This window comes from Sinorhizobium chiapasense, assembly GCF_045277575.1.
Lineage (GTDB): Bacteria > Pseudomonadota > Alphaproteobacteria > Rhizobiales > Rhizobiaceae > Ensifer > Ensifer chiapasense_A.
Map to the genome: position 1 here is coordinate 571440 of NZ_CP144206.1, position 57671 is coordinate 629110.

48 protein-coding genes (2 of these 48 cut by a window edge) are annotated in these 57671 nt (G+C 62.8%); 24 read left to right on the plus strand and 24 right to left on the minus strand.

From position 1 onward, the window contains the following. Positions 1–38, minus strand: partial view of an ABC transporter substrate-binding protein gene (locus tag QM996_RS21490; RefSeq protein ID WP_334198754.1) — the start only. It extends 1222 nt beyond the left edge of the window; the window shows 38 of its 1260 coding nt (coding positions 1–38); it begins with the start codon at positions 36–38; its stop codon lies off the left edge, out of view. A gap of 170 nt (positions 39–208) precedes the next feature. Here QM996_RS21490 and QM996_RS21495 point away from each other — a divergent pair, with 170 nt between their 5' ends. Then, the gene (locus tag QM996_RS21495; RefSeq protein WP_334198080.1) at positions 209–1237 is read left to right on the plus strand and encodes a LacI family DNA-binding transcriptional regulator; all 1029 of its coding nucleotides are present in this window, start codon (positions 209–211) and stop codon (positions 1235–1237) included. Positions 1238–1530: 293 nt separating this feature from the next. Here QM996_RS21495 and QM996_RS21500 read toward each other — a convergent pair whose 3' ends face one another. The 10 genes from QM996_RS21500 to QM996_RS21545 form a co-directional block, all read right to left on the minus strand. Then, positions 1531–1995 (minus strand): DUF411 domain-containing protein, encoded by a 465-nt coding sequence (locus QM996_RS21500; protein ID WP_334198081.1) that lies wholly within the window; start codon positions 1993–1995, stop codon positions 1531–1533. 186 nt (positions 1996–2181) lie between these two features. After that, positions 2182–2472 carry a copper-binding protein gene (locus tag QM996_RS21505; protein WP_334198082.1) on the minus strand — a complete coding sequence of 97 codons (291 nt, stop codon included), beginning with the start codon at positions 2470–2472 and terminating at the stop codon, positions 2182–2184. Positions 2473–2499: 27 nt separating this feature from the next. Beyond that, positions 2500–2985 carry a cupredoxin domain-containing protein gene (locus QM996_RS21510; RefSeq protein WP_334198083.1) on the minus strand — a complete coding sequence of 162 codons (486 nt, stop codon included), beginning with the start codon at positions 2983–2985 and terminating at the stop codon, positions 2500–2502. Between the two features lie 50 nt (positions 2986–3035). Further along, positions 3036–4373 (minus strand): multicopper oxidase family protein, encoded by a 1338-nt coding sequence (locus QM996_RS21515; RefSeq protein ID WP_334198084.1) that lies wholly within the window; start codon positions 4371–4373, stop codon positions 3036–3038. Between the two features lie 13 nt (positions 4374–4386). Further along, entirely contained in the window at positions 4387–5850 is a 1464-nt protein-coding gene (locus QM996_RS21520; protein WP_334198085.1) for a TolC family protein, read from the minus strand. Further along, positions 5847–6077, minus strand: a complete 231-nt coding sequence (locus tag QM996_RS21525) for a hypothetical protein (RefSeq protein WP_173518693.1) — start codon at positions 6075–6077, stop codon at positions 5847–5849. The genes QM996_RS21520 and QM996_RS21525 overlap by 4 nt, the downstream gene beginning before the upstream one ends. Before the next feature lie 202 nt (positions 6078–6279). Further along, complete coding sequence (locus tag QM996_RS21530; RefSeq protein ID WP_334198086.1) at positions 6280–6669, minus strand: hypothetical protein; 390 nt, start codon at positions 6667–6669, stop codon at positions 6280–6282. 92 nt (positions 6670–6761) lie between these two features. Further along, entirely contained in the window at positions 6762–7232 is a 471-nt protein-coding gene (gene cueR, locus QM996_RS21535) for a Cu(I)-responsive transcriptional regulator (protein ID WP_334198087.1), read from the minus strand. 101 nt (positions 7233–7333) lie between these two features. After that, positions 7334–9766, minus strand: a complete 2433-nt coding sequence (locus QM996_RS21540) for a heavy metal translocating P-type ATPase (protein ID WP_500270527.1) — start codon at positions 9764–9766, stop codon at positions 7334–7336. A 376-nt stretch (positions 9767–10142) separates the two neighbouring features. Next, positions 10143–10340, minus strand: coding sequence for a heavy-metal-associated domain-containing protein (locus QM996_RS21545; protein WP_334198089.1), 198 nt, complete (start codon positions 10338–10340; stop codon positions 10143–10145). 428 nt (positions 10341–10768) lie between these two features. Between QM996_RS21545 and QM996_RS21550 the strand changes: the two genes are divergently transcribed. After that, entirely contained in the window at positions 10769–12061 is a 1293-nt protein-coding gene (locus QM996_RS21550; RefSeq protein ID WP_334198090.1) for an NCS2 family permease, read from the plus strand. Positions 12062–12217: 156 nt separating this feature from the next. Here the strand turns inward: QM996_RS21550 and QM996_RS21555 are convergent, their stop codons facing one another. Together QM996_RS21555 and QM996_RS21560 are read right to left on the minus strand one after the other, a co-directional pair. Continuing rightward, positions 12218–12538, minus strand: coding sequence for a 2Fe-2S iron-sulfur cluster-binding protein (locus QM996_RS21555; protein ID WP_334198091.1), 321 nt, complete (start codon positions 12536–12538; stop codon positions 12218–12220). A gap of 41 nt (positions 12539–12579) precedes the next feature. Continuing rightward, positions 12580–13833 (minus strand): cytochrome P450, encoded by a 1254-nt coding sequence (locus QM996_RS21560; protein WP_334198092.1) that lies wholly within the window; start codon positions 13831–13833, stop codon positions 12580–12582. Positions 13834–13945: 112 nt separating this feature from the next. On the opposite strand from QM996_RS21560, the gene QM996_RS21565 reads away from it, so the two are divergent. Further along, positions 13946–14794 (plus strand): helix-turn-helix transcriptional regulator, encoded by an 849-nt coding sequence (locus tag QM996_RS21565; protein ID WP_334198093.1) that lies wholly within the window; start codon positions 13946–13948, stop codon positions 14792–14794. Positions 14795–14884: 90 nt separating this feature from the next. Here the strand turns inward: QM996_RS21565 and QM996_RS21570 are convergent, their stop codons facing one another. The 3 genes from QM996_RS21570 to puuE form a co-directional block, all read right to left on the minus strand. Continuing rightward, positions 14885–15370, minus strand: a complete 486-nt coding sequence (locus QM996_RS21570) for an ureidoglycolate lyase (RefSeq protein WP_334198094.1) — start codon at positions 15368–15370, stop codon at positions 14885–14887. 106 nt (positions 15371–15476) lie between these two features. Beyond that, the gene (alc, locus tag QM996_RS21575) at positions 15477–16499 is read right to left on the minus strand and encodes an allantoicase (RefSeq protein ID WP_334198095.1); all 1023 of its coding nucleotides are present in this window, start codon (positions 16497–16499) and stop codon (positions 15477–15479) included. A 10-nt stretch (positions 16500–16509) separates the two neighbouring features. Further along, a complete protein-coding gene (puuE, locus tag QM996_RS21580; protein ID WP_334198096.1) occupies positions 16510–17925 on the minus strand; it encodes an allantoinase PuuE in 1416 nt (471 codons plus the stop codon). 173 nt (positions 17926–18098) lie between these two features. Here puuE and uraH point away from each other — a divergent pair, with 173 nt between their 5' ends. Genes uraH through xdhC form a run of 4 tightly spaced genes read left to right on the plus strand, consistent with a single transcriptional unit; the run spans position 18099 to position 23190 of the window. Continuing rightward, on the plus strand, positions 18099–18470 hold the full coding sequence (gene uraH, locus QM996_RS21585) for a hydroxyisourate hydrolase (protein ID WP_173518682.1): 372 nt from the start codon (positions 18099–18101) through the stop codon (positions 18468–18470). Positions 18471–18473: 3 nt separating this feature from the next. Continuing rightward, positions 18474–19952, plus strand: a complete 1479-nt coding sequence (xdhA, locus tag QM996_RS21590) for a xanthine dehydrogenase small subunit (RefSeq protein WP_334198097.1) — start codon at positions 18474–18476, stop codon at positions 19950–19952. 11 nt (positions 19953–19963) lie between these two features. Then, complete coding sequence (gene xdhB, locus QM996_RS21595) at positions 19964–22303, plus strand: xanthine dehydrogenase molybdopterin binding subunit (protein ID WP_334198098.1); 2340 nt, start codon at positions 19964–19966, stop codon at positions 22301–22303. Positions 22304–22320: 17 nt separating this feature from the next. After that, positions 22321–23190, plus strand: a complete 870-nt coding sequence (xdhC, locus tag QM996_RS21600; RefSeq protein WP_334198099.1) for a xanthine dehydrogenase accessory protein XdhC — start codon at positions 22321–22323, stop codon at positions 23188–23190. A 33-nt stretch (positions 23191–23223) separates the two neighbouring features. Here the strand turns inward: xdhC and QM996_RS21605 are convergent, their stop codons facing one another. Then, positions 23224–24015, minus strand: a complete 792-nt coding sequence (locus QM996_RS21605; RefSeq protein ID WP_334198100.1) for an NAD(P)H-dependent oxidoreductase — start codon at positions 24013–24015, stop codon at positions 23224–23226. Between the two features lie 95 nt (positions 24016–24110). Here QM996_RS21605 and QM996_RS21610 point away from each other — a divergent pair, with 95 nt between their 5' ends. After that, the gene (locus QM996_RS21610) at positions 24111–25037 is read left to right on the plus strand and encodes a LysR family transcriptional regulator (protein ID WP_334198101.1); all 927 of its coding nucleotides are present in this window, start codon (positions 24111–24113) and stop codon (positions 25035–25037) included. A gap of 20 nt (positions 25038–25057) precedes the next feature. Here QM996_RS21610 and QM996_RS21615 read toward each other — a convergent pair whose 3' ends face one another. After that, a complete protein-coding gene (locus QM996_RS21615) occupies positions 25058–25972 on the minus strand; it encodes a LysR family transcriptional regulator (RefSeq protein ID WP_173518676.1) in 915 nt (304 codons plus the stop codon). Between the two features lie 147 nt (positions 25973–26119). Here QM996_RS21615 and QM996_RS21620 point away from each other — a divergent pair, with 147 nt between their 5' ends. Continuing rightward, positions 26120–27358, plus strand: coding sequence for a urate hydroxylase PuuD (locus QM996_RS21620; protein WP_334198102.1), 1239 nt, complete (start codon positions 26120–26122; stop codon positions 27356–27358). Continuing rightward, positions 27355–28707 carry a guanine deaminase gene (gene guaD, locus QM996_RS21625; RefSeq protein ID WP_334198103.1) on the plus strand — a complete coding sequence of 451 codons (1353 nt, stop codon included), beginning with the start codon at positions 27355–27357 and terminating at the stop codon, positions 28705–28707. Before QM996_RS21620 ends, guaD begins: the two co-directional genes overlap by 4 nt. A gap of 71 nt (positions 28708–28778) precedes the next feature. On the opposite strand, the gene QM996_RS21630 is transcribed toward guaD, so the two are convergent. Beyond that, positions 28779–29600: an IclR family transcriptional regulator gene (locus QM996_RS21630; protein WP_334198104.1), complete on the minus strand. Its 822-nt coding sequence runs from the start codon at positions 29598–29600 to the stop codon at positions 28779–28781. A 171-nt stretch (positions 29601–29771) separates the two neighbouring features. Here QM996_RS21630 and gcl point away from each other — a divergent pair, with 171 nt between their 5' ends. The 4 genes from gcl (at position 29772) to QM996_RS21650 (ending at position 34905) form a co-directional block, all read left to right on the plus strand. Next, positions 29772–31556, plus strand: a complete 1785-nt coding sequence (gene gcl / locus QM996_RS21635) for a glyoxylate carboligase (RefSeq protein WP_334198105.1) — start codon at positions 29772–29774, stop codon at positions 31554–31556. A gap of 65 nt (positions 31557–31621) precedes the next feature. After that, positions 31622–32437, plus strand: coding sequence for a hydroxypyruvate isomerase (gene hyi / locus QM996_RS21640; RefSeq protein ID WP_334198106.1), 816 nt, complete (start codon positions 31622–31624; stop codon positions 32435–32437). Positions 32438–32442: 5 nt separating this feature from the next. Next, the gene (locus QM996_RS21645) at positions 32443–33327 is read left to right on the plus strand and encodes a 2-hydroxy-3-oxopropionate reductase (RefSeq protein WP_334198107.1); all 885 of its coding nucleotides are present in this window, start codon (positions 32443–32445) and stop codon (positions 33325–33327) included. A 309-nt stretch (positions 33328–33636) separates the two neighbouring features. After that, the gene (locus tag QM996_RS21650) at positions 33637–34905 is read left to right on the plus strand and encodes a glycerate kinase type-2 family protein (RefSeq protein WP_334198108.1); all 1269 of its coding nucleotides are present in this window, start codon (positions 33637–33639) and stop codon (positions 34903–34905) included. Between the two features lie 41 nt (positions 34906–34946). On the opposite strand, the gene hpaH is transcribed toward QM996_RS21650, so the two are convergent. From hpaH to QM996_RS21670, 4 genes are all read right to left on the minus strand, one after another. Then, positions 34947–35750, minus strand: a complete 804-nt coding sequence (gene hpaH / locus QM996_RS21655) for a 2-oxo-hept-4-ene-1,7-dioate hydratase (RefSeq protein WP_334198109.1) — start codon at positions 35748–35750, stop codon at positions 34947–34949. Between the two features lie 424 nt (positions 35751–36174). Continuing rightward, entirely contained in the window at positions 36175–38256 is a 2082-nt protein-coding gene (gene pbpC, locus QM996_RS21660; protein WP_334198110.1) for a penicillin-binding protein 1C, read from the minus strand. Positions 38257–38264: 8 nt separating this feature from the next. After that, complete coding sequence (locus tag QM996_RS21665) at positions 38265–43721, minus strand: alpha-2-macroglobulin family protein (RefSeq protein ID WP_500270471.1); 5457 nt, start codon at positions 43719–43721, stop codon at positions 38265–38267. A gap of 202 nt (positions 43722–43923) precedes the next feature. Next, positions 43924–44589, minus strand: coding sequence for a GntR family transcriptional regulator (locus tag QM996_RS21670; protein ID WP_334198111.1), 666 nt, complete (start codon positions 44587–44589; stop codon positions 43924–43926). A gap of 303 nt (positions 44590–44892) precedes the next feature. Between QM996_RS21670 and QM996_RS21675 the strand changes: the two genes are divergently transcribed. After that, positions 44893–45924 carry a trans-3-hydroxy-L-proline dehydratase gene (locus tag QM996_RS21675; RefSeq protein ID WP_334198112.1) on the plus strand — a complete coding sequence of 344 codons (1032 nt, stop codon included), beginning with the start codon at positions 44893–44895 and terminating at the stop codon, positions 45922–45924. A gap of 56 nt (positions 45925–45980) precedes the next feature. On the opposite strand, the gene QM996_RS21680 is transcribed toward QM996_RS21675, so the two are convergent. Continuing rightward, positions 45981–46601, minus strand: a complete 621-nt coding sequence (locus QM996_RS21680; protein ID WP_334198113.1) for a helix-turn-helix domain-containing protein — start codon at positions 46599–46601, stop codon at positions 45981–45983. A gap of 227 nt (positions 46602–46828) precedes the next feature. On the opposite strand from QM996_RS21680, the gene QM996_RS21685 reads away from it, so the two are divergent. The 9 genes from QM996_RS21685 to QM996_RS21725 all read left to right on the plus strand — a co-directional run. Then, positions 46829–48406, plus strand: a complete 1578-nt coding sequence (locus QM996_RS21685; RefSeq protein WP_334198114.1) for an ABC transporter substrate-binding protein — start codon at positions 46829–46831, stop codon at positions 48404–48406. 61 nt (positions 48407–48467) lie between these two features. After that, on the plus strand, positions 48468–49409 hold the full coding sequence (locus QM996_RS21690; protein WP_334198115.1) for an ABC transporter permease: 942 nt from the start codon (positions 48468–48470) through the stop codon (positions 49407–49409). After that, positions 49406–50275 (plus strand): ABC transporter permease, encoded by an 870-nt coding sequence (locus QM996_RS21695; RefSeq protein WP_334198116.1) that lies wholly within the window; start codon positions 49406–49408, stop codon positions 50273–50275. The genes QM996_RS21690 and QM996_RS21695 overlap by 4 nt, the downstream gene beginning before the upstream one ends. Before the next feature lies 1 nt (position 50276). Further along, the gene (locus tag QM996_RS21700; RefSeq protein WP_334198117.1) at positions 50277–51290 is read left to right on the plus strand and encodes an ABC transporter ATP-binding protein; all 1014 of its coding nucleotides are present in this window, start codon (positions 50277–50279) and stop codon (positions 51288–51290) included. Then, positions 51287–52300: an ABC transporter ATP-binding protein gene (locus QM996_RS21705; protein ID WP_334198118.1), complete on the plus strand. Its 1014-nt coding sequence runs from the start codon at positions 51287–51289 to the stop codon at positions 52298–52300. Before QM996_RS21700 ends, QM996_RS21705 begins: the two co-directional genes overlap by 4 nt. 24 nt (positions 52301–52324) lie before the next feature. Next, positions 52325–54127 (plus strand): aminopeptidase P family protein, encoded by a 1803-nt coding sequence (locus QM996_RS21710; RefSeq protein WP_334198119.1) that lies wholly within the window; start codon positions 52325–52327, stop codon positions 54125–54127. A gap of 201 nt (positions 54128–54328) precedes the next feature. Beyond that, positions 54329–55060 (plus strand): DeoR family transcriptional regulator, encoded by a 732-nt coding sequence (locus QM996_RS21715; RefSeq protein WP_334198120.1) that lies wholly within the window; start codon positions 54329–54331, stop codon positions 55058–55060. A 169-nt stretch (positions 55061–55229) separates the two neighbouring features. Beyond that, positions 55230–56243 carry a deoxyribose-phosphate aldolase gene (gene deoC, locus QM996_RS21720; RefSeq protein WP_334198121.1) on the plus strand — a complete coding sequence of 338 codons (1014 nt, stop codon included), beginning with the start codon at positions 55230–55232 and terminating at the stop codon, positions 56241–56243. Positions 56244–56249: 6 nt separating this feature from the next. Then, positions 56250–57671, plus strand: the 5' portion of a protein-coding gene (locus QM996_RS21725; protein ID WP_334198122.1) for an aldehyde dehydrogenase family protein. 963 nt of this gene lie beyond the right edge of the window; 1422 of the gene's 2385 nt are visible here — the first part of the coding sequence; the start codon lies at positions 56250–56252; the stop codon falls past the right edge of the window.

A 57671-nucleotide genomic window follows, 5' to 3' on the forward strand; every position in this document is an offset into this window, starting at 1 on the left:
ACAAGCGCGAGCGCGCTAGCACCAACCAGTCTCTTCATCGATTCCTCCCGCGCTTGCCTGGGCGCTTGCGTTCGTGCCCTTGCTTTGCCGGAACATAGTCGCCTTATGACGACGTTGTCAACGCGCATTGTCGACGTTGTCAGAAAAATATGTCGACGTTGTCATATAACTGGTTTAAAACGGTGCCCAGCAAGGAGATTGGCGGGACATGGTCAGCATTATCAGCGTCGCGAAAGCGGCCGGGGTTTCCAACAAAACAGTTTCACGAGTTATTAACGGTGAGCCTTATGTGACTGAGGAAACCCGGGAGCGTGTGGAAAAGGCCATCCGGGACCTCGGCTATATTCCGAACATGGCGGCGCGCCTCATTCGTTCGAGCCGTTCCAACACCTTCGGCATCATCACAGACTATGTGTCTACCACACCCTATTCTGTCGACATTGTGCGAGGAATACAGGATTGGGCAAATGCCAACGGGAAGACCATCCTCATGGCAAATACAGGCGGCTCTATCGAGAGAGAGGCTGAAGTCTGGAAAATGTTTCAGTCCCATCGGATTGATGGGGTCCTTTATGTCACAATGTACCGTCGCACCGTGGATCCTGAGGCAGGCGATGTCCAGATTCCGACGGTGATGATCAACTGCAGGTCTCAGACGAACGAACTGTTACCGTCGATCGAGCCTGATGACTACCAGGGCGCACAAGATCTTACCCGCTATCTGCTTGACAAGGGTCATCGAAAGATCGGCTACATCCGGCTCAATCCAATTCTTCTGGGCGCGGAACTGCGCCTGGAAGCATTCCTCAAGACAACTAGGGAATTCGGTCTCACGGAGGGCGATCTCGCTATCAAACTTGGTATGGAAGGGCCCGTCGGGTCAGAAAACAACTACGTCTTTGCGGCTGCGACTGAAATGCTCATTCAGAAGGACCGTCCTACCGCGATCATGAGCGGTAATGACGAAATGGCGATCCAAATTTATATAGCAGCTTTGTCTCTAGGTCTGCGGATTCCAGAAGATATCAGCATTGTGGGCTTCGACGATTTCCGCACCGTTTCGATGGCCTTGAAACCTGAACTGACGACGGCGGCACTACCATACTATGACCTCGGGTTGACGGGTGCGGAACGCTTGAACACACTTTTGCAGGGTAACAAAAGTGACCGACCTCAATGGGTGTTGCCCTGCAAGCTCATAGAACGCGGATCTGTCAGCCCATCCGCGTGTTCTTGATAAATATCCTTTGTTGGTTTTCGCTGAGCTTCTCGATGTCGGCGGCCTATGTTCTTGCACGCCAAGTGCGCTCGCAACGGTCTTGCTCGCAATCCCGTCGGTGCAGCGAAGCCGCTCCGCCTCGCTCGAAATCCGTGGTCGGGCAGTCGCACTTGTCACTGCCCAATTTCCCATGGAGCGACCAAGCGTATAATGTAATGAAGTTCAGTTGAAGTAATGAGTTCAGTTTGAAGTCCAAGGCGCCTCCACCACCGCGGAAGCGCCTTCGAAGCTCGGGCGCCCGCCGCGAAGTCCTATTTCGCCGGTCTTACCTGATAGTAGACCGTCGACTGCGCGCCGGTCGCCTTGGCAATCGTATAGACGTCATAGGAGGCCTGCGGGTCGTTGCCCATGCCGAGCGAGCCTGAGGGCATGCCGGGGACGGCGAGCCCGGCGATATCGGGCCGCTCAGACAGGAGCTTGCGGACTGCTTCCAGCGGCACGTGCCCTTCGATGATATAGCCGTCGATGACGGCGGTGTGGCAGCCTTCCATGTCGGCCGGCACTGCGAAGCGCGTCTTGATGACCGACATATCGGCTTCGTCGTGGATGTCGACCTTGTAGCCGGCTGCCTCCATCGCTTCGGCCCATTGCTCGCAACAGCCGCATTGCGGATCCTTGTAGATGGCCATGGTGCCCGTTGCCGCCGCGGCGCCTGTCGCAAAGAGGGTGATGCCCGCAATCGTGCCGGCCACGAAATGCCTGCGTAACACGTTCATCGAACACTCCTTTCCGTTTCGGTCTGAGTTGGAGATTGTGGCGCCCGGGCCGTACAAAGTCGACCCGGGCCTACTGCATGTCTCCTCAAATCGATGTCGATTTGAGGACGAAGACATGCAGCAAATCAAAGTGCTACAGCGGTCTTTGCGCGTCTGATTAAGACGCGCGACGCTGTAGTGTCGCAGTTACTTGATTTCGGTCACGGTCAGCTTGCCGTTGACCCGGTCGGCGACGAATTCGATCGCTGCACCTTCCTTGAGCTTGGCGAGCAGGGTGTCGTCGCCGACGCGGAACACCATGGTCATGGCCGGCATGTCGAGGTTCTTCAGGTCCTCGTGGTCGATCGTCACCTTCTTGGCCTTGGTGTCGATTTTCTTGACGACGCCCTTGGTGAACTCCGCCGCCTGGATGGGGAGGGCAAACGTTGCGGTGACAGCGAGCGCGAGCGCCGCGAAGAGGGTACGTGCTGACTTCATGGTTTCATCCTTTCCTTTTGCTCTTGGTTACTTCTTCACGACGTCGAGCGGACCGTGCATGCCGGCGTCATAGTGGCCGGGCACCAGGCAGGCGAACTCGAAGGTGCCGTCATTGGTGAAGGTCCAGTAGATGTCGCCGGACTTGCCGGGCTCGAGGCGAATGGCATTCGGGTCGTCGTGCTCCATGTCGGGAAATTTCTCCATGGTGGCCTTGTGCTCCTGGATCGTCGCCTTGTCGTCGAGGACGAATTCGTGGGCGAGTTCGCCTGCGTTCTTGATCGCGAAGTGGACCGTCTGACCCTGTCGGACCTTGATGGTCGCCGGTGTGAAGATCATCTTGCCGTCGTCGGTTTCCTTCATGGCGATGCGGATCGTCTGGGTCGCCTTTTTCTTGTCGCCGGCTTCGCCAATGGACACCTTGCCGTGGCCACCGGCATGGCTGCCGCTGGCAAGTGCCTGGGAGGAAAGGGTGGACGCGGCAATGAGTGCCAGAGCGAAAGCTGTCTTCTTCATCGTATGTTTCCTGGTGGATTTGAGAGAGTTCATTGCGATCTGCCGTTCCGTCATGGTTTCGGCGTGATCACGGTCTTGGCATCCTTGGCCCGAGTTGCTTCCGGCAGTTCGCCGGTCCACTCCCAGGCTTGCGTTCCTGGCGGGTTTTCGTACCAGCCGGGGTCGCTGTAATCGCCGGCAGAGATGCCCTCGCGCACCTTCACCACCGAGAACATGCCGCCCATCTCCAGCGCGCCGTGCGGACCCCAGCCGGTCATCATCGGGATCGTGTTGTCGGGGAGCGGCATTTCCATTTCGCCCATATCGGCCATGCCGGCCGTACCCATGGGCATGTAGTCGTGCTTGACCTTGCGGATCTTGGCCGCGACCGATTTCTTGTCGGTGCCGATGAAGGTCGGGATGTCGTGTCCCATCGCATTCATCGTGTGGTGCGACTTGTGGCAGTGGATTGCCCAGTCGCCCTCGTATTTGGCGTCGAACTCGTAGGCGCGCATGGCGCCTACGGGAATGTCGATCGACACTTCCGGCCAGCGCGCCTCCGGCCGCACCCAGCCGCCGTCGGTGCAGGTCACCTCGAAATCGTAGCCGTGCATGTGGATCGGATGGTTGGTCATGGTGAGGTTTCCGACCCGCACGCGCACCCGGTCGTTCTTGGAAACGACCAGCGGATCGATGTCCGGGAAAATGCGGCTGTTCCAGCACCACATGTTGAAGTCGGTCATTTCCATGATGCGCGGAACATAGGTGCCGGGGTCAATGTCATAGGCGTTGAGCAGGAACACGAAGTCGCGGTCGACGCGCATGAAGTTCGGATCCTTCGGGTGCACCACGAAGAAGCCCATCATGCCCATGGCCATCTGCACCATCTCGTCGGCATGTGGGTGGTACATGAAGGTGCCGGACTTCACGAGGTCGAACTCGTAGACATAGGTCTTGCCGGCCGGAATATGCGGCTGCGACAGGCCGCCGACGCCATCCATGCCCGACGGCAGGATCATGCCGTGCCAATGGATGGTGGTGTGCTCCGGCAGCTTGTTGGTGACGAAGATCCTGACGCGGTCGCCTTCGACCGCTTCGATCGTCGGACCCGGTGACTGGCCGTTATAGCCCCAGAGATAGGCGGTCATGCCATCCGCCATTTCCCGTTCGACCGGCTCGGCGACGAGGTGGAACTCCTTGACGCCGTTGTTCAGCCGGTGGGGCAGCGTCCAGCCGTTGAGGGTGACGACGGGATTGTAGTCGGGTCCGCTCGTCGGAACGAGAGGCTTCTGGGTGGTGGCGTTGTCCATGCTTGCCGCTTCGGGCAGGCCGGAGTTGGAGGTCTGCGCCCAGGCGGCGGTCGAAACGAGGGCTGCGCCGGCGCCGAGGAAGTGCCTTCTGTTGAACATGATGCGATCCTTCTTAATGTCCTGCGCCGCCGGCTTCGGCCGCTGCCGGCGCCGTTTCTGCTCCAGCCGATCCACCCGATCCGCCGCCGTGGATGGCTGTCATCAGATCGGCATCGGCCAGCCAGAAATCGCGCTTTGCGTTGACGGCGAGCACCGTCGAATTGACTTTGGCCCTGACGTCGGCGAGCAGTTCGAAGGTGCTGGTGATCATGCCGTTGTAGCTGAGCGTCGCTTCCTCCTCGATCTTGGTTCGCAGCGGCACGACATTGTTGCGGTAGTGCCGGGCAATTTCGTAACGCGAGCGATAGGCCTCATAGGCCGAGCGTGCTTCCGAGCGGATGTTGACCGCCTTTTCCGCAAGCAGGTTCGCCGCCCGCATGTGGGCGAGTTCCGCCTTGCGCATGCGCGCGCTTCCGGTGTCGAAGATCGGGATGACGAATTCGAGCTCGAATTGCCCTGTTGTCTCGACCTTGGTGTCGTGATCCTCGCGCTCCCGCTCGGTTTCGGCGCCGGCGACCAATTCAAGGTCGGTCACGTAGCGGGTCGCTTCGGTCAACTGGTAGGACTTCGCCACGGCTTCGAGATCGAGCCGGGCGATTTGCAGGTCGACGCGGCGCTTCAGCGCTTCCGCCTCGATGCTGTCCTTGCGGGCAAGCGTCTTCGGCAGGTTCGGCAGGCGGTTCGGGACCTGGTAGTCAACGTCGGCGCCCCAGAGGCCCATCAGCCGTGTGAGGTTTTCCTTGGCAAGACGCGCCGCAAGCCGGGCTTCGGCCGCCTGGCCGGCGAGTTCCGCGTTGAAGACGTGCTCGCGCGCCTGACTACCCTTGCCCATGGCACCGGTCTCGCCGAGTTTCGCCGCCAGTTCGGAAGAGGCATCCGCCGCAGCCTGTGCTTGGCTGAGCTGCCCGACGGTTTCCCATGCGGCGACTGCTTCGATCCAGGCGCGGCGCGTTTCGGCGGCAAGCTGCAAGGTGCTGAGTGCCGCGTTGAGCTGTGCCTGGCGGAAGCGGGCATCGGCGACGGCGATGGTCTTGTCGCGGGTCAGGAGCGCCAGGATGTTGGTGGTAACGAGACCCTCGATAGCTTTGTAGGCTTGGAGTTCCGGTGTACCGATGCCGGTGGTGCCGATCGAGACGGTGGGGTTGAGGAAGAGCGTCGCCTGCCAGGCATCCGCCGAGGCATCGCCCAGATCGGCATAGGCTGCCTGCAGCCCCTTGTTGTTGAGAAGGGCGATCTGAACGGCGGTGTCGGCGTCGACCGTTTTGCGTTTCAGGAGCGCCTTGACCTCGGCATTGACCTTGTCGGCCTGCTCGCGATTCTGGATCCAGACGCTTTTCTTGGTCGCCGCCGTGGAGATCTTGGCATCCACGGTCGCAAAGCCGGCATCCTTCGTCGAATATTCGGCATTGGTGGCGCAGCCGGCAAGCACGAGCGGCAGTCCGATCGCTGCCACGAGATTGAAACGATGAAGCCTCATGACGCGTCTCCCTTGGCGGTCGACTGCGCGTCGTTGAGCGGACCCCAGGCCTTGGGGCCGGTCGGTTCGCGGTGGGTGTAGCCCGAAATGGGGCTACGATACTGCGTGCTTCGAATGCCGCTGGAGCTGTCAGCGGGATCGCCAAGGCTTGAAACCTCGGCAGGCAAAGTGGCAGCGCATCCGCCCAGGATGATGGGCAGGAGCGCCATGGAAAACAAACGTTTCATGGTCAAACCTGAAATGTGAAGGGCAGAGATCGGCGACGACCGGAAACAGACCGGGCGGGCCTCGTCGCGGACCGCGCTACAGCTCCCTGTGCATCACCAGGCACGCAAAGGTCGCTGTAACACTTTGAATTGCTGCAGGTTCAGGCCCTTGAATCGGCTATGATCAAGGGAAACATGCAGTCGCGGTCACGGATTCGCGAAGTCAGGTTCTTGGGGGACGATGAAGCTCGTCGAGCTCACCCGGAGTGAGCTGCGGGTGTGGCCCGAAATTGCGGACTGAGCGCGGGAAAGCAGGATGGCTCTCGTCAGCATCGCCAAGCACTGCCACGGCGGCGCAGAAGGTCTTGCAGCAATCCTTCTTGTCGATCTTGCCGTTTTCCTGGCTAGGCTTCACCTTGCCCTTGTCGAGGCTCGGGCAGTGCTCGGTTGCAACTTGCGTCGGATTGGCGGACGCCTCGATCTGCATCGAGCCATGCGTGGCCGCATGCATCATGCCGGAGGCAGTGGAAAAGGGCAGCAGGGCCAGCGACAAAGCGATCGCCAGCTTCAGCGCAATCCGCAAACGCAGATATATGATTCGCACCTTTTCCATGATCGATCCGTAGAAACGCAGTTGATTCCTGTCAATGCTGCTGGCGCTCAGCCGCGTCACGAATGCGTGAGACCCGGCCAAGCGCACCGGTGTCATCCGTGCCGCCGGTTGCGAACCGGATCGATGCCGGCCGTGCCGAAGCGTGCGGGCTCCGCCGCCTTGCCCGGCGTATTTCCGGCGTCGGCGAGATCATCTAGAATGGGACATTCCGGGCGCCCATCGCCGTTGCAATGGGCGGCGAGATATTTCAGCGTCCGGCTCATCGCCTTCAGTTCCTCGGCCTTGCGCTCCAGGATCTCCACATGTTCGAGCGCAATCTTCTTGACCTCGCCGCTGGCGCGCGAGCGGTCGCGCCAAAGCGCTAGAAGGTTGGCCATCTGCTCGACAGTGAAACCGAGATCCCTCGAGCGGCGGATGAAGCGCAGCGTGTGGATGTCGTTTTCACCATAGTTGCGGTAGCCAGCCTCGCTGCGGTCGGCCGGTGGAATGAGACCGATCGTCTCGTAATAGCGGATCATTTTCGTCGAAACGCCAGAGGCGCGTGAGGCTTCACCGATATTCATGACTTCATCCTTGCTACCGCCTTGCGGCCATTTCCTTCGAATATGGGGGCTCTCCCCGGCTGCCGCCACGCGGCGGCAGGAGACCGGGGGAGAATGCCTTTTTATGCTGCGCGTGCTGCGACCACCGGGCGAAATGCCCTGAGGCGCAAGGCGTTGCCGAGCACGAAGACGCTGGAGAGCGCCATGGCGCCGGCTGCGAAGATCGGCGACAGCAGGAGTTCATAGGCCGGATAGAGCGCCCCGGCGGCGACCGGGATCAGCACCGCATTGTAGGCGAAGGCCCAGAAGAGATTCTCCTTGATGTTGCGGATCGTCGCCTTGGACAGCGCGATGGCGTTCGGAACACCCAGGAGATCGCCGGACATCAGCACCACATCGGCGCTTTCGATGGCGACATCGGTGCCGGTGCCGATTGCAAGCCCAACATCGGCTTCGGCCAGCGCTGGCGCATCGTTGATGCCGTCGCCGACGAAGGCAACCGCGCGTCCGCCTTCCTTCAATTTCTTCAGAGCCGCGACCTTGCCGTCAGGCAGGACTTCGGCGATGACCTCGTCGATGCCGAGCTTGACGGCGATGGCTTCCGCCGTGCGACGGTTGTCGCCGGTGATCATCGCGACCTTCAGGCCGAGATCGTGCAGCATGCGGATCGCCTGCGGCGTTGTTTCCTTGATCGGGTCGGCAACGGCGATGATTGCCGCGAGCTTGCCGTCGATCGCCGCATAGAGCGGGCTCTTGCCTTCCGAGCCAAGACGGGCCGCCTGCTCGGCAAAGACAGAGACGTCGAGCTTCAGTCGCGCCATCAGCCGGTCTGCGCCCACATGGATGGTGCGGCCTGCCACCTCGGCGCTGGCGCCGAAGCCGGGAATGGCTTCGAACCTCGCGGGCTCAGCGATTGCCAGACCCTTTGCCCTGGCCGCCTCGACGATCGCCTCGGCAATCGGGTGCTCGGAGCGGGTCTCGACGGCGGTGACCAGTGCCAGCACGGCGTCACGTTCAAAACCCTCGGCAGTTTCGAGGTCGGTGAGTTCCGGCCGGCCCTTGGTCAAGGTGCCGGTCTTGTCGACGGCGATGACCGTGGCGTTGCGCAGCGTCTGCAGTGCCTCGCCCTTGCGGAAGAGAACGCCCATTTCGGCGGCGCGGCCGGTGCCGACCATGATCGACGTCGGAGTGGCAAGGCCCATGGCGCAGGGGCAGGCGATGATAAGCACCGCAACGCCGTTGACCAGCGCGAAGGTCAGGGCCGGATCGGGGCCGAAGACCAGCCAGATACAGAAGGTGACGAGCGCGACGGTGATGACCGCGGGCACGAACCAGGCGGTGACACGGTCGACCAGCGACTGGATCGGCAGCTTGGCACCCTGGGCCTGCTCGACCATCTTGATGATCTGCGACAGCACCGTATCGGCGCCGACCTTGGTCGCACGGAAGGTGAAGGAGCCGGTCTTGTTGATGGTGCCGCCGACGACTTCACTGCCCGCGATCTTTTCGACCGGAACTGGTTCGCCAGTGATCATCGATTCGTCGACATAGGAGTTGCCGTCGATGACGCTGCCATCCACCGGCACCCGGTCGCCGGGGCGCACGAGTACGGTGTCGCCGGTGTGGACATCGGAGAGCGGGACCTCGATCGTCTCGCCGTCGCGAACGACGCGGGCGGTCTTGGCCTGCAGGCCCATCAGATGCTTGATCGCCTCGGAGGTCCGGCCCTTGGCGCGCGCTTCGAGGAAACGGCCGAGCAGGATCAGCGTGACGATGACGGCCGCGGCCTCGTAATAGACGTTGGCGGTACCTTCAGGCAGGAGGTCCGGCGCAAAGGTTGCGACGACCGAGTAGATCCAGGCGGCGGACGTGCCGATCGCGACCAGCGAGTTCATGTCCGGAGCCAGGCGGAAGAGGGCAGGGACGCCCTTCTGATAGAAGCGCAAGCCCGGGCCGAAGAGCACCAGCGTCGTCAGTACGAACTGCAGGTACCAGCTTTCCTGCATGCCGATATTGGTCATAACGAAATCATGCACGGCCGGGATGAAGTGCGAGCCCATTTCAAGCACGAAGATAGGCAGCGTCAGGATGCCTGCCAGCATCAGCGAGCGGGCGAGCTTTCGGGTCTCCTGTTCGCGCTTTTCGCCTTCACGATCGACGCTTTCGTCGCCGGTGATGCGCTTGGCTGCGTAGCCGGCAACACGAACCGCCTCTTCGAGCGCCGCGGCCGTTGCTATCCCCTTCGTCACGCGGACCGAAGCGCGCTCGGTCGCCAGATTGACGTTGGCTTCGGTGACACCCGGCACCGTCTTCAGTGCCTTTTCGATGCGGGCGACACACGAGGCACAGGTCATGCCCTCGATGGTGAACTCGATCGTGTCTTCGGCCGCGCCGTAACCGGCATTTTCGATCGCCTTGACGATATCGGCCGATTTGGTGCCGGTCTCGAAGCGAACGTCAGCGCGCTCGGTCGCAAGGTTGACCGAGGCCGCAGTCACGCCCGGCACGGCGCGAATCGCCTTTTCGACGCGTGCAACGCAGGACGCGCAGGTCATGCCCTCGACGGGAATGCTGGCGCTGAAGGCAGCGGAAATCGCTTCGACGTCGTTATTTCTAATGGGGGTCACCGATCCCATGATCGAGCTCCTTTCACAGTCTTTTATCGCAATCTGGGGCTTCCAGCTATGGGAAGGTCAAGGGTGTCGCCGAACTTCCGTGCGACGAAATGAGAGATGAACTTCAGTGCGTTTGGTAGGTCTCAAAGCTTCCTATGACGGGAAGGTAGAGGTTCCCACCGTTGGAAGGTCAAGGGCAGGGCTTATAAATTTCTTCCGCTGGACCGAGAGCGCTTTTTGGCAAGCTACAAACCAAAAGAAAAACGCCCCGACATGGCCGGGACGTTTGGGCGGCAGTTATCCGCGCGGAGCATCGTCAGAGCGCGCGGCTCTCGTAGCCGGAAGCCTTCAGGGCGTCGCCGATTGCATCGGGGCCGGCAGCGGTGTCGACGCTGACCTCCCTGTTGCCGAGATCGACCTTGATCGTCGCCTGCGGGTCGACGCTCAGGATCGTCTTCTGGACGGCGCCGGCGCAGTGGCCGCAGGTCATGTTGTCGATCTTGTAGGTCTGCATGCTTGTCTCCATGGTTTCATTGTGAGAGAACATGGCGGTTCCCACCGTTGGAAGGTCAAGAGGGCCTCCCAACATATTTTTCAAGGGTCTATTGGCCCGTTCAGGTGGCTGTGGACACGCGAAAGGCGCCGTTTCGGCGCCGACAAATGCTCCGAAAAATTTGAAAGTCTTTCATAATCGATCCCGGGAATGGACGGCTAGCGATCCGGCTTTGGAAGACGCACAATCCCAAGGCTGTGCAAAAGGCATTCGCGTCGTCTGAAAGAGGGCGGACGATCGCCAGCCGGCACGAACCGAAAGTGGTTCGTGAAGCGATCGACCCGGAAACCGCCGGGCGTTTCGAAATGCACTGACCGGGAGCTGGAGGAGACGGTTTCCCGATCTCTGTCGTTCGGCTGCGTCGTGGTGACGCCGCCAAGGGAGGAAAGATGTTTGAACGACTATTCAAGCTGAAAGAGCATCAGACGACGGCGCGCACCGAGGTGATCGCCGGTATCACGACATTCCTGACGATGTCCTACATCATCTTCGTCAACCCCGACATCCTGTCGAGTACGGGCATGGATAGGGATGCCGTCTTCGTCGCAACCTGTATTGCTGCGGCCCTCGGCTCCGCGGTCATGGCGCTCGTCGCCAACTGGCCGATCGGCATGGCGCCCGGCATGGGCCTCAACGCCTTCTTCGCCTTCACCGTGGTCGCCGCCCTCGGCTTCACCTGGCAGCAGGCGCTGGGCGCGGTCTTCATCTCGGGCGTGATCTTCCTGATCCTGACCGTCACTGGCGTCAGAAGCTGGCTGATTGCCGGCATTCCGCATTCGCTCAGAAGTGCGATCGCCACCGGTATCGGCCTCTTCCTCGGCATCATCGCCTTGAAGAACGCCGGCATCGTCGTCGACAATCCGGCAACGCTCGTCGGCCTCGGCGATCTCAAGCAGACCGGACCGCTGCTCGCCATCCTCGGCTTCTTCGTCATCGCCGTGCTCGACGCACTGAAGGTTCGCGGGTCGATCCTGATCGGCATCCTGGTCGTCACGGTTTTGTCGATGATCCTCGGCGTGAGCGAGTTCAAGGGGGTCGTCTCGGTACCGCCGAGCATCGCGCCAACCTTCCTGCAGCTCGACATCATGGGCGCCCTGCATGGCGGCCTGCTGCACGTCATCCTCGTCTTCGTCCTCGTCGAAGTCTTCGACGCCACCGGCACGCTGATCGGTGTCGCCAAGCGCGCCAAGCTGGTCGAAGAAGGCAAGCCGAGCCGTCTCGGGCGCGCGCTTCTCGCCGACAGCACGGCGATCGTCGCCGGCTCGCTGATCGGTACCAGCAGCACCACCGCCTATGTCGAAAGCGCCTCGGGCGTTCAGGCCGGCGGCCGTACCGGCCTGACCGCGCTCACCGTCTGCGTGCTGTTCTTGGCAGCGCTGTTCTTCTCGCCGCTGGCAGCCGCCGTTCCGTCCTATGCGACGGCTCCGGCTCTGCTCTACGTCGCCGGCCTGATGATGCGCGAATTGACCGAAGTCGACTGGGACGACCTGACGGAAGCGGCACCGGCTGCGCTCACCGCGCTCGCCATGCCCTTCACCTACTCGATCGCCAATGGTCTTGCGTTCGGCTTCGTCAGCTACGTCGTGCTCAAGGTCTGCACCGGCAAATGGAGCGTCATCCATCCGGCCACCCAGATCGTTGCGGCGCTCTTCATCGTCCGCTTCGCGTTCTTTGCAGGATGAAGAAAATTGGCCGAGGCATGCTGCCTCGGCCAATCAGAACTTCCCCGTAAGTGCTTGCCGGAGCAACGAAATGTCGCTCCGGCCTTTTTGTGTCGAATTGGTTTTAAAATGCGCAAATCCGGACGGATAACCGCTTCACACTTTTCCTGGATTTGCTCAGTATTGCCCCGCCGGCAGGTGCACCACCAGGCCATCGAGCTCGGCCGAGACCGTGATCTGACAGCTCAGGCGGCTTCTCTCGTTCGGGTTGACGACGCACTCGATCATGTCCTGCTCCTGGAATTCGGGCACCGGCAATCGGTCGGCCCATTCTCCGTCGATGTAGCAGTGACAGGTGCCGCAGGCGCAGGAGCCGCCGCACTCGGCGGCGATGGCATCGATGCCGTTCTGCACGGCGGCGGACATCAGCGATTGACCGACCTCCGCCTGAACTTCCTTCGTCGTGCCGTCCGCGTCGATGAAGACGATCTTGGGCATGGGTATTCTCCGGTTCTTGAAAATGTTGGTGTCGGTTCGGGTCAGGCCGGCCGGATGGCGATCTTCAGCCGCTTGGGACCGCGGACCGAGAGCCCGCGCTTGTATTCCGGTTCCCGGTCGACGAGTTCGATGGTGGGGAAGCGGCGAAGCAGCGTGCTGAAGATGATATCCATGTCGAGACGCGCGAGATGGTTGCCGAGGCAGAAATGCACGCCGCCACCGAAGGCGAGGTGCCGGTTGGGCGTTCGGCCGATGTCGAAGGTATCGGCATTCTCGAACTGCTTGGGATCACGATTGGCGGCACCATAGAGCAGGCCGAACTTGGTGCCCCGCTCGAAGCGTCGGCCGCAGATCTCGACATCCTCGACGCAATGGCGATGGAAGAATGGAAGCGGCGACTCGTAGCGGAACATCTCCTGAACGCCGGTCTGGATCAGGCCGGGATCGTTGCGCAGCCGCGCCATCTGTTCGGGGAAACGCAGGAGCGCATGCATGCCGCTGCCGAGTACGTCGATCGTCGAGCCGTGGCCGGCCATCAGGATCAGCATGCAGGTCGAGATGAACTCGTCGAAATTCATTGCGCCGGAGCGTTCCGCTTCGATCAGCACCGAGATAAGGTCATCCTTCGGCGCCCGCTCGCGCTCGGCCTTCAGCGCCGTCAGATATTCGTAAAATTCGGTCGTGTTGTCTTCGGCGATCTTCTTGCGGGCGTCGGAGCGGTCGACGTCGAAGTACTGCACGATGTTCTCCGACCAGATGCGAAGCTGGGGACAGTCTTCGTCCGGAACGCCGAGTAGGCGGCCGATGATATGGCCGGGAACGTGGGCGGCGAGGTCTTCGACGAAATCGATCTCGCCGCGATCGGCAAGGCTGTCGATCAGGCGGTCGACATAGGCCTGGATCTGGTCGCGAAGCTTGGCGATCATGGCCGGCGTGAACAGCTTGAACACCTGCTTGCGCAGCCGGTCGTGCACCGCGCCGTCGCTATCGAGCAGGCTGAACTGTACGAAGCGCTCGTGGTGCGGCATGTCATGCCAATTGCCGGCACGCTGCAGTTTCGCCAGCTCTTCTGCCGTCGCTATGTCCTCCAGCGAGCGCACCATGCGCTTGTCCATGACGATTGCCGAGACATCCTCGAAGCGCGACGCCAGCCAAATGTCGAAGTCCGGGAAGTAATGCAACCCCTCCTTCTCGCGCAAGGCGCGGTAGGTCGGATAGGGATCGCGAGCAAAATCCGGGGACAGCGGTGCAAAGGTCAAATTCGCTACTTCGCCGTTCGACGCGGCTTCCGTCATGGGCAACACTCCGTACATAAAGCTGCATGATAGCGTCAACACCGTCTAGCTGGGAATGGCAGGCTGTCGCAGAATGATGGACAAAACACGCATCGCCTGACAGAAAGCACAGATGCTTTCTGAAAACGAAGAGATCCACTTCCATACGCCGGCGAAATTTGCCGATGCGTTCCCCTATCTGGCGCTCGTTGCCGGAAGCCGAACGGCCCGTCCGGAGGAGGCGCCGATCCGCAAGCGGTTCCACCAACATGTCTTCGTCTACACGACAGGCGGCTGCGGGCTGATTGAGGTGCGCGGACAACGCTTCCTCGCCGAAACGGGCAGCGTCGCCTGGCTCGATACCGCCCAGGCCTATGCGCATAGTTGCGCGCCCGACAGTGAAAGCTGGCCCTATCTCTGGATGGGGATCGACGGACACGGGCTTGATGCGCTTTATCAATTTCTCGGCGTGCAGCAGTCGCCGCTGTTCGTACCAAGGGATCTACAGACGGCACGCGCTGCCTTCGAGGCCGTGAGCGGATATCTTGCGCAACGTTCGCCGGCGACCGATGCCTTGGCGAGTGCGGCCATCTCCGGGCTGATTGCGGACATGATCGGGCCGCGTCTGACCGGTCGTGAGCCAGGCGAGGATGCTCCGGGCGAGGACCGTTTGCTGGCCGTTCTTTCGGCCTTGCGTGAGGATCTCGCCCGAGCCTGGACCATCGATGATCTCGCGGTCCTAGCGCGGCTCAGCCAGTCGCAGCTCTTTCGCCGCTTTCGCGACATGGTGGGGACCACGCCGATGGATTGGCTACGCCACGAGCGCATCAACCAGGCAAAACGACTGCTGGTCAGCCCCGACGCCAAGGTCGCGGCGGTGGCGGCCGTTTGCGGCTATCCTGATCCCTATCATTTCTCGCGCGATTTCCGGCGGTTGACGGGATACTCGCCGACGAAGTTTCGTCGGGATGGCGGTTATTGATGGGGCAATCGCATCATTCACACAGTTTCGGCCGCCAGCGAGGCCCTGGCGTACCGATGACCCGGCCGGCCGGCCGGGCCATTCGTTCGATCACACGATCAGGAACGGCTCCTTGAAGAAATGTTCCTCCAGGTTCACGCCTTCGCCGCCGCGGTCGACCACTGCGAAATCCGAGACGTCGTCAAGCGGCGTCAGGATGCCGTGCCAGACATTGCGGGCGATGTTAACGCCCTGGCCCGGCGTGGTCTTGAAGGCGATCGGTTCACTTGGGCCTTCGTCGGTTTCCCGAGAGACGACGACGAGGAACGGATTGTCGCTCAGGGGGATGAAGGCCTGGCTGCCGAGCGGATGGCGCTCGACCATGGTGAGTTTCAGTGGCAGCGGATAGGGCTCGCCACGCACCAGGCTGATCATCGGCCGGGCCTTCTCGCCCGTGGTCTCGATCTTGGCGAGGTCGTGATAGCGGGTGCATTTGCCGCCGTTGATGGGGAAGTTGTGGGCATTCTCCGTTTCGATTACGTCGCCGAAGGGCGCAAAGGCCTCCCGGGTCAGTGGCTGTATGACGATCTCCTTCATGCGACGCTCCTCCGTGCAATGTTGATCGATGGCAGCAATTCCAGGGGTCGGTTTTCCTGGGAGCTGCGCTTGAGGTCCGATCATTTCGTTTCCTCAGCGAAACGATCTAAGGTGTGCCGGCTTTCGCAATACGCCCGAAGACACGCAGCCGGCTGACGCCGCCGTCGGGGAAGATGTTGAAACGCACATGGGTCACCGGGCCAGAAGCGGCGAGTTCGTGGGCTTCATAGCTGTGGATGCTGTCGGCCGCGAGTTTCTGCGGCGGCAGGACCTCGCGCCAGAACATCGACGATGCCGTGACAGACCCGGCAACGTCGCAGGCGACCGCTTCAAGATCGGCCGCCTGCAGCGAGCACGCGTCGGGATAATTGCCCTTGAAATGGGCGGTATCGACCACGATCCGCTCGACTTCGCCGCGTGCGGCGAGTTTCACGACGATCCAGTCGTTTCCGGGCTCGCGTCGCCGGCGGGTTTCCCATCCGTCGCCCATATTGATGCCGCGGCCGGGCGCAAGCAGCCGCTGGTGGCCGTAGTGCCCATTGGAATAGGCGATGATGCGGCCGCCGAGCAGCGATGAGGCGAGGTCGACCACCGTGTCGCCGATCGCCGCCCGGTCGAGGGCTGGCGTGCCGTAGGCCTTCAGACGGGCAATGCCGCCGTCCGGATAGATGCGCAGGCGGACATGGCTCCAGACCGCCTCCGACTTCGCCTCGAAGTGATGCAGCGCGCTCGGGCCGAGCGGCCGTGGGCAGACCAGTTCCGTCCAGACCGTCTCTTCGTTCGGCTCTCCCGGTACCAGGCAGGCGTCGATGGCGCAGGCGCTCGGATAGTTGCCGGTGAAATGCGCGGTATCGACTTCGAAGCCATGGATGCGTCCGTTCGCTGCAAGTGCGATGATGGCGTGATCGTTGCCGGGGCCGCGGCGTCGCCGCGTCTCCCAGCCGTCCATCCACTTGCCATTCGCGTCGTAGACCCCGGGGTGATAGATCGGCGGTACGTCCTGGAGCATGCGCTCGAGCGGCGCGAAGAATTCGTCGGTTGCGAAGACTGGCCGTGCGCCGAGACCGGCGGAGGCGAGGTTGATCGCGTTCAGCGCGAATTCGGGCGGGCTCACGCCGTCGGTCGTCATCGCGAGGCCCTCAGCTCGGCAACATGTCCTTGAGGCGCAGATAGGCGATTCGTTCCACCTGCCGGCATGCCGTCTCGAATTCCGTTTCGCGGTCGTTGTTGATCCGGCTTTCGAAGGCCGCAAGGATTTCACCCTTGGTGCGTCCCTTGACCGCCATGATGAACGGGAACTTGAACTTCTCGACATAGGCGGCGTTGAGCGTGGTGAAGCGCTCGCGCTCGGCATCCGTCAGCGCGTCGAGTCCGGCGGAGGCCTGCTCGTTGGTCGAGCTTTCGGTGAGGCGCCTGGCCTGCGCCAGCTTGCCGGCGAGATCCGGGTGGGCGATCAGGACGGCAAGCCGTTCCTCGGCCGAGGCTTCGCGGAAGACGGCGGACAGCGCCGCGGCAAGGCCGATTGCGGTATCGTTGGCGGGCGAAAGCTCGCCCTGGAAGGCGCGCTTGGCAATCCACTTCGAATGTTCGAACACACCGCCGAATTTGGTAACGAACGCCTCTTCGCCAAGCCGCGACGGACGATCGTCCCAGGCCTTGTACGGGTAATTCTCGGTCCAGTAGCGGGCGATGTCGACGCGCTTTGCGAGCCAGACCTTTTCATGGCTCTGCACGTAATCGAGGAAACGGGCAAGCGCTGCGGCGCGGCCGGGCCGGCCGACGAGGCGGCAGTGCAGCCCGATGCTCAGCATCTTCGGCGCGCCGGCGGCACCTTCGGCGTAGAGCACGTCGAAGCTGTCCTTGAGATAGCTAAAGAACTGATCGCCGCTGTTGAAGCCCTGCGGCGTCGCAAAGCGCATGTCGTTGCTGTCGAGCGTATAGGGGATGACCAACTGGTGACGCCCGGCATGCTCATGCCAATAGGGCAGATCATCGGCATAGGCGTCGGAAACATAGTCGAAGCCGCCGGCTTCCGTCACGAGATCGAGCGTGTTGTCGGAACAACGCCCCGTGTACCAGCCGCGCGGGCGCTCTCCGGTGACGATGGTGTGCAGGCGGATCGCCTCAGCGATCTCCTGGCGCTCGCGCTCGGTTGAAAAGTCCTTGTGCTCGATCCACTTGAGGCCGTGCGAGGCGATTTCCCAGCCGGCGTCCTGCATGGCCGCGACCTGTTCCGGCGAGCGCTTCAGCGCGGTTGCCACACCATAGACGGTTGCCGGCACGCCACGTTCGGTGAACATGCGGTGCAGCCGCCAGAAGCCGGCGCGCGCGCCATATTCGTAGATCGATTCCATGTTCCAGTGCCGCTGGCCCTGCCAGGCCTGCGCACCGACGATTTCCGACAGGAATGCTTCGGATGCCGCGTCGCCATGCAGCACGCAGTTCTCGCCGCCTTCCTCGTAGTTGATGACGAATTGCACGGCGATCCGCGCGCCGTCGGGCCATGTGATCTTGAAGTTCGGGCCGTGGCCGTGAAGATCGCGGGGGTATCTCATCAAAGCAGCTCCTCCAGACATTTTCGTCTCTGCGCTGAGATTTCTAACGGCATTTCCCCTGACCCATTCCCCCCAAAAAATTTGAAAGTCTCGAATGATCCGCTCGCTACCAAGCGGACCGGAATGCCGGAATACTGCGAGGTGGAAAGCTGACTTCGGGAGGAGCGAACAGAATGCAATCTCATGGTGGAAACGCCGGTCGCCTGACGACGCATGTGCTGGATACGGCAAGCGGCAAGCCAGCCGAGGGGCTGCGCATCGAGCTCTACCGGGTCGATGGCGAGCGCCAGACACACATCAAATCGGTCAAGACCAATGATGACGGTCGCTGCGACGAGCCGCTCTTGAGCGGCGAGCGGATGCAGACCGGCACCTACGAGCTGCATTTCCATGCCGGCGACTATCTCGGCGGTGCAAGCCAGCGCGGCGAGAATCCGTTCCTCGACGTGATCCCGATCCGCTTCGGCATCGAGAACCAGGGTGCGCATTACCATGTGCCACTGCTTCTCTCGCCCTATGGCTACTCCACCTACCGCGGGAGCTGAGACATGACCATCCAGATCCGCAACACCATCCGCTTCATCCTGAACCATCGGCTGGTCGAACTTGCCGACGTGTCGCCGGTACAGACGCTGCTCGATTTCCTGCGCATCGACCGCAACCTGAAGGGCACCAAGGAAGGCTGCGCCGAAGGCGACTGTGGCGCCTGCACGGTGCTCGTCGGCCGACTGCTCGACGGCGAGCTCAAATACGAATCCGTCAACGCCTGCATCCGCTTCGTCGGCTCGCTCGACGGCTGTCATATCGTCACGGTGGATTCGCTGGCGCAGGCGGCGGGGCCCTTGCATCCAGTGCAACAGGCGATGGTCGACACCCATGCCTCGCAGTGCGGTTTCTGTACGCCAGGCTTCGTGATGTCGCTCTATGGCCTCTGGATGGAAAACGCCAAGCCGTCGATCGCCGAGATTGAAAAGGCGCTGCAGGGCAATCTCTGCCGCTGCACCGGCTATGCCGCGATCATTCGCGCGGCAGAAGCGATCTCGACGATCGGCGATGTCGGCAAGGATCCGCTGGTTGCAGAGCGTGATCGGATCGCCGGGGAACTGGCCGCCCTTCAGGACGGTCGCCGGGTGGAAATCGGCTCGGAGACGGAACGGTTCATTCTTCCGGGCTCGGTCGACGATTTCGCCGCCGTGCTCGAAGCCAACCCGAAGGCGACGATCGTCGCCGGTTCGACCGATGTCGGTCTCTGGGTGACGAAGTTCATGCGCGACATCTCTCCGGTCATCCATCTGACCCACCTCGAGGAACTGCGCCGGATCACCGTCGATGCGGAGGGCGTGACCCTTGGCGCCGGCGTCAGCTATGCCGAGGCCTATCCGGTCGTCGTCGAGCACTTTCCGGAACTGAGGGAGCTTTGGGACCGCATCGGCGGCCAGCAGGTGCGCAACATGGGCACCGTCGGTGGCAACATCGCCAACGGCTCGCCGATCGGCGACACGCCGCCGGCGCTGATCGCGCTCGGCGCATGGATCACGCTGCGGAAAGGCGACCGTCGCCGGACGGTGGCGCTAGAGGACTTCTTCATCGCCTATGGCAAGCAGGACCGTGAGCCCGGTGAGTTCGTGGAATCCGTGCGCATCCCGTTCGTTTCTGACAACGCCCGCGTTGCCGTCTACAAGGTGACGAAGCGTCTGGACGAGGACATCACCGCCGTCTGTGGCGCCTTCCGTATCGCCTTCGACGCCGGCCGGGTGACTGACGCAGTCATCGCCTTTGGCGGCATGGCCGGTACGCCGAAGCGCGCCTCGAATGTCGAGGCTGCCCTCAAGGGCGCGGAGTGGGCCGAGGAGACGATCGAGCGCGCGGTCGCGGCCTTTGACCAGGATTTCACGCCGCTTACCGACTGGCGCGCCTCGGCGGAGTACCGCCAACTGGTGGCGAAGAACCTGCTTCGCCGCTTCTATCTCGAAACGCAGTCGAGCGGCCAGATCCGCCTCGATCGTGCCATTGCTGTCGCGGTTTAAGGGAGGAAGCCATGAACGTGATGCAGCCCATCGACCGCATCCGCGGCGGCGTACATGAAAAGGAACGGCACGAGTCCGGCCACAAGCACGTGTCGGGAACGGCCGAGTATATCGACGACATTCCGGAACCCCAGGGCACGATGCACGGCTATCTTGGTCTATCGCAGCGGGCGCATGCGGAGATCCTGTCGATCGACTTCGAGGCGGTGTCGAGCAGCGAAGGCGTGATCGGCGTCCTGACGGCGGCCGACATCCCCGGCGAGAACGACATCAGCCCGGCGCACAAGCACGACGAGCCGATCTTCGTCAACGACAAGGTGGAGTTCCACGGCCAGCCGATCTTCGCGGTCGTCGCAACCTCGCGGGAGGCGGCCCGTCGGGCTGCTGCCAAGGTCAAGATCGAATACCGCGACCTGCCACATGTGACCGACGTGCTGGAAGCGGCAGCGGCGAACTATCCATTGGTGATCGATCCGCTGAAGCTCGAGCGCGGCGACATCGAGGCCGGCTTCGCCAAGGCAAAGAACATCCTTGAAGGCGAGATGCGGATCGGCGGCCAGGACCACTTCTATCTGGAAGGGCAGATCTCCTTCGCCATTCCCGGCGAGGACGACGAGGTCCTCGTCTATTCCTCGACCCAGCATCCGAGCGAGACGCAGCACATGGTCGCGACCGTGCTCGGCGTGCCGTCGAATGCGGTCACCGTCAACGTGCGCCGCATGGGCGGCGGCTTCGGCGGCAAGGAAACCCAGGCAAACATCTTCGCGGCCGTTGCCGCCGTCGCTGCCAAGAAGTACCGCTGCCCGGTCAAGGTCAGGCCCGACCGCGATGACGATATGAGCGCGACCGGCAAGCGTCACGATTTCCACGTGGACTACAAGCTCGGCTTTGACGACGAGGGGCGTATCGAAGCAGTTGATGCCGTCTTTTCGGCGCGCTGCGGCTACTCCGCCGATCTCTCCGGACCGGTTACCGACCGCGCGCTGTTCCATGCCGACAATTGCTATTTCTATCCGAACGTGCGCCTGCGCTCGCGTCCGTTGAAGACCAATACGGTCTCCAACACCGCGTTCCGCGGTTTCGGCGGTCCACAGGGTATGGTCGGCGGCGAGCGTATGATCGAGGAGATCGCCTATGCCGTCGGCAAGGATCCGCTCGAAATCCGCAAGCTGAACTTCTACGGCGGCGAGGGGCGGAACCTGACGCCCTACCACCAGACCGTGGAAGACAACATCATCGGCCGGATCATCGAGGAGCTGGAAACCTCGGCCGATTACGCCAAGCGCCGCGAGGCGGTGATCGCTTTCAACCGTGAGAACAACGTGGTCAAGCGCGGCATCGCGTTGACACCGGTGAAGTTCGGCATCTCCTTCACCAAGACGGAGTACAACCAGGCCGGCGCTCTCGTGCACGTCTATACGGATGGTTCGATCCATCTGAACCATGGCGGCACCGAGATGGGGCAGGGGCTCTACACCAAGGTCGCCCAGGTCGTGGCCGACGAGTTCCAGGTCAATCTCGACCGGATCAAGGTGACGGCGACGACGACGGGCAAGGTGCCGAACACCTCGGCGACGGCGGCCTCCTCCGGCTCCGATCTCAACGGCATGGCCGCAGCCAACGCCGCGCAGCAGATCAAGGCAAGGCTGGTCAAGTTTGCTGCCGAGCGGTGGAACGTCAGCGAGACGGATGTCGCCTTCGAGCCGAACACGGTGCGGATCGGCGCCGATCGCCTGAGCTTCAACGAGTTCATCAAGATCGCCTATGGCGCCCGCATCCAGCTTTCGGCTGCCGGTTTCTACAAGACACCGAAGATCCACTGGAACCGCGCGGAAGGCCGTGGACGGCCGTTCTTCTACTACGCTTACGGTGCGTCCTGCTCCGAGGTCAGTGTCGATACGCTGACCGGGGAATACCAGGTCGACCGCACCGATATCCTGCACGATGTCGGCCGGTCGCTGAACCCGGCGCTCGATCTCGGTCAGGTGGAAGGCGCCTTCGTTCAGGGCATGGGCTGGCTGACGACGGAAGAGCTCTGGTGGGACGCCAAGGGCCGGCTGCGCACGCATGCGCCGTCGACCTACAAGATCCCGCTTGCCTCCGATCGCCCGCGCGTCTTCAACACCCGCCTTGCCGAATGGTCGGTCAACCGCGAGGAGACGATCCGCCGTTCGAAGGCGGTGGGGGAACCACCGTTCATGCTCGGCATTTCGGTCCTCGAAGCCCTTTCGATGGCGGCGGCCAGCGTTGCGGAGTATCGTATAGCTCCGCGTCTCGATGCGCCGGCAACGCCGGAACGGGTGCTGATGGCGATCGAGCGGCTTCGGGTGGCCGCACGGCAGAAAGGGTGAAGAAGGGCTGATCGGTCATGGTAGCGAGCCGCGAGGATATCAGGGACTTTCTCAGACGCGAGCCGGATTGCGTGCTCGTGGAAGTGACGGGTGCTGCGGGTTCGACGCCGCGCGACACCGATGCCTGGATGCTCGTCGCCCCCGAAAGCCTCTTCGGCACGATCGGCGGCGGTCAGCTCGAGTACATGGCGATCGATCATGGCCGGCGGGCGCTGAAGCGTGGTGATGCGCCCGATACGCTGACCATTCCGCTCGGCCCGGAGATCGGCCAGTGTTGCGGCGGGCGCGTGGCGCTCGCCTTCACACGCATCGATCGGGAGAAAGCAGCCATGCTGATTGAACGCAGCGACCTGGAGATCGCCGGCCGGCCGCATGTCTATGTCTTCGGCGCCGGCCATGTCGGCGATGCGCTGGCCATGGCGCTCTCCTTGGTGCCGGTGCGCACCGTTCTTGTCGATACCCGCGAGAACGAGCTTTCGGCCGTCGCCGATATTCCCGGCATCGAAACCTGCCTGACGGCGATGCCGGAAGCCGTGGTGCGTGATGCTCCGCCCGGCAGCGCCTTCGTCATCCTCACCCACGACCATGCGCTCGACTTCCTCATTGCTGCGGAAGCGCTTCGCCGCGACGACGCATCCTATGTCGGGATGATAGGCTCGAAGACGAAGCGCGCGACCTTCAAGAACTGGCTGTCGCGTGAAATCGGCCGGCCGGAGCTTTTCGACCGGCTCGTCTGCCCGATCGGCGGCACGACGGTGAAGGATAAACGGCCGGCGGTCATCGCTGCGCTCGCCGCCGCGGAGGTGATGGCGGCGGCACTCAATTTCCGCCAACCGGCGCAAGCAGATGTCTCGCGCCGGTCGGCTGCGGCCAAGCTTGTTCGCTGACGCTGCCGCCCGCTAACGGGCATAAGGCCGGCGCTAGTGTGTCTCGCCATTGAGGTGAAGCGCAAAACTGCGCGCATCCGGGGCTCCGACCTCTGGGCGAAGCTCCAGGGTCGGGATCACATAATCCCCACCATTCTGCCGGCGATAGGGAATGGGCGCGGCCGTCGCCAGTGTGCGCATCCTCTGCCGCAGACGCTCGGCCGTCGCTTCGAAACCGGCGTCGTCGAGGCTGTCGACCCGATAGGCGACGAAGGGCGGCAGCACGTCGTAACCGGGGTAAAAGAGGATTCCGTGGTTGATCGGGAACAGCAGGTCGTCGATCGGCCCGTTGACCCCGCGCGGCGAATAATGTTCCTGCCAGCCGCCTGTCGTCACCACCAGCATGGCGCGTTTTCCGGCAAGCGTGCCCTCACCAAAACGCTTGCCCCAGTATTTGTCGCTGTGCTCGCCGACCCCATAGGCGAAACCATAGGCATAGACGCGATCGACCCAGCCCTTGAGGATCGCCGGCATTGAATACCACCACAGCGGAAACTGCAGGATCAGGGCATCGGCCCAGAGCAGCTTTTCCTGTTCGGCCTTGACGTCCGCGGTCAGGGTATCGGTGGCGAAGGCCTCCTTCGATGCGCGGCTCGGTTTGAAACGCATGTTCGAGGCAAGGGTCGGAAAGTCGGCGCGGTCGATTTCGGATTTCCAGCCTTCGGCATAGAGGTCGGTAACGCGAACCTCGTGTCCCTCGGCCTCAAGTGCCTTGACGGCGACATCGCGCAGCGCGCCGTTGAGCGAGCGGGGCTCGGGGTGGGCATAAACGAGCAGAACTTTCATGATCGGTGCTCCCTGGTGTCATCAACTGGGATGCTAGGTAGACCGCGGCGATCCTATGCGCTAGACATCCGGAATGCATAGGATTGTGCCGAAAAATGGATAGATCGGACGTCACGCTTGAACGGATGCGCACCTTCGTGCGTGTGGCCGAACGCGGCAACCTGTCGGCGGTTGCCCGTGAGCTCGGCGTTGGCCAGTCCACGGTCACGCGGCAATTGCGGGAGCTCGAGGAGGCGATCGGCGTGCCGCTGCTCAGCCGCACCACCCGCCGCGTCACTCTGACTGACGAAGGCAGCCGCTATTATGCCGACAGCGTCCAGATCCTGCGCCTGGTGGAGCAGGCCGGCGACGAGGCCCGTGGCACGCGGGGTGCCGCCGCAGGCACGATCCGTATATCCTGCACGGCGGCCTTTGGAGTCTTGCACGTCAGCCGGCTGATCTTCGCCTTTCAGGACAAGTATCCGGAGATCGCGGTCGACCTCAGCCTGAGCGACGAGCGCATCGATCTGGTGCGGGAAGGCGTCGATATCGCACTGCGTCTCGGGCCGCTCACGGACAGTTCGATGAAGCTACGGCCGTTAGGTGAAAGCCGGCGTCTGCTGGTGGCTGCGCCCGCCTATCTGGCAGCGCGTGGCACTCCCGTTTCTGCGCGGGACCTCTCCGGTCATGAAGGGATCCGCATGTCGAACGTGGCGGGCAGCGACATGCTCAATTTGGAGGGCCCGGACGGCCGCGGCCATTCGGTACCCTTTGCCGGGCGTTTTCGCGTCGATCATGGGCTTGCCGCCCGAGAGGCCCTCATCGCCGGGCGTGGGATCGCCCCCACCCATCAATGGCTGATCGATGATCTGCTGGCGAGCGGCCGGCTCGTGCCGCTCCTTCCCGATTACGCGCTGCCGTCCGTACCGCTCAGCATGCTGATCGTGCCTGAGCGTGCGGGCATCGCGCGTGTTCGCTTGCTGGTCGACTTTCTCGTCGAGCAAATCCGCAGTATTCCCGGGATCGAAAAGGCCAAACCGTAGGATCTGCGATCAGCCAGGCCCTATTCCAGCGCCTTGCCGATCAAGCGCTGACAGCGCTCGGCCATGTAGTCGATCATCAGCCGGACCTTCGGGTCCTGGAAGCGCTTGTGCGGATAGATCGCCGCAAGCTGTACGCTGAGCGGTGGCGTGTCGGCGAGGATCGGCACCAGTGCACCGGAGTTGATGTGGCTTTTCACCTCGAAGAGCGGCTTGTTGATGATGCCACGGCCATCGAGCGCCCACTGGGTGAGCACGTCACCGTCGTCCGAATCGTAAGGTCCGGTTACCTCGAGCTTGCGCACGCCCTCCATGGTCTGCAGCGTCCAGAAATACTCCTTCGAGCCGGGATAACGCAGCAGCAGACAGTCGTGCTTGTCGGCGATCAGCGCGTCGGGCGTCTGGGGTATGCCACGTTTTTCGAAATAGGCGGGCGCCCCGCAGACCACGCGTTCGCAATTCATGATGCCGCGCATGCGCAGGTTCGAATCTTCGAGGATGCCGAGCTTGAAGGCGACGTCGACGCCTTCGGAGAGGATGTCGACATTGTGGTCCGACAGGCGAAGCCGCACTTCGATGTCGGGATATTTGTCGTGAAACTCCGGAATGCCCGACGCAATCAGGCGCCGACCTATCCCCAATGGAGCGGTAATCTTCAGCGCGCCCTTCGGATTGCGCGAGAGATCGGCGATCGCGTTTTCCGCTTCGTTGACCGCTTCGAGGATCTTCACCGCGCCGTCGTAAAAGACGCGGCCGTGCTCCGTCGGGGTCAGCTTGCGCGTCGTCCGATTGAACAGCCGAACGCCCATATGGCGTTCCAACTCTTTGATTCTATTGCTTGCAACTGCCGGCGTCACGCGCTGGTCGCGACCGGCTGCCGACAGGGTTCCAAGCTCTACGACGCGCACGAAGACGCGCACATTGTCCAGATATGACATGCCTCCGTCCCACTCCTCCGGCCTCTCTCTAGCCTATCCATTCCGTCGCCATTTTATAGATTTTTTTGAAAGTGTTGGTGAAGCAGCGACGTTCCCGCGACCTCCAGCAATGACACATAATGCGCCGAGGAGAAATGGGAGAATTGCATGTACGAGTATGCCATAGCCTGGGATTGGCTGACCTTTGCCGTGCGATGGCTGCACGTGATCACCGCCATCGCCTGGATCGGTTCGTCGTTTTATTTCGTCGCACTCGACCTCGGTCTGAAGAAAAGACCGGATCTGCCCGTTGGCGCCTATGGCGAAGAATGGCAGGTGCACGGCGGCGGCTTTTATCACATCCAGAAGTATCTGGTCGCACCGTCCAACATGCCGGATCACCTGATCTGGTTCAAATGGGAATCCTACGTCACCTGGCTTTCCGGCTTCGGCATGTTGTGCCTGGTATACTACGCCGGTGCCGACCTCTTTCTGATCGATCCGAACGTTCTCGACGTTTCGAAGCCGGTCGCAATCGCCATCTCGCTCGGCTCGATCGGCTTCGGCTGGCTTGCCTATGATACGATCTGCAAGTCGCCCTTCGGCCGTGACAATACCAAGCTGATGGTGCTTCTGTACTTCATCCTGGTCGGCATGGCCTGGGGCTACACGCAGCTCTTCACCGGCCGCGCCGCCTTCCTGCATCTCGGCGCCTTCACCGCCACAATCATGTCGGCGAACGTCTTCTTCATCATCATCCCCAATCAGAAGGTCGTCGTCGCCGATCTCATTGCCGGCCGCACGCCGGACTCGAAGTACGGCGTGATCGCCAAGCAGCGTTCGACCCATAACAACTACCTGACGCTGCCGGTTCTGTTCCTGATGCTGTCGAACCACTATCCGCTGGCCTTCGGCACCCAGTACAACTGGATCATCGCCTCGCTGGTCTTCCTGATGGGCGTCACCATCCGCCACTGGTTCAACACCCGCCATGCGGACAAGGGCAACCCGACCTGGACCTGGCTCGTCACCGCGCTGCTCTTCGTTGCGATCATGTGGCTCTCGACCGTGCCGAAGGTGCTGGCCGGTGGCGGGGAGGAGAAGATCTCCGCCGCGCAGCAGCCCTTCGTGACCGCGGAAGCCTTTCCGAAAGTGCGCGACACCGTGCTTGGCCGCTGTTCCATGTGCCACGCCAAGGAGCCGGGCTGGGAAGGCCTGATCGTGCCACCGAAGGGCGTGACGCTCGAAACCGATACCGAGATCGCCAACCACGCGCGTGAAATCTATCTGCAGGCCGGCCGCAGCCACGCGATGCCGCCGGCCAACGTCACCGGCGTATCGGACGAGGAGCGGCAGTTGCTCGTCGCCTGGTACGAGTCCGTCGTGAATGGAGGAAAGACCCAATGACCGAACTGCTGATCCGCGGCCGCGTTCTGACCTTTGTCGACGAACCAAAGGGCATCGACGATACCGCTTCCTATCGCTACTTCGAGGACGGCGCCGTGCTGGTGCGAGGCGGCAAGGTTGCCGATATCGGCGAGCATGCCGAGGTTGCCCGTCGCGCCGGCGCGAGCGTCAAGGTGGCCGACCATCGTCCCAATCTGGTGCTGCCCGGCCTGATCGACACGCATCTGCATTTCCCGCAGACGCAGGCGATCGCCTCCTACGGCGCCCAGCTTCTTGAGTGGCTGAACACCTACATCTTCGTCGAGGAACAGAAGTTCCGGAAGCCGGAACACGCCGACTTCATCGCCGGCCGATTCATGGACGAGCTCCTGTCGAATGGCACAACGACGGCCGTCGCCTATTGCTCGGTGCATCCGGAAAGTGTCGACGCCTATTTCGGCGCTGCGGAAGCGCGTGGCATGCTGATGATCGGCGGCAAGGTCATGATGGACCGCAACGCGCCGGACGCGCTGCGCGACACGCCGCAGCAGGGCTATGACGAGACGAAGGCGCTGATCGCCAAGTGGCATGGCCGCGGCCGCGCGCACTATGCCATCAGCCCGCGCTTCGCCATCACCTCGACGCCGGAACAGATGGAGGCGAGCCGCACGCTCGTCGCCGAGCACCCGGAATGTTACGTGCAGACGCATCTCTCCGAAAACAGGGACGAGATCGCCTTTGCGACCTCGCTCTACCCGGAGGCCAAGGACTATACCGACATCTATGCGCGCTACGATCTTCTGACGCGGAAGACCTTGCTCGGTCACTGCATCTATCTGAGCGATCGCGAGATTTCGGTTCTTGCCGAGACCGGCGCCGTCGGCACTTTCTGCCCGACCTCGAACCTGTTCCTCGGCTCGGGCCTTTTCGACCGCGATCGTTTCGACAAGCTCGGCGCCCGCTGGTCGGTCGCGACCGACGTCGGTGCTGGCACCAGCTTCTCGATGCTGGAGACGATGGACGAAGCCTATAAGGTGCTGCACCTGCAGGGCCAGCGCCTGACGCCGTTCAACTCCTTCTATCGCATGACGCTCGGCAATGCCCGCGCGCTCGACCTCGACGACCGCATCGGCTCGCTGCATGTCGGCGCCGAAGCCGATATCGTCGTGCTCGACAGCCGCGCCAAGCCATCGATGGAACTGCGCATGCGGGTCGCCGGTTCGCTGGCGGAGGAACTCTTCATCCTGCAGACGATGGGCGATGACCGCTGCGTGGCCGAGACCTACGTTGCCGGCAAGCCGATGAAGGGTACCCTGACGGGTGAGAAAGACACGGTGACGGCTGCGACCAGAAGCCTTGAAACGGCCTGAGCGAAACGAAGTTTTCTCTCAAACGTGAAGCGCCGCGCGTCTGATCGATGCGCGGCGTCTTTTTTTGGCAGCTACAGCTCTTCCGGCCGCTTGCCGCCCATCGCCTTGGTGAGCGCATCGGCGCGCTCACGCACGATGGGGCCGAGGGTTGACAGTTTCTCGTCGTTGACGCGAACCGATGGGCCGGAGATCGAGATACCGGCGATCGTTTCGCCGTACTCGTTGAAGATGGGGGCTGCGACGCAGCGCATGCCGAGCGTATGCTCCTCGTCATCGACGGACCAGCCGCGGTGGCGGATCTCCTGGATATCCTTCAACAGGGCCGGGAGCGTGTCGCGGGTCTTGTCGGTGAAATGCGCGAGCTCGCGGCCGCCGAGAAGCTGGGCGATCTCCTTGTCCGACCAGGTCGAAAGGATCGCCTTGCCGATGCCGGAGGCATGAACCGGACCGCGGCGCCCGGGACGGAAGAAGGCGCGCATCGGCGCGTGGCTTTCGACCTGCGAAATGAAGACGACGTCGCCACCTTCCTCGATGCCGATATTGGCCGTCTCGCCACTTTCCTCCATCAGGCCCTTGAGGAAGGGGCGGCTGATCGTTCCGAGCTTGCGGAAACGCAGATAGGCGTTGCCGATCTCGAATGCCTTGAGGCCGACGGTCCAGGCGCCGGTGTCGGGGTCGTTCATCACCATGCCGTGGCCGGCCAGCGTCGTCAGCAAGCGGTGGACCGTGGATGGCGCCATGCCGGTCTCGTCGGCAAGCTGGGTCAAGGTCGAGCCGTCCTCCTGGGCGACGACCGTCAGAAGAGCAAGGCTACGATCGAGCACCTGGACGGATGACGGTGCCGCATTCTCGCCCGCCTTGCGTCCGCGTTTTCCTCTGCCGTTGCCGTCCATCGAAGCCTCTCTGCAAATCACGTCTCTCGCCCATCATCCTCTATCAGGACCCTGAGGGATTTTCTCCGATTTGTTGAAAATCTTTATTTCCGTATGATGGAAATGATTTCCATTTATATGTTGCTGTTTGCGATTAATGGATTATGGTTCCAGGAAATAGGAGGAAATCTCATGGCTAAGATGCGTGCCGTCGACGCGGCTGTTTATGTTCTGGAGAAGGAAGGCATCGACTGCGCTTTCGGCGTGCCCGGCGCTGCCATCAACCCGTTCTACTCCGCGCTGAAGGCGCGCGGTTCTATCCGCCACATCCTGGCTCGCCACGTTGAGGGCGCCTCGCATATGGCCGAGGGCTACACCCGCGCCAAGCACGGCAATATCGGCGTCTGCATCGGCACATCCGGCCCGGCCGGTACCGACATGATCACCGGCCTCTATTCGGCCTCGGCGGATTCGGTCCCGATCCTCTGCATCACCGGCCAGGCGCCGCGCGCACGCCTCGACAAGGAAGACTTCCAGGCCGTCGATATCGCCAAGATCGCCGCACCCGTCACCAAATGGGCGGTCACGGTCATGGAACCGGCACTCGTTCCCTTTGTCTTCCAGAAGGCTTTCCACGTCATGCGCTCCGGCCGTCCGGGCCCGGTGCTGATCGATCTGCCGGTAGACGTCCAACTGGCAGAAATCGAGTTCGATCCGGACACCTATCAGCCGCTCGAACCGTACAAGCCGAAGGCGACGCGCGCCCAGGCCGAAAAGGCTTTGGCTATGCTGAACGAGGCGGAGCGTCCGCTGATCGTTGCCGGCGGCGGCATCATCAATGCCGATGCCTCCGACTTGCTCACGGAATTTGCCGAAATCACCGGCATCCCTGTTATCCCGACGCTGATGGGCTGGGGCACGATCCCGGACGACCATCCGCTGATGGCCGGCATGTGCGGCCTGCAGACCTCGCACCGCTATGGCAACGCCAACCTGTTGGCTTCCGATTTCGTTCTCGGCGTCGGCAACCGCTGGGCCAACCGCCACACCGGCAACGTTCCGACCTACACGGAAGGCCGCAAGTTCGTTCACGTCGACATCGAGCCGACCCAGATCGGCCGCGTCTTTGCGCCCGATTTCGGTATCGTCTCGGATGCCGGCGCTGCCCTGAAACTCTTCCTCGATGTTGCGACGGAGTGGAAAACGGCCGGCAAGCTCAGAGACTGGTCAGCCTGGGCGGAAGAGTGCCGCGAGCGCAAGCGCACCATGCTGCGCAAGACGCACTTCGACCAGACGCCGCTGAAGCCCCAGCGCGTCTATGAAGAGATGAACAAGGCCTTCGGCCGCGACACCTGCTACGTCTCGACCATCGGTCTCAGCCAGATCGCGGGCGCCCAGTTCCTGCACGTCTACAAGCCGCGCAACTGGATCAACTGCGGCCAGGCCGGCCCGCTCGGCTGGACCCTGCCTGCCGCCCTCGGCGTTCGCGCCGCGGATCCGGACCGGCCGATCGTCGCACTTTCTGGCGATTACGATTTCCAGTTCCTGATCGAGGAACTGGCCGTCGGCGCCCAGCACAAGCTGCCCTACCTGCATGTCGTCGTGAACAATTCCTACCTCGGCCTCATCCGCCAGGCGCAGCGCGGCTTCAACATGGACTTCGAGGTCAGCCTCGCCTTCGACAACATCAATGCGTCGGGTGATGCGGAGAAGGGCTACGGCGTCGACCACGTCGCAGTTGCCGAGGGCCTCGGCTGCAAGGCGATCCGGGTACGCAGCCCGAACGAGTTCCAGGAGGCCTTCGACCGGGCTCGTGCACTGATGGACGAGCACCAGGTTCCCGTCGTCATCGAGTTCATCCTGGAGCGCGTCACCAACATCTCGATGGGCGCCGACATCAATGCCGTCGTCGAGTTCGAGGAACTGGCGACCCGCGGCGAAGACGTGCCGACGGCGATCACGGCTCTGCTCGACTGAGGAAAATGTGGGCGGTTCTCCGCCCGCATCCCGCTCCAAAGACAAACACAAGGAGGAAGCATCGCATGGCGAAGTTCGCTGCGAACCTGACAATGCTGTTCAACGAGGTGCCGTTCCTCGATCGTTTCGCCCTTGCTGCCAAGGCCGGCTTCGAAGGCGTGGAATATCTGTTTCCCTACGAATTCGAGAAGGTGAGCCTGCGCGCCGAACTTCAGCGTCACGGCCTGACCCAGGTCCTGCACAACCTGCCGGCCGGCGACTGGGGACGCGGCGAGCGCGGCATCGCCATCCTGCCCGATCGGGTCGACGAATTCCGCAAGGGGGTGGCAAGCGCGATCGACTATGCGACTGCGCTCGGTTGCAAGCAGGTCAACTGCCTGGTCGGCATCGCGCCGGACGGCGTTTCCGACATCATCCTGCGCAAGACACTGGTCGCCAACCTGAAGCTCGCGGCAAGCGAACTCGGCAAGCACGGCATCCGCCTGCTGATCGAGCCGATCAACCGCTTCGACATTCCGGGCTTCTACCTGAACACCGTGGGGCAGGCTGCCTCGATCATCGAGGAAGTCGGCAGCGACAATCTCTTCATCCAGTACGATCTCTACCATCAGCAGCGCACCGAGGGTGAACTGGTCGGCACCTACAAGCGCCATGCCAATCGCATCGCCCACGTCCAGCTTGCCGACAATCCGGGCCGCAACGAGCCGGGCACCGGCGAGATCAACTATCCGTTCGTTTTCGACGCACTGGAAGAGGCCGGCTACGACGGCTGGATCGGCTGCGAATACAAGCCGCGCACCACGACGGCCGATGGCCTTGGCTGGCTCGGCACCGAGCGCCAGCGCACCCAATCCGCAGATATCATCAAGATCAGGAGCTAAGCACCATGGCAACAATCGGTTTCATTGGACTGGGCATCATGGGCACGCCGATGGCGCGCCATCTGCAGGATGCCGGCCACACCGTCATCACCTCGAAGTTCGTCATCCCGCCGCGCCAGGAACTGCTCGACAACGGCCTCAGGTTTGTCGATACGCCGAAGGCGCTGGCCGAAACTGTCGACACGATCATCCTGATGCTGCCGGACACGCCTGAGGTCAAGGACGTTCTCTTCGGCGAGAACGGCGTTGCCTACGGCCTTTCCAAGGGCAAGCTCGTCATCGACATGAGCTCGATCTCGCCGATCGAGACGAAGGAATTCGCAAAGAAGGTCCGCGAAACCGGCGCCGAATACATCGACGCTCCGGTCTCCGGCGGCGAAGTCGGCGCCAAGAACGCTTCGCTCTCGATCATGGCGGGCGGCAGCCAGGAGAGCTTCGACCGTGCCCTGCCGCTCTTGAAGTTGATGGGCAAGAACATCACCCTCGTCGGCGACTGCGGCGATGGCCAGGTCACCAAGGTTGCCAACCAGATCATCGTCGCGCTGACGATCGAGGCGGTTTCGGAAGCCCTCGTCTTTGCGTCGAAGGCTGGTGCTGACCCGGCGCGCGTGCGCGAAGCGCTGATGGGCGGCTTTGCTTCTTCGCGTATTCTCGAAGTTCACGGCGAGCGCATGATCAAGCGCACGTTCGATCCGGGCTTCCGCATCTCGCTGCACCAGAAGGACCTCAATCTGGCCCTCCAAGGTGCGAAGTCGCTCGGCATCTCGCTGCCGAACACGGCCGCAACGCAGGAGCTCTTCAACAACTGCGCCGCCAACGGCGACAGTGGTCTCGACCACTCCGGCCTCGTCCGGGCGCTGGAGCGCATGGCGAACCACCAGGTCGCCTGATAGCAGACAACGCAAAATGCGCATGATCCGTTCGGCGTCCCATTATGCCGGGCCGGTCATGTGTCCGGGCGGCGGTTGGAGGAACCGCCGCCCGAGACGGTTCTGAAAGCAAGTCCAGCAAAAGAGTCTAGAGACCTTTTTGGCTGTGGAATTGCACATATGGATGGAGCATAGAAGCGATGCGACATGCTCCTACAGCGCCGCGCGTCTTATCAGACGCGCAAAGGTTGCTGTAGCATTTTGAATTGCTGCATGTTTTTGTCCTTTAATCGGGTACGATTAAAGGAAACATGCAGTAGGGGGAGACCAATGCCTGCCATCACCGACCCACGCAGCTTTCTGGAAACACTCTTCACCTCTGCGGTTGCCGCGGCAGATCCGGAAAAAGTGATTGCGGCCAATCTGCCGGAACAGCCAAGGGGGCGCACGGTGGTGGTCGGCGCGGGCAAGGGCGCAGCACAGATGGCGGCAGCCTTCGAGCGTCACTGGGACGGTCCGCTCTCCGGTGTGGTTGTCACCCGCTATGGCTACGCGGCCCCGTGCAAGAACATCGAGGTGCTGGAAGCGTCGCATCCGCTTCCGGACGAGAACGGCCTGCAGGCCTCGAAGCGGCTGCTTGCTGAAGTCAGCGGCCTGACGGAGAACGATCTCGTCGTGGCGCTCGTCTGCGGTGGCGGCTCGGCGCTGCTGCCCGCGCCGCCGCCCGGCCTGACGCTGGAAGACGAGATTGCAGTCAACCGGGCGCTGCTCGCCTCCGGTGCACCGATCAGCGCCATGAATGCCGTGCGCAAGCACGTCTCGCTGATCAAGGGCGGCAGGCTGGCCGCCACCGCCTATCCGGCGAAGGTCGTCTCGCTGATCGTCTCCGATATTCCCGGCGACGATCCGGCGCTGGTCGCGTCGGGCCCGACGCTGCCGGACGCCAGCAATCGCGAAGACGCCCTGACGCTTGTCGAGCGTTATGGCCTTCAGCTCCCTGCCAAGGTCATGGACTGGCTCAAGAATCCTGAAAGTGCTGCCCCTCCGCCAAGCGATCCGCGCTTTGCCCGAAACGAAGTCCGGCTCATCGCGTCCGCGTCCGTTTCGCTCGAGGCTGCGGCTGCCAAGGCGCGTGCCGCCGGCATCGAGGCGGTCATTCTTTCCGATGCGATCGAGGGCGAGGCGCGCGACGTCGGCGGCGTGCACGCGGCGATCGCCCGTGAAGTCGCCGGCCGCGGCCGGCCGTTCAGAAAGCCGGTCGTCGTTCTCTCGGGCGGAGAGACGACGGTGACCATTCGCGGCAAGGGCAAGGGCGGCCGCAACAGCGAATTCCTGCTGGCGCTGGCGCTCGGCATCGACGGCGCCAAGGGCGTCTCGGCGCTTGCCGCCGACACCGACGGCATCGACGGCTCCGAAGACAATGCCGGCGCCTTTGCCGATGACACGACCATCGCAAGGCTCGTGGCACAACGTCTCGACGCTGCGGCACTCCTGCAGAAGAACGATAGCTGGTCGGCGTTCGATGCGCTCGGCGATCTCTTCAAACCGGGCCCGACCGGCACCAATGTGAATGACTTCCGCGCCATTCTGGTGCAGTGAAACCGGCTCGACGGGCGAGAGCTCGCCCGTCATTGTCGGCGTCACGCGAAGTGGCAGCTCACCGAACCGTAGGCGCCGAAATCCGCGACGATCGTATCGCCGCTCTTGGCCTCGAGCGTGCGGATGAATGAGCCGGAGAGCACGATCTGGCCCGGCTCGATCGCGTCGCCGCATTGCGCAAGCCGGTTGGCAAGCCAGGCAATGCCGCGGGCCGGATGATTGAGGACGCCTGCGGCAAGCCCTGTCTCCTCGATCACTGCATTGCGCGAAACGATCGCGCCCATCCAGCGCATGTCGACCGTATCGGGACGCACGGCACGTCCACCAAGGATGAGGCCGCCATTGGCGGCATTGTCGGATATCGCATCGACGAGGGTGCGCGCCTTCCTTGTTTTCGGGTCCGAACGAACGATGCGGCTGTCGAGGATTTCCAGTGCGGGCATTACGTAATCGGTGGCGTTCAGCGCCTGAACGATGTTGACACGCGGGCCCTTCAGTCCGGCCTTCATGACAAAGGCGATCTCCGCTTCGACCCGCGGCTGGATGAAGCGATCGGCAGGAATGTTTGCACCGTCATCGAACAGCATATTGTCGAAGAGCACACCGGAATCCGGTGTGTCGATGCCAAGCGCCTGCTGCATGGCATTGGAGGTCAGGCCGATCTTCCAGCCGATGATGCGATGGCCGTCGTCGCGCTTGCGCCTGACCCAGGCGGCCTGGATCGCATAGGCATCGTCGACGGTCATCTCAGGGTGCTTGTGCGACAGAAGCCCGATCTGTTTTCGGTCGCGCTCTGCCTCATGCAGGCTTTCAGCGGCTTTGGCAATCTCTGTCGCATTGAGCATGGTCCGGCCCCTCCACTTAAGCGTGTCCAACGATACACCAAGGTCGCCGAACCGGCACGGGCCGTCTTTTGCGTTCAGATCGGCTGGTTGCCAGCATCGGGCCGAGGCCGATGAGGATCGACCCGCAGGCACGCGGCACCAGGGTGCCGCCGCCGCCTCTAAACTGCGCGAGCGTGAATGAGGCGAGGAAGACAGCCGCGACGTCGAAGGCGGGGATCGGAGCCGTGCGTGACGTCAATCGCTATCTCGAACGGGGCGTGCCGGCTCTGATCCTCTCCGGCGACACGTCTCCGGCGCGGCTGCAGGAAGCGAGCGAGCAGCTACCATCTCCTGCACAAGCCGCTCGATTCGGCGCGGTTAAGGGACGAAATCGAGGCGGTGCTGGTCGCAAAGCCCGAAGATCGCGTCCACGAACCGATTGCCGCTACTCGATGAAGACGCGTACGCTGACGGCGCGGCCGACCGCGTCGATGACGGTCAGCGTCGAATAGCCGATCCCATCGGGCTGCCATTGGGTAGTTCGCCGGCGTGTCAGCTCCGGCAGCGGCCGGCCATTGGCGAGCCAGCGAAATGGCGCTCGGCCGCCTTGCAGCTTGAGCGTCAGCGGCGAAATCGCCTGGTGATCCGTCCCGAGTTCGACACGCGCACCCTCCGGCGGAAAGACGATCTGCGGTGCCGGCTCGCGCGCCGAAGCGTTGACGAGGCCGCTCGTGGTCAGCGAGAAGCGGCGTTGGCTGACCGGCAGTTCGGCCTGCGAAATGCGGACCGCGCCCGCCGGTGCATCCGGCAGCGGCGTGATGCCGAAGCCGGACTTGGCGAAGCCTTCGAAGAGAATCGGTGCGGCGCTGCCATAGCCGGTGAGGCCCGGCACGGCGCAATTGTCCGGACGGCCAACCCAGACGCCGAGCACATGGCGCCCGTCGTAGCCCACCGACCAGGCATCGCGGTAGCCGTAGCTGGTGCCGGTCTTGTAGGCGATACCGCGCTGACGGCTGCCCGTCGGCGGCAATACGCCCGAGAGCGCATCGGAGACGTTCCAGACGGCAACCGGAGAAAGCAGCGGCTCCGCTTCGATCAGGCCGGCCTTGCCATCGACGCCGTCGCCGAGCCGCAGAGGGAAGCCGCGATTGGCAAGTGCGGCATAGAGCTGCACGAGATCGCGCAGCGTAAGCCCGACACCGCCAAGGCCGATCGCAAGCCCCGGCGCTTCGCCGGCCGGTAGCGCCGGTTTTACCTCGCCGCGGCGGAAGCGCATCATCAGTTCGGCCGGGCCGACCGCATCGAGAAGCCGGATCGCCGGGACGTTCAAAGACAATTGCAGCGCTTCGCGGACGCTGACATCGCCCTGATAGCTCATGTCGAAGTTGCGCGGGCGATAGCCGAAGAAATCCGCCGGCCGATCCTCGATGATCGTCTCCTGGCTGACCAGCCCTTCTTCGAAGGCGAGGCCATAGATGAAAGGCTTAAGCGTGGAACCCGGCGAGCGCGTGATGCGGGTCATGTCGATCCAGCCGGAGCGGCTCGCATCGAAGTAGTCGGCCGACCCGACCGAGGCGACGATCTCGCCGGTTTTGGCGTCGGCCATCACCATGGCAACCGAAACCTTCGGTCCGAGCCTGGCGCCACTGTCCCGTGCAACGGCTTCGAGGCTGCGCTGGACGGCAAGGCGCAAGGTCGTCTGATGCCGGATCGCCTGCGGGTTTTTGCGCAACGCCCGCTCGGCGAGATGGGCGGCATAGGACGGAAGCTGCAGCCGGCGCGAGGGGACAGATGTCGCGATTGCGCGTTCGGCCTCGCCGTCTCCAATGACGTCAGCGACGGCGAGACGCATCAGCACACGCTCGCGGGCGGCAACCGCTGCGGCGTGATTGCGATCCGGCCGACGCTTTTCCGGCAATTGCGGCAGGGCGACGAGCAGGGCCGCTTCGCCGGCCGTCAGCCGCTTCGGCTCCTTGCCGAGCCAGGCGAGGCTTGCGGCGCGCACGCCTTCGATATTGCCGCCATAGGGCGCGCGGGTGAGATAGAGATTGAGGATCTGGTCCTTCGATAGACGCTTTTCGATCTGGATGGCGCGGGCAATCTGCAAGAGCTTTGCCGTGATGGAACGCTGCTGCCGCGGCTCGATCAGCCGTGCGACCTGCATCGAGAGCGTCGAGGCGCCCGAGACGATCCGGCCATTGCTGACGAACTGAAGCGCGGCGCGGCCGAGTGCCAGCAGGTCGACGCCCGAATGCTCCCGGAAGCGCTGGTCTTCGTAGGCGATCAGCATCCTTAGGAACTGCGGATCGACATCGTCGACCGTCGTCTTCAGTCGCCAGAGACCCTGCGGCGTTGCGAAGGCGCGCAGCAGTTGCCCATTGGCATCGTCCACCTCGCGCGAGACGACATCGGCCTCGTCGAGCGGTGGCGGGAAGGCTTGGTCAGCCTTCTCGATGGCAAAGCCCGTCAACCCCGTCAGCAGCAGGCAGACGGGCAAGGCGATCAGCAGTTTGCGCCCAATCGACATGATCTGGCCTATTGCGCCGCGAGCACCTCCATGCGCCCCGTCGCGGTGCGGGCCGAGAGTTGCGGCCGGTACATATCCTCGACGGTGGCCGCCGGATGGTCGTAGACGCCCGGGGTCACGGCGCGCACCACATAGGCGAGGGTGACATCACGCGCGGATCCGGTGCTCCGGTCGATCGCCGCGACGAAGCGGTCGTTGCGGAACTCCGTGTGGGTCGCGGTAATTTCGCCGAGCCATTCGAAGTTGCTGAGCTGGGCGCTGTCGACGAGGCTCGGATTGTCGATCTGGAAGCCGGCCGGCAACAGGTCGGTGACGAGCACCCGCGACGGCCAGTCGTTGGCCTCCGTCATCTTGAGCACGACGACGTAGCGCTCGTTCTGTCGCGCTTCCATGACGTTGGCCTCGGCTCCGTCGAGCGTGTAGTAGGTGCGCTCGATGGTGAAACCGTCGCCGCCGGCCGAAAGCGGCTGGGCGGGCGCGGCGACCGTGGTGACCACGGCCGACACCGGATCGGCACCCTGATTGCGGATCACGACCGGATGGGTCGTAAGCGCATCGCCGGTCATCTGGGCGGCATAGCTGCCGGTCTTCGCTGCGCCGTTGACGTCAAGCGCCATGTCTTCGTCGCCGTTCTGGATGGCGCGGGCGGCAAGCAGCATCCAGGCCTGTTCCTGGGTGCTGGTATAGGTCTTCTGCTCCCATTCGCGCGCGACGATCTTCGACAGCTCAGGAACGATCGGCGGAACCGGGCGGCTTTCAGCCGCCAGCGCCAGCACGGCCGCGTTGTCACGCAGCGAGGAGCCGTAGTCGGAGCGCGAGAGGCTGACATTGACGAGGCCCGTCGACATGTTCGCCGCCTTGGCGAAGGTGTCCTGCGACCCTTGAGCGTCACCATAAAGCGCCAGCGCTGCGGCGATATGCGCCTTCGCAAGCGGCGTCGGAAAGTCATCGATCAGCGTGTTGGCGTAGTAACGCAGATCGTTGATCGCCGCCTTGCGATTGCGGGCGAGCACATAGAGCGCATAGGCAATCTCGTTGCCGCGATCCTTGGCATTGGTGTCGTAGCTGACGCCGTTTTGCAGGTTTTCGAGCGCCTGGACCATCGCAGCCTCGGGCACGTCGTATTTCTGCTCGCGGGCGCGAGTCAGGAAGTCGGTGACATAGGCATCGAGCCAGAGGTCGCCGTAGCCCGGACCCCAGAGACCGAAGCTGCCCGATGAGGACTGGTAGGAGAGAACGCGATAGATGGCCTCCTGCACCCGTTTCGTCACGCCTTCGTCATCGGCGAGTCCGGACTGTTTCGCGAGTTCACTGAGATAGAGCAGCGGAAGTGCGCGGCTCGTCGTCTGCTCGGCGCAGCCATAGGGATAGCGATCGAGCGTCATCAGCAGCGCCGGCATGTCGAAGGCCGCGGAGCGAGTGACGCTGAGGTTGACCGAGGCGCCCTGAAGGATGCTGTCGGCGAGCAATTGCCCGTCGACCGTCAAGCTGCTTCCGGGCGCGATCGCGACCACCTGCCGCTGGGTAACCGGCAAGGTCGCCGGACGCACGAGCAGATCGAGCGACTGTTCGAGCGAAAGGCCGTTGGAGCCGGTGAGCGTCACGGTGACGATGCCATTGCCGGGATATTGTCCCACGACCGGCAAGGTTACCGCCGAGCGGCCGCCCTGTTCCAGGGTGACCGTGTTGCCTGTGCCCGGTTGTTCGACGGTCGCCGGGCCGCTGGTCGTTACCTGGACCTGGTATTCGCCGGCCGGCGCGTCGGTATTGGCAATGTCGAGCCTCAGTTCCGACCGGTCTCCGGGCGCCAGGAACTTCGGCAGGCTGGCGGTGACGACAACCGGATCGCGGATCACCACGTCGCGGGTGGCGTGGCCGACTCCGGATTTCGTCCAGGCGACGGCCATCAGCCGCGCCGTGCCGTTGAACTGGGGAATATCGAAGCTGACGGTCGCCTTGCCGTCGCCATCGAGCTGCACCGGACCTTCGAAAAAGGCGACCAGCTTTTCCGTGGGCGGGCTGCCTTGAAGAGCGACCTGGCCGCCGTCGCCACCGGTGCGCAGTTTTCCAGTTGCGCCAAGCGAGCCGTCGATGAGGCGGCCGTAGAGGTCGCGGATTTCGAGACCGAGCTGCCTCTGGCCGAAGTACCAGGCTTCCGGATCCGGTGCCTCGTAGCGGGTGAGGTTGAGAATGCCGACGTCGACGGCGGCCACCGTCACATAGGCTTCCTCGTCGGCACCGGCACCGGCGACCTTCAGGCTGATGTCGAGCGGTTTGCGGGGCTCCATCTTCTCTGGCGCATCGAGGGTGACGGCGAGTTTGCGCTCGGCGGGATCGACCGAAAGCCATTTGATGCCGATGGCGCGCATCGGCATGCGGCTTTCCTGGGCATCACCCGGCCGGTAGAGCGTCGCCGTGACATAGGCGCCGGCGCCCCAGGCATCGGTGACCGGCAGCTCGACCTCGCCGCCTTCCGCGGCGATCGACGCGGTCTGCGTCGTGATCAGGTTCTCGGTGCCGACGGTGACCAGAAGTTCGCCGGCAAAGCGCGGCGAGACCTTGAGCTTGGCCGTATCGCCGACCGTATATTTCTCCTTGTCGAGTGCGATCTCCAGGCCGTCAGGCGTTTCCGTCGAGGTGGCCGCGACATACCAGCCAGCGTCAAATTCGACGCTCGAAGTCGGGCCGTCGATCGAGGCCGTCTCGACTTCCAGGCGATAGCGTCCCCAACCAACAGGAACGGCGATCTCAACGCCATCTGCCGTCAGGTCGACACTGCCGTTAGCCACCTGCTTGGTGGTGACGACGGGTTCGTATTTCCAGGCGCTGCCGTCGCGGTACCAGTGATAGTCCCGTTCGACGCTGATCAGCTTCCACAAAAGCCCGGGCATCGCGATCTTGGCGCCCGAGGGATCCACGGCGATCACGCGGAACTTGCCGACGGAGTTCTCGGCGAGTTCGCCTTCGAATTCCGGCTTGATGCCGAGCATCGGGCCTTCGGCGCGCACCGGCAGCTTCAACGAGCGCTCGACGGCACGGCCGCCGGCTTCGCGCATGCGGACGGTGACGGTGGCGTCGAGCAGTTGCGTGGTCGAGGGCACTTCATCGATGAGGACGTCGAAGGTGGATTTGCCTTCCTCGTCGAGCGGCGAGAGTTCCTCAAGCGGCAGGCGCGTGTCTTCGCTCGCCTCTTCATCGGCGAGGCCGAAGGAGTAGCCCTTGAAGGCAGCGCTTTCGCGTGTCGGCTTGATCGTCACTTCGCCTTCGAGCTCGAGACCGGCTGCCGGCGCGCCATAGAGATAGCGCCCGTCGACCGCCACACTTGCTGTTTCGCCGACGGCAATATCCTTCGCATCGCTCGCCAGGTCGAATTCCGTGCGATCCGGCACGAAGTCATCGACGAGGAACTGCTTCTCGCCGATCGCAGGCGACTTCGGGTCGGTGAAGATCTGCATCGTCCAGGTGCCGCGCATGGCGTTTGCCTGGGTGTCGAGGTCGAGCGTATGGCCGCCGAGCTTGCCGCCGGCGCTGGTCATGCGCCGATATTCGACGCCATCCGGCCGGAGGAAGACGAAGGTCAGCGGCAGGTTCTCGATCGCCATGCCGTCGACGTCGCGGGCAAGTGCTGCGGCATGGACGGTTTCACCGGCACGGTAGATGCCGCGTTCGGTCCAGGCGAGAATATCGATGGCGCCGGGGGCTGCGCGGCCGGTGACGCCACGATCGGAGAGGTCGAAGCCGGCGCGGCTCATGTCGAGGAAGACGTAGTCGTCCTCACCCTTCTTCGCGGTGATGACCGCCGGCGTCAGTCCGGCGGTGCCACGGATCAGCCCCGCCGTGAAGGTGACGCGGCCGTCGCCGTCGCTCACCGCGGTGCCGAGGATCTCGTTGTTCTTGGCTACGAGCTGCAGTTCGACGCCTTCAATCGGCTCGGCAGTGGCAAGCGAGCGCACGAAGACGTTCAAACCGTCGGTGCCGGCATAGGTGGAAATGCCGAAATCGGAAACGACAAACCATTGCGTCGCGCGTGCGTCCCACTCCTGGCTGACGCCGGTGGTCGGGGCTGCGGTCAGGACATAGACGCCGGGCTTGCGCTCGGGCAGCGCCTCATCGACCGGGAAGCTGGTGACGACTTCCTTGTTGACGTTGCGCTCGATGTCGATTGTGCCCTGCCAGACGAGTTCGCCGCTTTCGTCTTCGATGCGCTGGGCACTGTAGCCGTCGAGCTGGGTCAGGAACTGCGAGCTTTGCAGCACCTGGGCGATGCTGCGGTCGCCAACGCGGTAGAGTTTCAGCTTGGCGCTGTCGGTGTTGACGGAGACGATCGGGATGCCGCGGCGCGCGGTCGACGGCAGCACGAAGCTGTCGCCGGTAAAACGAACCATCTGGGCACGGTCCGCAACATAGATGTCGAGGGTAACGGGCGCCTCTAGCACTTCGTCGACGGTGGAGGGCAGGCCGGTGCGGAGCGTCAGCTTGTAACGTTCGCCATGCGAAAGGCCTTCAATGCAGATCTGGTCGCCTTTGGCTTCGAGCGCCTTCGGCGCCGCGCCGTTGACGGTGACGAAGGAGGCGTAGTCGGCGCCGCTCTTCAGCAATTGCTCGGAAAACTGAACGCAGGCGCGCGGCGTGGCCGCGTCGGAATCGATCGTATGCTCGACGACGCGGAAACCCTTGCGCTGCTTGAGATCGAGATAGGCGGCCTCGACCGATTTCGCCTTCACCAGTTCCAGGCTCGCCTTGTAGGCGTCCAATGCAGCACGATAGTTTTCGGCGCCTTCGAGCGACTTCGCCATAACCGCAAGCGCATGCGCTCGGCTCTCGGTCGTGCGGGTCAGCTCGTAGCCGTTGATTGCGGCGATCGCCGCTTGCATCGAAACGGCCGAGTTGTTGGTGATGCGGTTTGCGGTGCGCGCCGCTTCCAGCCAAAGCTCGGCGTCGTCGGGTGTAATTGCCAATGCACCTTGGAACGCCTTCAGCGCATTTTCGATGTTGCCCATACCGGCCTGGCCACGGGCCATGTCGATCAGCGTATTGACGCCCAGGCCTTGCTGGTCGTCGGCCAGCGCGAGATTGGCCTTGGTGTTACGGGCGTCCTGCAGGATCTGGTCCGACAGGAATTTTGGGCGCGGCGCAGCGCCGATATCCGCTTCGGCGGCCTGCGGCTGCACGATCTTGCCGGCGATCGCGCCCGGGAAGGAATTCAGCTGGTTATAGTCGGACTTGAGGAAGCACCACTTCACCTTGGGATTGTAGGTGAAGGCGCGGCAGGACTGGTCCGCGATACAGGTCTGCTGGCACTCGTCGAGCGAGACGTTCTGCTCGGTCCTGAGGTCGAAACCGAAATAGTCGCCATCCTGCGTGATCTCGACCTGGCGGCCGGTCTCCGCGGAAAAAGCGGGGACGCCGGTGCTCAGAATGGACAAAAGAAGGGTGGAAAGGCCGAAAAACGCGCGCACAGACATCAAGTCCTCCCAACGCTGCCGGTCTCGATAGGGGCTTCACTTTTCAGGCTTCCGGGACGCTTGTCAACTGAGGAGAGGTCAAGGCTCAGCGCAATTTCCACGGGTATGCTTGAGTGAAGGGTCAAAGGTCGATCCGGAATGAAACAGCATAAAACGATATGTAAATCAAACTATTATGACATCGAACGACGAAGCGTCGAGGCTAACCCCTTTGTTCCCTGAGGAAGATCGTCAGCGAGCGGCCGGCGTCGAGGATATGGTCGCGCGTGAGCTCGCAGGCCCGTTCGGCGTCGCGTGCCATGCAGGCATCGAGGATCGCCTTGTGCTCGCGACGCGCCCGGGCAACGCCTGAGGTCAGCGTCAGCTGCGCGCGAAGGTAGCGATCGATGCGATCGAGCGAAGCGCGGACGATCTGCAGGTAATAGGGGCGGCGCGCTGCCTCGTAGAGGCTGTAGTGGAAATTGCGATTGATCTCGCCCCATCGGTCGGAATTTTCCTCGCGCTCGAACTCCTCGCAATGCTGGCGTGCAAGTTCGAGCGTGCGCCGGTCGAGATTGGGCACGGCGAGGCGAATAACCTCGGCTTCGATCAGCGCACGGAACTCGAAAATCTCCTCGATTTCCTCGATCGAAAGCCCGGCGACGACCGCGCCCTTGTAGCGCTCCGTGGTGATCAGCCCATGCTGCTCAAGGCGCGAAAGCGCCTCGCGCACCGGAATGCGGCTGGTGTTGAACATCTGCGCGATGTGGTCCTGGCGCAGATTTTCACCCTCGGCGAGGTCGCCTTCGATGATCGCCTTGCGCAAGGCTTCATAGACGATATCGGCGGCTGAGGCCGCTTGCCTGACATCGACGGCATCGAGCTTCATCGTGTTCAAACCCTGCTGGCCGAACCATGTGGCTCGGCGAATTCGGAAGCGTTTTCGCGCTCTTGGTCAATGGTCATAGGTCTAATCCAGACGTCGGGCAACACAGCAACACAGACGCCCTCGGTTCTCGCAGCAATTTGAATATTTCAGATTGTATATTGGATCCAATATTTCTATGAGTCTTTTCGCCGGTGGCGAGCGCGGTTGCTCTATCATTCGGCGAAACGCGGGGAGCGCGGCTGATGCGCAGGGCATCGGCGCGCCCAGGTGGCGCCCGTCCACCAGCACGGAAGGAGAAGGGGCATGCGTAGCAACAAGGTCGTCCACATCGTTTCCTGTCACGCGGAGGGTGAAGTCGGCGACGTCATTATCGGCGGTGTCGCGCCGCCGCCGGGCAATACCCTTTGGGAGCAGCGCCGTTTCATTGCGGAAGACCAGACGTTGCGCAATTTCGTGCTCAACGAGCCGCGTGGCGGCGTTTTCCGTCATATCAATCTGCTTGTGCCACCGAGGGACCCGCGCGCGACGATGGGCTTCATCATCATGGAGCCCGAGGATACGCCGCCGATGTCCGGCTCGAACTCGATCTGCGTCTCCACCGTGCTGCTCGATAGTGGCATCGTGCCGATGCAGGAGCCGGAGACCCGCATGGTGCTTGAGGCGCCCGGCGGCTTGGTGAACGTCGTTGCTGAGTGCCGCAACGGCAAGGCCGAGCGCATCACCGTTACCAACGTGCCGTCCTTTGCCGACAAGCTTGACGCCAAGCTCGAGGTCGAGGGCCTGGGCACGCTGACGGTCGATACGGCCTATGGCGGCGACAGCTTCGTCATCACCGACGCACGTGCGCTCGGTTTCTCGGTGACCCCGGACGAGGCGCGGGAACTGGCCGAAACCGGCATCAAGATCACCCGCGCAGCCAACGAGCAGCTCGGCTTCTCCCATCCGGAAAACCCGGAATGGGACCATATCTCCTTCTGCCAGCTGACGCTGCCGGTTGAGGAGAAGGACGGCGCGCTGCACGGCCGCAACACGGTTGTCATCCAGCCGGCCAAGCTCGACCGTTCTCCGACTGGGACCGGTTGCTCTGCGCGCATGGCGGTGCTCCATGCCCGCGGCGTGATGAAGGTCGGCCAGCGCTTCAGCGGCCATTCCATCATCGATTCGACGTTCAATTGCCGTATCGTCGGCGAAACGACGGTCGGCGGCCGCCCGGCGATCGTTCCTGAAATTTCCGGCCGCGCCTGGATCACCGGCACGCATCAAGTGATGCTCGACCCGGCGGATCCGTGGCCGGCCGGCTATCGTCTTGCCGACACCTGGCCGCGCAAGCAGTAAGACGCCGTGCGCGGGTTGCCTCGCGTGGCCCGCACACCGCGTTTCATCCTGTTGGCTCAGTCTTCCTTTATGATCCTGGTGGTGCCGACCCAGAGTTCGCGGGCCGGCCCCGCGCCGACATTGCGGGCGCGATGCGGCAGCGAGGCGGGGAAGTGCAGCGTGTCGCCGGCCTTCAACAGATATTCCTTGCCGTCGATCTCGTAGAGCATTTCGCCCTCGATCAGATAAAGGAAGTCCTCACCCTCGTGGCTCGTCAGTTCGGAGGCGTAGCCCTTGGGCATGTGCGTGATGCAGCCATTGAGCGCCGCGCCCGGAAAACCGCGCTCGATCAGTTCGTAGACGCGCTCCTTCGTCTCGACATTGTAGCCAGGGCGCTCGCCGGCGTGCGAGACCATCGAATGCCCATGCTGCGGCGGCTGCGACAGGAAGGTATCGACGCTGGTGCCGAGCGCGTTGGCGACGTTGTAGAGCGAGATCAGCGACGGCGTGGAAATGCCGCGCTCGATCTGGCTGATGAAGCCTTCCGTCAGACCGGCTTCGCGTGCCACGTCCTTCATCGTCTTGCCGATTTCCTTGCGGCGCGCCCTGAGCATTTGCCCGAGCGAGGCGGGCGTCGCAGTTTCCGGGAGGGAGGCGCTTTCGGCAGCTTCGGGCGCCTCTTCGATCTTCAGGGGCATGATTTTCTTTCCGCTTGACTCGCGTCTATCGATGTACTTTAGTCCAGCTAAAGTTGGTTCGGCAAGCCGATCAGATCGGATGCCAGCCTTCTTGAAAAGGGGAACTACAAGAACGTCTTCGCGGCAATCCGTCGGCGACGAAAAACACTCAGAAAAATTGGATCCAATATCCAATTAACGTGTTCGGCGCGCGATCGATGCTGTCTGCGGTCAAAAGGAGGAGTGAGATGAAACGTATATTGCCTATCCTGCTCGGCGCGACGCTCGGGCTGCTTGCAGCCACTTCGGCATTTGCGATCGAACGCGGCGGTGCGATGACCTTCGCGCGCTACGACGACTCGACCGTCATCGACCCCGTTTATGCGGATCGCAATCCGGACCTCTGGATGGTGAACGGCCTCTATGAAACACTGCTGCGCAACGGTCCTGACGGCTCGATCGTGCCGGGGCTTGCCGAGGCGCACGAGGTTTCGGCTGACGGCAAGACCATCACTTTGACGCTGAGAAGCGGTCTCAAATTTTCCGACGGCTCGGAACTGACCGGCGCTGACGTCGTCTTCTCGCTCGATCGTGCGCGCAACCCGGATCTTGGTCCCTGGGCAGGACTGCTCGGCGCCGTCGACAAGGTCACCGCAGATGGCAACAAGATCACCGTGTCGCTCAAGAACCCCGACCCGACGATCATTTCGATCCTTGCAACCTTCAACACCGGCATCGTGCCGAAGGCAGCCTTCGAAAAAGCAGCCGGCGCAACGGATCAGGAGAAGGCGCGCGCCTTCTTTGCTGCCGGCCCGGTAACGTCCGGCCCCTTCGTCATGAAGAGCCACGTGCAGGGCACCAGCATGACCTTCGTCCGCAACCCGAACTACTGGCGTCAGGGCGAAGACGGCAAACCGCTGCCCTATCTCGATCAGGTGGAATTCGTCGTCATTCCCGATGACGCCACCCGCATCCTCAAGCTCCAGGCCGGCGAAGTCGACGCTGCCGAGTTCATTCCCTTCGCTCGCGTCGGCGAGCTCAGCGCCGATCCGAACCTGAAGATGGAGCTCTTTCCCTCCACCCGCATCGTCTACGCGCCGATCAACACGCGCGAAACGAAGAAAGACGGCTCGAAGAACCCGCTTGCCGATATCAAAGTGCGTCAGGCGCTGAACTATGCGACCGACAAGAACGTGCTGATCAGGCTCGTCACCTTCGACACCGGCAAACCGATGACCTCGCTGATGTCGGCGGCGACGCAGCTTCACTATGGCCCTGCGCCGCTCTATCCCTACGATCCGGAAAAGGCCAAGCAACTGCTATCTGAAGCCGGCCTCAGCAGCGGCTTCGACGTGAAGTTCACGACGCTTGCCGGCAGCGCCGACGATGCGACGCTGTTTACAGCCCTTCAGCAAATGTGGGCGCCGCTCGGCGTCAACCTCAAGGTCGAGCAGGTCGATAACCCGACCCGCGGCGAGAAGAACCGCTCCGGTGATTTCGATATCCACACCTATGGCTGGGCGAACGACGTCAACGATCCGGCGCAGGTGACCGGATGGCTCGGTTACTACAAGCAGCGCCAGGCCGTCGGCACCGGCTGGAACGATCAGGAATTCAACACGCTGTTCGAGGCCTCCAACGTCGAGACCGACCCGGCCAAACGCAAGGACGAATACAAGCGCATGCAGGAGATCTACGCGGCGGAAGCGCCGTTGCTCTTCCTGTTCGAGACGCCGTTCGCCGTCGCGGTCTCCAAGTCGATCGAAGGCTACGTGCAGACGCCGCTCGGCGCCAACGACTTCTCGGAAGCCTGGCGCGCCGACTGATAACGGAGCGATCTGCGAGAACCGGGCGGCATCTGTCCGGTTCTCCGTCGAAGGTGGAACCATGCCCTCATTTTCCTATCTTTTGGCGCGGCTGCTGCAGATCATCCCCACCTTCCTGTTGGTGATGATCTTCATCTTCCTGCTCGTGCGCCTCTTGCCGGGCGATCCGGCGATCGCCATGGCAGAGGCCAAAGCGACCGATGCCCAACTCGAACAAATCCGGCACAATCTCGGTCTCGACCAGCCGTTGCCGGTTCAGTTCCTCGTCTTCGTCAAGAACACGCTGACTGGCGATCTCGGTCGCTCGATCATGCTGAAAGCGCCGGTGACGGAGATCATCCTCGATCGACTGCCGACGACGATCTTCCTGGCGCTCTATTCGGTCGTGCTCGCCGTCTTTCTCGCCGGGCCGCTCGCCTTCCTCGCGGCGTCGCGTGTCAACAGTTCGGTCGATATCACGATCCGCGGTGTCTTTCAGGTCGGCCTTTCCATGCCTGTTTTCTATATCGGGCTCCTGTTGCTGACCGTACTGGCGGCGCAACTGCGCTGGTTTCCGGTCGGCGGCTACGGCAAGACCTTTCTCGCGAACCTCTATCATCTCATCCTGCCGGCGTTGAGCGTCGCGCTCTACACGTCCGCGATCATCCTGCGCAATCTCCGGGCCTCGCTGATCGAGGTGCTCGATGCCGACTATGTGCAGTTCGCCCGCGCCAAGGGGCTTCCACCGCGCATCATCATGACCCGGCATGTGCTGCGTAATGCGCTCGTCTCCACCGTAACGCTGCTCGGCCTTTCGATCGGCAACCTGATGAGCGGCACGCTGGTGACCGAGACGGTCTTTGCTATTCCCGGCGTCGGCCGGCTGATGCTGGAGGCGATCTTCGCCCGCGACTATCCGCTGATCCAGGGCCTGACGCTCACCTTCGCCGTGCTCGTCTCCATCGTCTTCCTGCTGACGGACGTCGTGCAATCCTGGCTCGATCCAAGGCTTCGCCAATCATGACCGTTTTGACGCAATCCCATGCGCGGACGCGGGAACGTCTGCAAACCTTTCTCGCGCGCGCTTTTACCCGTCCGTCCTTTGTCGTCGGCATCGCCATCCTCGGCCTGTCGCTTGCGCTTGCGCTGTTTCCGCAAGCTTTTGCACCTTACGATCCGCTGGCCTTCGATCTCCAGGCGATCCAGCAGGGGCCGAGTCTTGCGCATCCTTTCGGCACCGACAATTTCGGCCGCGACGTGCTCTCGCGCGTCATCTGGGCCTATCGGGTCGATATGCAGATGGCCTTCTTCGCGACAATCTTCGCGTTGCTGATCGGCCTCACCGTCGGCGCCATCGTCGGCTACTACGGTGGCATCGCCGATGCGATCTTCGGCCGTTGCGTCGATGCGATCATCACCTTTCCCTTCCTGGTCTTGGTGATCGCCATCGTCGCTGTCCTCGGCCCCGGTCTCGTCAACATGTATGTGGCGATCACCGCGGTGAACTGGGTCTATTACGCCCGGCTGACCCGCGCCGAAATCATGGCGCAAAAGGCCAATGACTATGCCGCTGCCGGCCGGGTACTCGGCTATTCCGATCGCCGCATCATCTTCCGCCATCTGTTACCGAACGCGATCTCACCGATCCTCGTCTACTGGATGACCGACATGGCACTCGCGATCCTGCTTGGTTCCTCGCTCGGCTATCTCGGACTTGGAGCCCAGCCGCCGGCGGCTGAATGGGGCGTATTGATCGCCGAGGGCCGCAATTTCCTGCTGACGGCCTGGTGGATGAGCCTGATGCCGGGCATCGCCATCGTTCTGACCGGGCTCGGCTTCAGCCTCGTCGGCGACGCGCTTGCCGACCTGCTTCGACCGAAGGGGCGTTGAGATGAAAACGAAAGAAAAAGCGGTCGTGCTCGACGTCAGGCACCTTCGTACCGAGTTCGGCACACGAGAACGGCCGTTGGTCGCTGTCGACGACGTCTCGTTCCAGGTGGGGCAGGGCGAGGTACTTGGGCTCGTTGGCGAGTCCGGCTCGGGCAAGAGCATCACGCTGCGCTCGATCCTCGGCATCATCCGGCCGCGCGGCCGCGTCGCCGGCGAGATCCTCTGGAACGGACAGGACCTCGTTCCACTCGATGAGGCGCGCCTCCGACGCATCCGCGGTCGTGAGATCGCGATGATCTTCCAGGAGCCGATGTCGTCGCTCAATCCGCTGCTGACCGTCGGCCTGCAGATCTCGGAGAACCTCGTCGCTCACACGGATCTCGACGCCAGGGCGAGGAAGGCGCGCGCGATCGAACTGCTCGATCTCGTCGGCATCCCCGCTGCACGCGATCGCCTCGACGATTTCCCGCACGAGTTTTCCGGCGGCATGCGGCAGCGGGTGATGATTGCCATCGCGCTTGCCTCCAACCCGAAGCTGCTGCTCGCGGATGAGCCGACCACCGCGCTCGACGTGACGATTCAGGACCAGATCTTGCGATTGATCCAGTCGCTGAGCCGCGATCTCGGCATGGCGGTGATCCTCGTCACCCACGACATGGGCGTCGTTGCCGAAACCTGCGACCGCGTCGCGGTTATGTATGGCGGCAGGCTCTGCGAGATCGGGACGACGGCGGAGGTGATCGCCGATGCGCGTCATCCCTATTCGCTGGGGTTGCTGCGCTCGATTCCACGCGATGTCGCGCCGCGGACGCCGCTTTACTCCATCCCTGGTGCACCGCCGGCGCTGAACGCGCTTCCGCCCGGCTGTGCCTTCAGCGCACGGTGTCCCGTTGCCGGTGGCGAATGCGCCGATGTTCGGCCACGGCTCCAGAGCGCCGGCGCGCTCAGGCAGGTTGCCTGCCATCATCTTCACGATGCGCTTGCGCATTTCGGTCCGCGGGAGGCGGTGCAATGACCATGCCCATGCAACCAGGCCCGACCCCGTTGCTGTCGTTACGCGCGCTTTCAATGCGCTTCGAGAAACGGCGTTCGCTCTCAGATACGCTGGCCCGACGCCCGCAACAGGTCGTTTCGGCGGTCAATGGCGTCGACCTCGACGTGATGCCCGGCGAGACGCTCGGGATCGTCGGCGAATCCGGCTGCGGTAAGTCCACGCTGGCCCGCCTGATTGCCGGGCTTCACCGGCCGACGGCCGGCGACATTCTGTTCGAGGGGAAAAGTGTCGTCGATCTCAAGGGTGCACGGCGACGCGCCTACAACAGGCGGGTCCAGATGATGTTCCAGGACCCCTATACCTCGCTCAATCCTCGCATGACCGTGCGCGATACTCTGCGGGAGGCGATCACGGTGCATCGTATGCGCGAAGGTGCTGCGATCGACCGACGAGTCGATGAATTGCTGGACCTTGTCCGGCTGCCGGAAGGGGCCGCCGACAAGTATCCGCACGAATTCTCGGGCGGGCAGCGGCAGCGCATCGGCATTGCGCGCGCACTTTCCCTGGAGCCGACCTGTCTTGTCGCCGATGAGCTGGTCTCGGCGCTCGACGTCTCGGTCCAAGCGCAGGTCGTCAATCTTTTGATCGAGCTTCAGGACGAGCTGGGCCTGACGGTGCTGTTCGTGGCGCATGACCTTAGGCTCGTACGTCACGTTTCGCACCGTGTCGCCGTCATCTATCTCGGCGCGATCGTTGAGATCGGACCGTCCGAGGCACTGTTTTCAAAGCCGATGCACCCCTATTCCAAGGGGCTGCTTGCCGCAGCACCGTCGCTCGATCCCAGCGCCAGACGGCGCGCGCCGGCACTCGTCGGCGAGTTGCCGAGCCCGCTCGCCATTCCGGCCGGCTGCCCCTTCCACGTGCGCTGCCGGCACGCGAGCGAACGCTGCCGCCGAGAAAAGCCGGCGTTGCGTCCAGTCGGTGCCGGCATGACCGCCTGCCATTTCGCCGAGACGATCGGCGACGTCTGAAACTCCACTCGATAGGAAGACATCATGGATACGAGAGCGAGGCCGGATTTTTCCGGCCGGATCGGCGCCCTACGGCGCAAGCTTGCCGAAACCGGGCTCGACGGCTACGTCGTGCCGCGCTTCGACGAGCATCAGGGCGAATACTGCGCGCCGCATGACAACCGCCTGGCATTCGTCACCGGTTTCACCGGCTCGGCCGGGGTGGCGATTATCATGCGCGACCGCGCCGTGATCTTCGTCGATGGCCGCTATCAGGTGCAGGTGCGCGACGAAGTGGATCTCGGCACTTTCGCGATCGAGCATTTCTACGATGCGCCGCTGAAGGACTGGCTGAAGAACAACCTGCGCAAGGGCGAGCGCGTGGGCTTCAACGCCATGCTGCTGCCTTCGACCTGGGACGCCGATTGCGGCCGTTCGGTGGAAGAGGCGGGTGGTCTGTGGACGCCTGTCGACGAAGACCTCGTCGATGCGATCTGGACCGATCAGCCGGAAAAGCCGCTCGGCAAGATCATGGCTTTCCCTGTTGCCTATTCTGGTGAAAGCGTTGCCGGGAAAAAACGCCGCATCGCCCAAATGCTGGCGGAGCAGGGGGCAGACCTTCTGATCGAGGCGCAGCCAGACAATATCGCCTGGTTCCTGAATGTTCGTGGACGCGACGTCGCCTTCAACCCGATGCCGCAATCTTTCCTGATCTTCGACCGCGCCGGCCAGACCGATTGGCTGGTCGATCATCGCAAGCTCCCGAACGATCTGTCTGATTTCGAGCTCGACGGAGTCGCGCTGGCCGAGCCGGCACAATTGCTCGAGCGTGTTCGGACAATGACGGCCGGGCGAACGGCGCTGATCGATCCGGGCTTCGCCCCATCGGCGGCCGCCCATGCCACGCGTGCAGCTGGTGGAACCGTAAAGCTTGCAAAAAGCCCGATCACGCTTGCCAAGATGCATAAGAACGCCACCGAGCTTGCAGGCTTTCGTGACTGCCACCGTCTCGACGGTGCCGCATGGATACGCTTCTTCGCCTGGCTCGATCGCCACGCCGCGGAACGGGATGCGAGTGGTAAGCCGATTACCGAGCTCGAGGCGGAAGAACGGATCCTCGCCTATCGCTCGATGGCCGAGAGCTTCGTCGAGCCGAGTTTCCGCTCGATCTCGGCAGCCGGCGGCCACGCCGCGATGTGCCACTATGCGGCCACCGAGAAGAGCAACGGCTTGATCCGCAAGGGCGACGTCTACCTGCTCGATTCCGGTGGACAGTATCTGACGGGCACCACCGACGCCACGCGGACGACGGCGATCGGTGCGGTCGACGACGAGATTCGGCGCGCCTATACCGCCGTTCTCAAAGGGCTGATTGCGATGGTGTCGCTGAAGTTTCCGAAGGGAACCTACGGGCACCAGCTCGACGCCTTCGCCCGCCGTCCGCTCTGGGATCTGGGGCTCGATTATGATCATGGCACCGGCCACGGCGTCGGGCATTTTCTTTCGGTTCACGAGCAGCCGCAGCGCTTCGACCGTCGCGTCAACGAGATCGAGCTGAAGCCTGGCATGGTCACGACCATCGAGCCTGGCTATTACAAGGCCGGCGCCTATGGCATCCGCATCGAGAACCAGGTCGAGGTGGTGGATGACGGTGCCGGCTTCCGGAGCTTCCGCAGCCTGACACTCGTACCGATCGATCTGAGGCTGGCCGAGATCGCTCTGCTGACCCAAGCGGAACGGCGATGGATCGATGCCTACCACAGCCGTGTTGCGCGCGAGATGGATGGCCTGCTCGATGCCGAGACATGGCGCTGGCTTGCGGAACGAACTGCGCCGATCGATGCCTGAAGCGACACCTGTGCTTGAGACTTGACCACCGGACGGCGGGCCAATCGGTCCGCCGCAACCTCTTTGCGGACGGCCCGAACGGTTGCAACGCCTTACACGCCGTGTGAGTCCTCTTGCTCATCAGGCAGAATTTGTGATAATTTTCACAAATATTGTTCGTGGTCACCAAGGTCACGAAATGGCTCGAACACGGACAAGGCCATGGTCAGTCGCAAAACCGCTCGCATCATTCAACTCGCCGACGCGCTTTCCGGGCGAAGGGTGCTGCACTTGCGCGACGCCGCTGCATTGCTTGGCGTTTCGGAAATGACGGTTCGCCGCGACGTCGCCGACAACCCTGGCCAGTTTGCCTTTCTCGGAGGGCATATCGTTCCGGCGGCGGAGATCGAGGGCGACGCGCCCTACGAACTGGCGCGCGAAGCTGACAGCCATGCCGCCGCCAAGCGCGAGGCTTGTGTCCACGCGGCCCGCCATATTCGTCCAGATGAGACGATCTTCATCGATTGCGGCACGACGCTCGAATATCTCGTTGATCTCATTCCGGAAAATTATTCAATTACGGCAGTATGTTATTCGCTGAACGTAGCTGAAAAGCTGACGCACAAGCCAAATGTGCGGATTGTCATGCTGGGCGGTGTCTATCATCCGTCGTCGGCGTCTTTTTCCGGCAATTCCGGGCTCGAGACGCTCGATTCACTCGGCATCAACGTTGCGTTTCTGTCGGCGGCCGGTGTCGATCCGGGCCGGGGCGCCACCTGCGTGCATTTTCACGAAGTCTCGGTGAAGCAAAAGGTCATCTCGCTGGCGCGAGAGAGCCATCTGGTTATCGATCTCAGCAAGGTCGGCAAGCTGAAGCCGGCTTTTTTCGCGTCAATTGGTGTTTTTCGCTCTATCATTACCGAAGAGGGCGAGACGCAACTGTCGGGCCTGTAGCGGCAGCGTAAAAATATTACAAATTCGTCAAAACATGAGAGGTTCGCTTGACACTCTCAGCATTTGATGGAATAGTCACAAAAATTCGATAGAAAAATAACAAAATCGGGATCTCGGCGGCCGTGCCCGCGTGCGGCTGGCTGCGACTGGGAGTTCAAGGAGCCATCGCTTGGAAGACCTAGCTGTGAAAACCGGCGCGTCGAAAGTCGCGCAGTCGCCGGCTGCGGGCCATAACTGGCCGCGCAACAACGGCATCGATCTCGACCTCGGCTGGGTGCTGGACCAGCGCGTCAACCTGTCTGCTGCCGAGCGCCGCGTCGCGACGCTGCCTGGCCGCCGCACCGTCAAGAAGGATGCGCAGGCTGCCTGGTTGCTGAAGGCTGTCACCTGCATCGATCTCACCACCCTTAACGGCGACGACACGACGGAGCGCGTCAAACGGCTCTGCGCCAAGGCGCGACAGCCGGTGCGCCAGGAGCTGCTTGATGCCATGGGTATGGGCGGTCGCGGCATCACCACCGGTGCGGTCTGCGTCTATCACCGCTTCGTTTCGACGGCTGTCGAGGCGCTGGACGGATCCGGCATCCCGGTCGCTGCCGTCTCCACCGGCTTTCCGGCCGGTCTCATCCCGCATGACGTGAAACTGCGCGAGATCGAAGCCTCGGTCGCCGATGGCGCCAAGGAAATCGACATCGTCATCACCCGAGAGCACGTGCTGACCGGTAACTGGCAGGCGCTCTATGACGAGATGCGCGACTTCCGCGCCGCCTGCGGCGATGCGCATGTGAAGGCAATCCTGGCGACCGGCGACCTGAAGACGCTACGCAACGTCGCGCGCGCTTCGCTCGTCTGCATGATGGCGGGTGCCGATTTCATCAAGACCTCGACCGGCAAGGAGGGCGTCAACGCCACCCTTCTGGTGACGCTCGTCATGCTACGCATGATCCGCGCCTATCAGGAGCGGACCGGTCTCAAGGTCGGCTACAAGCCGGCCGGCGGTATTTCCGCGGCCAAGGACATCCTGAACTACCAGTTTCTGATGAAGGACGAACTCGGTCGCGAATGGCTCGATCCGGATCTTTTCCGCATCGGCGCATCGAGCCTGCTCGCCGACATCGAGCGCCAGCTCGAACATCACGTGACCGGCGCCTATTCGGCCCTCAACCGACACCCGATTGGATGATCCCCGATGACTGTCGCAAGGTATTTTGACGAAATGTCCTATGGTCCCGCGCCCGAAGCCGACACGGAAGCCCGCCAGTGGCTGGCGCGCCATAAGGGCGAATTCGGCCATTTCATCAACGGCGCCTTTGTTGCTTCGACCTCCGGAAAGACCTTTGACACGAACGAGCCGGCGACCGGCAAGCTCTTGGCAAAGATCGCGCTTGGCGGTTCCAAGGACGTGGACGACGCCGTTGCGGCCGCCCGCAAGGCTCAAGGCCCCTGGGCGAAACTCCCGGGACATGCTCGCGCGCGCCATCTCTATGCGCTCGCCCGCATGATCCAGCGCCACGCGCGCCTGATCGCTGTGGTCGAGGCGATCGACAATGGCAAGCCGATCCGCGAAACCCGCGACATCGACGTACCGCTCGCCGCTCGCCACTTCTATCATCACGCCGGCTGGGCACAGCTCCAGGAAACCGAGTTTGCCGATCAGGTGCCGGTTGGCGTCGTCGGTCAGGTCATCCCCTGGAACTTTCCGTTCCTGATGCTCGCCTGGAAGGTGGCGCCTGCTCTGGCGCTCGGCAACACCGTCATCCTGAAGCCGGCCGAATTCACGCCGCTGACGGCGCTGCTCTTTGCCGAACTCGCATCCGCCGCGGGCCTTCCCGCCGGTGTGCTCAACGTCGTCACCGGTGAAGGTGAAACCGGCGCACTGATCGTCGAGCATGCGGATATCGACAAGATCGCCTTTACCGGTTCGACCGAGATCGGTCGCCTCATTCGCGAACGCACGGCCGGTACCGGCAAGTCGCTGACACTCGAACTCGGCGGCAAGTCGCCGTTCATAGTCTTCGACGATGCCGACATCGACGGCGCTGTCGAAGGCGTGGTGGATGCCATCTGGTTCAACCAGGGTCAGGTCTGCTGCGCCGGCTCGCGCATCCTCGTGCAGGAAGGCGTGGCACCACTCTTCTACGAGCGCCTGAAGCGCCGCATGCAGACGCTGCGCGTCGGCCATCCGCTCGACAAGGCGATCGACATGGCGGCAATCGTTGCTCCCGTGCAGTTGCAGCGGATCGAAAGCCTTGTCGCTAAGGGTGTCGCCGAAGGGGCGGCCTTGCATCAGCCATCGATCGAACTGCCGAAGGGCGGCAGCTTCTATCCGCCGACCTTGCTGACGGGCGTGCAGCCGACCTCGATCGTGGCCACCGAAGAAATCTTCGGGCCGGTCGCCGTCTCGATGACCTTCCGCACCCCGGAAGAGGCGATCCAGCTTGCCAACCACACGCGCTACGGCCTTGCTGCCAGCGTCTGGAGCGAGACCATCGGCCTCGCACTTCATGTTGCGGCCAAGCTCGCCGCCGGCGTCGTCTGGGTCAATGCCACCAATCTCTTCGATGCCTCCGCCGGTTTCGGTGGCAAGCGCGAGTCCGGCTTCGGCCGAGAA

What these genes read in the sequence shown, in the direction of transcription:
- QM996_RS21665 (WP_500270471.1), bottom strand. Translation starts at nt 43,721, where the DNA reads ATGTCTGTGCGCGCGTTTTTCGGCCTTTCCACCCTTCTTTTGTCCATT.
- QM996_RS21630 (WP_334198104.1), bottom strand. Translation starts at nt 29,600, where the DNA reads ATGGACGGCAACGGCAGAGGAAAACGCGGACGCAAGGCGGGCGAGAAT.
- puuE (WP_334198096.1), bottom strand. Translation starts at nt 17,925, where the DNA reads ATGAGATACCCCCGCGATCTTCACGGCCACGGCCCGAACTTCAAGATC.
- QM996_RS21515 (WP_334198084.1), bottom strand. Translation starts at nt 4,373, where the DNA reads ATGTTCAACAGAAGGCACTTCCTCGGCGCCGGCGCAGCCCTCGTTTCG.
- QM996_RS21555 (WP_334198091.1), bottom strand. Translation starts at nt 12,538, where the DNA reads ATGCCCAAGATCGTCTTCATCGACGCGGACGGCACGACGAAGGAAGTT.
- xdhB (WP_334198098.1), top strand. Translation starts at nt 19,964, where the DNA reads ATGAACGTGATGCAGCCCATCGACCGCATCCGCGGCGGCGTACATGAA.
- QM996_RS21525 (WP_173518693.1), bottom strand. Translation starts at nt 6,077, where the DNA reads ATGAAACGTTTGTTTTCCATGGCGCTCCTGCCCATCATCCTGGGCGGA.
- QM996_RS21495 (WP_334198080.1), top strand. Translation starts at nt 209, where the DNA reads ATGGTCAGCATTATCAGCGTCGCGAAAGCGGCCGGGGTTTCCAACAAA.
- QM996_RS21650 (WP_334198108.1), top strand. Translation starts at nt 33,637, where the DNA reads ATGCCTGCCATCACCGACCCACGCAGCTTTCTGGAAACACTCTTCACC.
- hyi (WP_334198106.1), top strand. Translation starts at nt 31,622, where the DNA reads ATGGCGAAGTTCGCTGCGAACCTGACAATGCTGTTCAACGAGGTGCCG.
- xdhC (WP_334198099.1), top strand. Translation starts at nt 22,321, where the DNA reads ATGGTAGCGAGCCGCGAGGATATCAGGGACTTTCTCAGACGCGAGCCG.
- QM996_RS21520 (WP_334198085.1), bottom strand. Translation starts at nt 5,850, where the DNA reads ATGAGGCTTCATCGTTTCAATCTCGTGGCAGCGATCGGACTGCCGCTC.
- gcl (WP_334198105.1), top strand. Translation starts at nt 29,772, where the DNA reads ATGGCTAAGATGCGTGCCGTCGACGCGGCTGTTTATGTTCTGGAGAAG.
- guaD (WP_334198103.1), top strand. Translation starts at nt 27,355, where the DNA reads ATGACCGAACTGCTGATCCGCGGCCGCGTTCTGACCTTTGTCGACGAA.
- QM996_RS21700 (WP_334198117.1), top strand. Translation starts at nt 50,277, where the DNA reads ATGAAAACGAAAGAAAAAGCGGTCGTGCTCGACGTCAGGCACCTTCGT.
- QM996_RS21545 (WP_334198089.1), bottom strand. Translation starts at nt 10,340, where the DNA reads ATGCAGACCTACAAGATCGACAACATGACCTGCGGCCACTGCGCCGGC.
- QM996_RS21510 (WP_334198083.1), bottom strand. Translation starts at nt 2,985, where the DNA reads ATGAAGAAGACAGCTTTCGCTCTGGCACTCATTGCCGCGTCCACCCTT.
- QM996_RS21715 (WP_334198120.1), top strand. Translation starts at nt 54,329, where the DNA reads ATGGTCAGTCGCAAAACCGCTCGCATCATTCAACTCGCCGACGCGCTT.
- QM996_RS21690 (WP_334198115.1), top strand. Translation starts at nt 48,468, where the DNA reads ATGCCCTCATTTTCCTATCTTTTGGCGCGGCTGCTGCAGATCATCCCC.
- alc (WP_334198095.1), bottom strand. Translation starts at nt 16,499, where the DNA reads ATGACGACCGACGGCGTGAGCCCGCCCGAATTCGCGCTGAACGCGATC.
- QM996_RS21695 (WP_334198116.1), top strand. Translation starts at nt 49,406, where the DNA reads ATGACCGTTTTGACGCAATCCCATGCGCGGACGCGGGAACGTCTGCAA.
- QM996_RS21560 (WP_334198092.1), bottom strand. Translation starts at nt 13,833, where the DNA reads ATGACGGAAGCCGCGTCGAACGGCGAAGTAGCGAATTTGACCTTTGCA.
- QM996_RS21680 (WP_334198113.1), bottom strand. Translation starts at nt 46,601, where the DNA reads ATGCCCCTGAAGATCGAAGAGGCGCCCGAAGCTGCCGAAAGCGCCTCC.
- QM996_RS21550 (WP_334198090.1), top strand. Translation starts at nt 10,769, where the DNA reads ATGTTTGAACGACTATTCAAGCTGAAAGAGCATCAGACGACGGCGCGC.
- QM996_RS21505 (WP_334198082.1), bottom strand. Translation starts at nt 2,472, where the DNA reads ATGAAGTCAGCACGTACCCTCTTCGCGGCGCTCGCGCTCGCTGTCACC.
- QM996_RS21500 (WP_334198081.1), bottom strand. Translation starts at nt 1,995, where the DNA reads ATGAACGTGTTACGCAGGCATTTCGTGGCCGGCACGATTGCGGGCATC.
- xdhA (WP_334198097.1), top strand. Translation starts at nt 18,474, where the DNA reads ATGACCATCCAGATCCGCAACACCATCCGCTTCATCCTGAACCATCGG.
- QM996_RS21710 (WP_334198119.1), top strand. Translation starts at nt 52,325, where the DNA reads ATGGATACGAGAGCGAGGCCGGATTTTTCCGGCCGGATCGGCGCCCTA.
- QM996_RS21645 (WP_334198107.1), top strand. Translation starts at nt 32,443, where the DNA reads ATGGCAACAATCGGTTTCATTGGACTGGGCATCATGGGCACGCCGATG.
- QM996_RS21540 (WP_500270527.1), bottom strand. Translation starts at nt 9,766, where the DNA reads ATGACCTGCGCGTCCTGCGTTGCACGCGTCGAAAAGGCGATTCGCGCC.
- hpaH (WP_334198109.1), bottom strand. Translation starts at nt 35,750, where the DNA reads ATGCTCAATGCGACAGAGATTGCCAAAGCCGCTGAAAGCCTGCATGAG.
- QM996_RS21605 (WP_334198100.1), bottom strand. Translation starts at nt 24,015, where the DNA reads ATGAAAGTTCTGCTCGTTTATGCCCACCCCGAGCCCCGCTCGCTCAAC.
- QM996_RS21530 (WP_334198086.1), bottom strand. Translation starts at nt 6,669, where the DNA reads ATGGAAAAGGTGCGAATCATATATCTGCGTTTGCGGATTGCGCTGAAG.
- QM996_RS21610 (WP_334198101.1), top strand. Translation starts at nt 24,111, where the DNA reads ATGGATAGATCGGACGTCACGCTTGAACGGATGCGCACCTTCGTGCGT.
- pbpC (WP_334198110.1), bottom strand. Translation starts at nt 38,256, where the DNA reads ATGTCGATTGGGCGCAAACTGCTGATCGCCTTGCCCGTCTGCCTGCTG.
- QM996_RS21685 (WP_334198114.1), top strand. Translation starts at nt 46,829, where the DNA reads ATGAAACGTATATTGCCTATCCTGCTCGGCGCGACGCTCGGGCTGCTT.
- QM996_RS21705 (WP_334198118.1), top strand. Translation starts at nt 51,287, where the DNA reads ATGACCATGCCCATGCAACCAGGCCCGACCCCGTTGCTGTCGTTACGC.
- cueR (WP_334198087.1), bottom strand. Translation starts at nt 7,232, where the DNA reads ATGAATATCGGTGAAGCCTCACGCGCCTCTGGCGTTTCGACGAAAATG.
- QM996_RS21620 (WP_334198102.1), top strand. Translation starts at nt 26,120, where the DNA reads ATGTACGAGTATGCCATAGCCTGGGATTGGCTGACCTTTGCCGTGCGA.
- QM996_RS21570 (WP_334198094.1), bottom strand. Translation starts at nt 15,370, where the DNA reads ATGAAGGAGATCGTCATACAGCCACTGACCCGGGAGGCCTTTGCGCCC.
- QM996_RS21615 (WP_173518676.1), bottom strand. Translation starts at nt 25,972, where the DNA reads ATGTCATATCTGGACAATGTGCGCGTCTTCGTGCGCGTCGTAGAGCTT.
- QM996_RS21670 (WP_334198111.1), bottom strand. Translation starts at nt 44,589, where the DNA reads ATGAAGCTCGATGCCGTCGATGTCAGGCAAGCGGCCTCAGCCGCCGAT.
- QM996_RS21565 (WP_334198093.1), top strand. Translation starts at nt 13,946, where the DNA reads ATGCTTTCTGAAAACGAAGAGATCCACTTCCATACGCCGGCGAAATTT.
- uraH (WP_173518682.1), top strand. Translation starts at nt 18,099, where the DNA reads ATGCAATCTCATGGTGGAAACGCCGGTCGCCTGACGACGCATGTGCTG.
- QM996_RS21675 (WP_334198112.1), top strand. Translation starts at nt 44,893, where the DNA reads ATGCGTAGCAACAAGGTCGTCCACATCGTTTCCTGTCACGCGGAGGGT.